Annotated in this window: 46 protein-coding genes and 1 pseudogene (1 of these 47 cut by a window edge); 25 read left to right on the top strand and 22 right to left on the bottom strand. The window is 73.9% G+C overall.

The window, feature by feature from the left end; genetic code table 11:
- The 4 genes from uraH to ACH4EB_RS05430 form a co-directional block, all read right to left on the bottom strand.
- Positions 1-413 carry the 5' portion of a hydroxyisourate hydrolase gene (uraH, locus tag ACH4EB_RS05445; protein WP_398345997.1) on the bottom strand. 4 nt of this gene lie to the left of the window's left edge, so 413 of the gene's 417 nt are visible here — the first part of the coding sequence; the start codon lies at positions 411-413; the stop codon falls past the left edge of the window.
- Entirely contained in the window at positions 410-952 is a 543-nt protein-coding gene (gene uraD, locus ACH4EB_RS05440) for a 2-oxo-4-hydroxy-4-carboxy-5-ureidoimidazoline decarboxylase (RefSeq protein ID WP_398345996.1), read from the bottom strand. Before uraD ends, uraH begins: the two co-directional genes overlap by 4 nt.
- Positions 953-1122: 170 nt before the next feature.
- Positions 1123-1503 (bottom strand): helix-turn-helix domain-containing protein, encoded by a 381-nt coding sequence (locus ACH4EB_RS05435; protein WP_398345995.1) that lies wholly within the window; start codon positions 1501-1503, stop codon positions 1123-1125.
- Positions 1500-1760 carry a hypothetical protein gene (locus tag ACH4EB_RS05430; protein ID WP_398346428.1) on the bottom strand — a complete coding sequence of 87 codons (261 nt, stop codon included), beginning with the start codon at positions 1758-1760 and terminating at the stop codon, positions 1500-1502. Before ACH4EB_RS05430 ends, ACH4EB_RS05435 begins: the two co-directional genes overlap by 4 nt.
- A 204-nt stretch (positions 1761-1964) precedes the next feature.
- Here ACH4EB_RS05430 and ACH4EB_RS05425 point away from each other — a divergent pair, with 204 nt between their 5' ends.
- From ACH4EB_RS05425 to ACH4EB_RS05380, 10 genes are all read left to right on the top strand, one after another.
- Entirely contained in the window at positions 1965-2804 is an 840-nt protein-coding gene (locus ACH4EB_RS05425) for a TIM barrel protein (RefSeq protein WP_398345994.1), read from the top strand.
- Positions 2805-2834: 30 nt separating this feature from the next.
- Positions 2835-3728, top strand: coding sequence for a 2-hydroxy-3-oxopropionate reductase (locus ACH4EB_RS05420; RefSeq protein ID WP_398345993.1), 894 nt, complete (start codon positions 2835-2837; stop codon positions 3726-3728).
- A 4-nt stretch (positions 3729-3732) separates the two neighbouring features.
- Positions 3733-4887: a thiamine pyrophosphate-binding protein gene (locus ACH4EB_RS05415; RefSeq protein ID WP_398345992.1), complete on the top strand. Its 1155-nt coding sequence runs from the start codon at positions 3733-3735 to the stop codon at positions 4885-4887.
- Between the two features lie 214 nt (positions 4888-5101).
- The gene (locus ACH4EB_RS05410) at positions 5102-6571 is read left to right on the top strand and encodes a catalase (RefSeq protein WP_398345991.1); all 1470 of its coding nucleotides are present in this window, start codon (positions 5102-5104) and stop codon (positions 6569-6571) included.
- Between the two features lie 528 nt (positions 6572-7099).
- Positions 7100-7834 (top strand): hypothetical protein, encoded by a 735-nt coding sequence (locus tag ACH4EB_RS05405; protein ID WP_398346427.1) that lies wholly within the window; start codon positions 7100-7102, stop codon positions 7832-7834.
- Between the two features lie 138 nt (positions 7835-7972).
- Positions 7973-8677 (top strand): ABC transporter ATP-binding protein, encoded by a 705-nt coding sequence (locus ACH4EB_RS05400; RefSeq protein WP_398345990.1) that lies wholly within the window; start codon positions 7973-7975, stop codon positions 8675-8677.
- Positions 8674-10422, top strand: a complete 1749-nt coding sequence (locus tag ACH4EB_RS05395; RefSeq protein ID WP_398345989.1) for a hypothetical protein — start codon at positions 8674-8676, stop codon at positions 10420-10422. The genes ACH4EB_RS05400 and ACH4EB_RS05395 overlap by 4 nt, the downstream gene beginning before the upstream one ends.
- A gap of 62 nt (positions 10423-10484) precedes the next feature.
- Positions 10485-11000 (top strand): GNAT family N-acetyltransferase, encoded by a 516-nt coding sequence (locus ACH4EB_RS05390; protein ID WP_398345988.1) that lies wholly within the window; start codon positions 10485-10487, stop codon positions 10998-11000.
- 98 nt (positions 11001-11098) lie between these two features.
- Positions 11099-12148 carry a CopD family protein gene (locus tag ACH4EB_RS05385; protein ID WP_398345987.1) on the top strand — a complete coding sequence of 350 codons (1050 nt, stop codon included), beginning with the start codon at positions 11099-11101 and terminating at the stop codon, positions 12146-12148.
- A 97-nt stretch (positions 12149-12245) separates the two neighbouring features.
- Complete coding sequence (locus ACH4EB_RS05380; protein ID WP_398345986.1) at positions 12246-12620, top strand: MmcQ/YjbR family DNA-binding protein; 375 nt, start codon at positions 12246-12248, stop codon at positions 12618-12620.
- A gap of 41 nt (positions 12621-12661) precedes the next feature.
- Here the strand turns inward: ACH4EB_RS05380 and ACH4EB_RS05375 are convergent, their stop codons facing one another.
- Together ACH4EB_RS05375 and ACH4EB_RS05370 are read right to left on the bottom strand one after the other, a co-directional pair.
- Positions 12662-14428: an AMP-binding protein gene (locus ACH4EB_RS05375; RefSeq protein WP_398346426.1), complete on the bottom strand. Its 1767-nt coding sequence runs from the start codon at positions 14426-14428 to the stop codon at positions 12662-12664.
- A 5-nt stretch (positions 14429-14433) separates the two neighbouring features.
- Positions 14434-16233, bottom strand: coding sequence for an AMP-binding protein (locus ACH4EB_RS05370; protein WP_398346425.1), 1800 nt, complete (start codon positions 16231-16233; stop codon positions 14434-14436).
- Between the two features lie 138 nt (positions 16234-16371).
- Between ACH4EB_RS05370 and ACH4EB_RS05365 the strand changes: the two genes are divergently transcribed.
- On the top strand, positions 16372-17214 hold the full coding sequence (locus ACH4EB_RS05365; RefSeq protein ID WP_398345985.1) for a response regulator transcription factor: 843 nt from the start codon (positions 16372-16374) through the stop codon (positions 17212-17214).
- A gap of 73 nt (positions 17215-17287) precedes the next feature.
- Here the strand turns inward: ACH4EB_RS05365 and ACH4EB_RS05360 are convergent, their stop codons facing one another.
- The 4 genes from ACH4EB_RS05360 to mgtA form a co-directional block, all read right to left on the bottom strand.
- The gene (locus tag ACH4EB_RS05360) at positions 17288-17635 is read right to left on the bottom strand and encodes a PRC-barrel domain-containing protein (RefSeq protein ID WP_398345984.1); all 348 of its coding nucleotides are present in this window, start codon (positions 17633-17635) and stop codon (positions 17288-17290) included.
- A 211-nt stretch (positions 17636-17846) separates the two neighbouring features.
- On the bottom strand, positions 17847-19055 hold the full coding sequence (locus ACH4EB_RS05355) for a GNAT family N-acetyltransferase (protein ID WP_398345983.1): 1209 nt from the start codon (positions 19053-19055) through the stop codon (positions 17847-17849).
- Positions 19056-19088: 33 nt separating this feature from the next.
- The gene (locus ACH4EB_RS05350) at positions 19089-20003 is read right to left on the bottom strand and encodes an MgtC/SapB family protein (protein WP_398345982.1); all 915 of its coding nucleotides are present in this window, start codon (positions 20001-20003) and stop codon (positions 19089-19091) included.
- A gap of 68 nt (positions 20004-20071) precedes the next feature.
- Positions 20072-22804, bottom strand: a complete 2733-nt coding sequence (mgtA, locus tag ACH4EB_RS05345) for a magnesium-translocating P-type ATPase (protein WP_398345981.1) — start codon at positions 22802-22804, stop codon at positions 20072-20074.
- A gap of 745 nt (positions 22805-23549) precedes the next feature.
- On the opposite strand from mgtA, the gene ACH4EB_RS05340 reads away from it, so the two are divergent.
- Positions 23550-24551: an endonuclease/exonuclease/phosphatase family protein gene (locus ACH4EB_RS05340; RefSeq protein WP_398345980.1), complete on the top strand. Its 1002-nt coding sequence runs from the start codon at positions 23550-23552 to the stop codon at positions 24549-24551.
- Between the two features lie 79 nt (positions 24552-24630).
- Here ACH4EB_RS05340 and ACH4EB_RS05335 read toward each other — a convergent pair whose 3' ends face one another.
- The 5 genes from ACH4EB_RS05335 to ACH4EB_RS05315 form a co-directional block, all read right to left on the bottom strand.
- Complete coding sequence (locus ACH4EB_RS05335; RefSeq protein ID WP_398345979.1) at positions 24631-25830, bottom strand: XdhC family protein; 1200 nt, start codon at positions 25828-25830, stop codon at positions 24631-24633.
- Between the two features lie 34 nt (positions 25831-25864).
- Positions 25865-27322, bottom strand: coding sequence for an NCS2 family permease (locus tag ACH4EB_RS05330; protein WP_398345978.1), 1458 nt, complete (start codon positions 27320-27322; stop codon positions 25865-25867).
- A gap of 164 nt (positions 27323-27486) precedes the next feature.
- Positions 27487-29913, bottom strand: a complete 2427-nt coding sequence (locus ACH4EB_RS05325; RefSeq protein WP_398345977.1) for a xanthine dehydrogenase family protein molybdopterin-binding subunit — start codon at positions 29911-29913, stop codon at positions 27487-27489.
- A gap of 2 nt (positions 29914-29915) precedes the next feature.
- Positions 29916-30530 carry a (2Fe-2S)-binding protein gene (locus ACH4EB_RS05320; RefSeq protein WP_398345976.1) on the bottom strand — a complete coding sequence of 205 codons (615 nt, stop codon included), beginning with the start codon at positions 30528-30530 and terminating at the stop codon, positions 29916-29918.
- Positions 30521-31408: an FAD binding domain-containing protein gene (locus ACH4EB_RS05315; RefSeq protein ID WP_398345975.1), complete on the bottom strand. Its 888-nt coding sequence runs from the start codon at positions 31406-31408 to the stop codon at positions 30521-30523. The genes ACH4EB_RS05320 and ACH4EB_RS05315 overlap by 10 nt, the downstream gene beginning before the upstream one ends.
- Positions 31409-31723: 315 nt before the next feature.
- On the opposite strand from ACH4EB_RS05315, the gene ACH4EB_RS05310 reads away from it, so the two are divergent.
- The 3 genes from ACH4EB_RS05310 (at position 31724) to ACH4EB_RS05300 (ending at position 35827) form a co-directional block, all read left to right on the top strand.
- Positions 31724-33406 carry a PucR family transcriptional regulator gene (locus ACH4EB_RS05310; protein WP_398345974.1) on the top strand — a complete coding sequence of 561 codons (1683 nt, stop codon included), beginning with the start codon at positions 31724-31726 and terminating at the stop codon, positions 33404-33406.
- Between the two features lie 404 nt (positions 33407-33810).
- Complete coding sequence (locus tag ACH4EB_RS05305) at positions 33811-34644, top strand: hypothetical protein (RefSeq protein ID WP_398346424.1); 834 nt, start codon at positions 33811-33813, stop codon at positions 34642-34644.
- Between the two features lie 307 nt (positions 34645-34951).
- Positions 34952-35827: a hypothetical protein gene (locus ACH4EB_RS05300; RefSeq protein WP_398345973.1), complete on the top strand. Its 876-nt coding sequence runs from the start codon at positions 34952-34954 to the stop codon at positions 35825-35827.
- A 98-nt stretch (positions 35828-35925) separates the two neighbouring features.
- Here the strand turns inward: ACH4EB_RS05300 and ACH4EB_RS05295 are convergent, their stop codons facing one another.
- Positions 35926-36864 (bottom strand): GntR family transcriptional regulator, encoded by a 939-nt coding sequence (locus ACH4EB_RS05295; protein WP_398345972.1) that lies wholly within the window; start codon positions 36862-36864, stop codon positions 35926-35928.
- A gap of 130 nt (positions 36865-36994) precedes the next feature.
- Between ACH4EB_RS05295 and ACH4EB_RS05290 the strand changes: the two genes are divergently transcribed.
- Positions 36995-37834 (top strand): (2Fe-2S)-binding protein, encoded by an 840-nt coding sequence (locus ACH4EB_RS05290; RefSeq protein WP_398345971.1) that lies wholly within the window; start codon positions 36995-36997, stop codon positions 37832-37834.
- A 197-nt stretch (positions 37835-38031) separates the two neighbouring features.
- A complete protein-coding gene (locus tag ACH4EB_RS05285) occupies positions 38032-39165 on the top strand; it encodes a DUF2637 domain-containing protein (protein WP_398345970.1) in 1134 nt (377 codons plus the stop codon).
- 36 nt (positions 39166-39201) lie between these two features.
- On the opposite strand, the gene ACH4EB_RS05280 is transcribed toward ACH4EB_RS05285, so the two are convergent.
- From ACH4EB_RS05280 to ACH4EB_RS05270, 3 genes are all read right to left on the bottom strand, one after another.
- Positions 39202-39660: an ATP-binding protein gene (locus ACH4EB_RS05280; RefSeq protein ID WP_398345969.1), complete on the bottom strand. Its 459-nt coding sequence runs from the start codon at positions 39658-39660 to the stop codon at positions 39202-39204.
- 150 nt (positions 39661-39810) lie between these two features.
- Complete coding sequence (locus ACH4EB_RS05275; RefSeq protein ID WP_398345968.1) at positions 39811-41553, bottom strand: pyruvate dehydrogenase; 1743 nt, start codon at positions 41551-41553, stop codon at positions 39811-39813.
- Positions 41554-41678: 125 nt separating this feature from the next.
- Complete coding sequence (locus tag ACH4EB_RS05270; protein ID WP_398345967.1) at positions 41679-43052, bottom strand: protein phosphatase 2C domain-containing protein; 1374 nt, start codon at positions 43050-43052, stop codon at positions 41679-41681.
- 355 nt (positions 43053-43407) lie between these two features.
- On the opposite strand from ACH4EB_RS05270, the pseudogene ACH4EB_RS05265 reads away from it, so the two are divergent.
- Positions 43408-43881 (top strand): annotated as a pseudogene (locus ACH4EB_RS05265) (DUF456 domain-containing protein); the annotation flags it as partial.
- Here the strand turns inward: ACH4EB_RS05265 and ACH4EB_RS05260 are convergent.
- Positions 43767-45344: a DNA-3-methyladenine glycosylase 2 family protein gene (locus ACH4EB_RS05260; protein WP_398346423.1), complete on the bottom strand. Its 1578-nt coding sequence runs from the start codon at positions 45342-45344 to the stop codon at positions 43767-43769. The pseudogene ACH4EB_RS05265 and the gene ACH4EB_RS05260 sit on opposite strands and share 115 nt — an antisense overlap.
- Before the next feature lie 123 nt (positions 45345-45467).
- Positions 45468-46598 (bottom strand): ribosome small subunit-dependent GTPase A, encoded by a 1131-nt coding sequence (gene rsgA, locus ACH4EB_RS05255; protein ID WP_398345966.1) that lies wholly within the window; start codon positions 46596-46598, stop codon positions 45468-45470.
- 400 nt (positions 46599-46998) lie between these two features.
- Between rsgA and ACH4EB_RS05250 the strand changes: the two genes are divergently transcribed.
- Entirely contained in the window at positions 46999-47400 is a 402-nt protein-coding gene (locus ACH4EB_RS05250) for an STAS domain-containing protein (RefSeq protein WP_398345965.1), read from the top strand.
- On the top strand, positions 47397-47819 hold the full coding sequence (locus ACH4EB_RS05245; RefSeq protein WP_398345964.1) for an ANTAR domain-containing response regulator: 423 nt from the start codon (positions 47397-47399) through the stop codon (positions 47817-47819). The genes ACH4EB_RS05250 and ACH4EB_RS05245 overlap by 4 nt, the downstream gene beginning before the upstream one ends.
- Before the next feature lie 3 nt (positions 47820-47822).
- Here the strand turns inward: ACH4EB_RS05245 and ACH4EB_RS05240 are convergent, their stop codons facing one another.
- Complete coding sequence (locus ACH4EB_RS05240) at positions 47823-48779, bottom strand: LLM class F420-dependent oxidoreductase (RefSeq protein ID WP_398345963.1); 957 nt, start codon at positions 48777-48779, stop codon at positions 47823-47825.
- 297 nt (positions 48780-49076) lie between these two features.
- On the opposite strand from ACH4EB_RS05240, the gene ACH4EB_RS05235 reads away from it, so the two are divergent.
- The 5 genes from ACH4EB_RS05235 (at position 49077) to ACH4EB_RS05215 (ending at position 57347) form a co-directional block, all read left to right on the top strand.
- The gene (locus ACH4EB_RS05235) at positions 49077-50267 is read left to right on the top strand and encodes a zinc-dependent alcohol dehydrogenase (protein ID WP_398345962.1); all 1191 of its coding nucleotides are present in this window, start codon (positions 49077-49079) and stop codon (positions 50265-50267) included.
- Positions 50268-50322: 55 nt separating this feature from the next.
- A complete protein-coding gene (locus tag ACH4EB_RS05230; protein ID WP_398345960.1) occupies positions 50323-51324 on the top strand; it encodes an SDR family NAD(P)-dependent oxidoreductase in 1002 nt (333 codons plus the stop codon).
- Between the two features lie 140 nt (positions 51325-51464).
- On the top strand, positions 51465-52148 hold the full coding sequence (locus ACH4EB_RS05225; RefSeq protein WP_398345959.1) for an HAD family hydrolase: 684 nt from the start codon (positions 51465-51467) through the stop codon (positions 52146-52148).
- A 155-nt stretch (positions 52149-52303) separates the two neighbouring features.
- A complete protein-coding gene (locus ACH4EB_RS05220) occupies positions 52304-55408 on the top strand; it encodes an FAD-binding and (Fe-S)-binding domain-containing protein (RefSeq protein ID WP_398345958.1) in 3105 nt (1034 codons plus the stop codon).
- A gap of 130 nt (positions 55409-55538) precedes the next feature.
- Positions 55539-57347, top strand: coding sequence for a thiamine pyrophosphate-requiring protein (locus ACH4EB_RS05215; RefSeq protein WP_398345957.1), 1809 nt, complete (start codon positions 55539-55541; stop codon positions 57345-57347).
- Positions 57348-57362 lie beyond the last annotated feature (15 nt).

The raw sequence follows: 57362 nt of genomic DNA, 5'->3' as shown, positions 1-57362 counted from the left end.
CTCCCTCGGTATACGGAGTAGCCGAACGGGTTGAGCAGCAGCGGTACGTGGTAGTGCTCACCCGGCTTGACGGCAAAGGTGATCGCCACTTCCGGGAAGAAAGCTCCGCTGTCCCTTGCGCGGGGGGCGTCCTGCTGTTCCTCGGCTTGCTGGTCGGCCGTTGCGGCCTTGCTGGCGAGATACGCCTCGGTCGCGAAGTCCAGGCGTACGTGGGTGGTGTCCGCCGGCAGGGCCGGCAGGTCCTTGCAGCGCCCGTCCGCATCGGTCCTGGAGGCGCCGTGGGCGATCCAGGCGGCGTCGCCAGCGGAGCGCACCGAGAGCGTGAGGGCGACGCCCTCCGCGGGGCGGCCCACGCTGGTGTCCAGGATGTGCGTGGACACCGAGGTCTCGTGCCGGGCCGTCTCGCTGCTCATGGTCGTGCTCCTTCTGCGGCGTCCGCCGGGTCCGCCGGGTCCTCGACGAGGCGGCCCAGCCTGATGCGGTTGATCTTGCCCAGTTCGGTACGGACCATCTCGCGTTCGTGTTCCGGCGTGTTGTCGAGCCGGTTACGGGCGGCGTCGCGCATCTGCTCACCGGTCCGGCCGGTGGCGCAGATCAGGAAGACATGTCCGAACTTCTCCTGGTAGGCGAGGTTCAGTTCGAGCATCTCCGCCTTGAGGTCCGCGTCGGCGTCGGACATGCCCCGCTGTTCGCGCGAGGAGGTCGCGTCCCCCGGCGTCGGCCGGCCGATGGGCGGGTGACCGGCCATCGCCTCGGCCAGATCCGCCGCGGTCAGCTCGGCCATGGCGGCGTCGCTGGCGGCGAACAGGGCGTCGGTGGTGGCGTACGGGCGCCGGGCGAGGATCCGGTTTCCCCATGTTTCGCTGGCGCACGCCTCGCGCAGTGCGGCCCGGGCCGCGCTGTCGTCCTGGGCGTTGAACCGGGCGAGACCCGGCGTCGGATTCGAAGACACGGGAAGCCTCCGTGGCCTGGTGCTGTACGGGCTCTGCTTGGCTGGAAACAGCTAAGACCTCCGGCAACATCACGTCAACACTTTGTTGAAAACTCGGCAACAAGAAAGCCGCCGTCCGGTTCGCCCGGACGGCGGCATGTACGCGTACGGCCCCACTGCCCCGTCTTGCGTCAGTCGGTGCCCTTCGCGGCGTTGTCCCTGTTCAGGTAGTTGTAAACGGTGAAGCGACTGACGCCGAGCGCACCGGCGACCGTCTCGACCCCGTGGCGCACGGAGAACGCGCCGCGCGCCTCCAGCACCCGCACCACCGACTGCTTGGTCCGGCGGTCCAGTTCACTGAGCGGCATCCCGTGCCGGCGCCGGAGCTCGGCGAGGAGGTGATCCAGCGACTCGGCCAGGTGCGGCAGCCGTACGGCCACCCGGTCCCGCCCCTCCCAGGACAGCACCACATCGTCACCCTGCGCCTGCTCCGGCGCAACCATCTCCGCGCCCATGGCGTCCACCAGTGGCTTCACCGCCTGGACGAACGGGTGGTCGGCGGGCTCGGTCACGTGGCGTCCTCCCCGGCCGGCGCGATCACGTTGACCTGGAGGGAGACACGGGTGGCGCCGGCCTCCAGGGACTTGCGCAGCAGCGCGTCCACCGCGGAGAGCACCTGCTCGCCCTCCCCCTCGGCGGTGTTGCCGAACGGGCCGACGTCGACGGCGTCCAGCCCGGCGCCGGTGATGATCTCGCGCCCCACGACCGCGTGGGCGGGCGCTTCGTCCAGATCGAACGGTTCCGTCGTGAATTCCACTCGCAATCGCACCATGCCCCCAAACTAGCGCCGCCGGACGGCGCCCCGCCCCGGCCCCCGGAACCGCCCGCGCCCGCCCCGCGCGCAGCGGGCGCCATCCGGTGCCGTGACCCCGCCCCCCGACGGTCCCGGCCTCTTGACAGGTCACGAGATCCGCAGGCAATGTTCCAATAAGCAGAAATAAAGTTCCGCAATACGGAAGGGCCCTCACCCCTCATGGGTTTCTCGGACGCGCGTTTCAACGTCAACCTGTCGATCCTGTTCACCGAGCTGCCACTGCTGGACCGCCCGGCGGCCGCCGCGGCCGCCGGCTTCGGCGCGGTGGAGCTGTGGTGGCCCTGGGTGCAGGCCCCGGTCCCCGAACAGCGGGAGCTGGACGCGCTGCGCGACGCCCTGCGCGCCGCGGGCACCCGACTGGTCGGGCTGAACTTCTACGCCGGACAGCTTCCCGGCCCCGACCGCGGCGCCCTGTCCCTGCCCGGCGAGGAATCCGAGCGCTTCCGCGCCAACGTGGACGTGGCCGCCGACTTCGCACAGTCGCTGGGCTGCACCGCGCTCAACGCCCTGTACGGCAACCGCGTCGAGGGCGTGGACCCGGCGGCCCAGGACGCGCTGGCGCTGGAGAACCTCACCCTGGCCGCCCGCGCCGCGCACCGCGTCGGCGCCACCTTGCTCATCGAGGCGCTCAACGCGCCCGAGTCGCCCAGGTGCCCGATCGTCTCGGCCCCCAAGGCCATCGAGGTCGTCGACGCGGTCAACGCCGCCACCGGCCTGGACAACGCCAGGTTCCTGATGGACCTCTACCACCTGTCGATGAACGGCGAGGATTTGCCCGAGGTCATCGACCGCTACACCGCCAGGACCGGCCACGTCCAGATCGCCGACAACCCCGGCCGCGGCGCCCCCGGCACCGGCACCCTGCCCCTCGAAGACCTCCTGGACCGGCTCCACAAGAACGGCTACCGCGGCTGGACCGGCCTGGAGTACAAGCCCGGCGACACCCCCAGCGCCCAGTCCTTCGCCTGGCTGCCGCGCCCCCTGCGCACTGCGCGCTGACCCCGACCCCCACCCCGAAAGGCACCCGCAATGAGCACTCTTCCGAAGATCGCGTGGATCGGGCTGGGCATCATGGGCGCGCCCATGGCCGAAAACCTGCTGAAGGCCGGTTACCAGGTCACCGGCCACACCCTGGAACAGGAAAAGCTGGAGCGCCTGGCCGCCGCCGGCGGCACGCCCGCCGCCTCCGTCGCCGAGGCGGTGCGCGAGGCCGATGTCGTGATCACCATGGTGCCCGCCTCCCCGCAGGTCGAAGCCGTCGCCTACGGGCCCGAGGGCATCCTGGAGAACGCCCGGCGCGGCGCCCTGCTCATCGACATGTCGTCCATCACCCCGCAGACCTCCCTCGATCTGGCCACCGCCGCCGCCGAGCGCGGTATCCGGGTGCTGGACGCGCCGGTCTCCGGCGGCGAGGCCGGCGCGATCGAGGCGGTCCTGTCCATCATGGTCGGCGGGCAGCAGGAGGACTTCGACGCCGCCCGGCCGCTGTTCGAGGCGCTGGGCAAGACCATCGTGCGGTGCGGCCCGCACGGCGCCGGGCAGACCGTCAAGGCCGCCAACCAGCTCATCGTCGCCGTCAACATCCAGGCGTGCGCCGAAGCCGTCGTCTTCCTCGAAAAGTCCGGCGTCGACCTGAGCGCCGCCCTGGACGTCCTGGGCGGCGGGCTGGCCGGCTCGACCGTCCTGGCCCGCAAGAAGGACACCTTCCTGACCCGCGACTTCACGCCGGGCTTCCGCATCGACCTGCACCACAAGGACATGGGCATCGTCACCGACGCCGCCCGCGCCGTCGGCGCCGCCCTGCCCGTCGGCGGCCTCGTCGCCGGCCTCATCGCCGCCCTGCGCGCCCAGGGCGACGGCGATCTCGACCACTCCGCCCTCCTGCGCGGCGTCGAACGCCTCTCCGGCCACACCACCGGCTGAGACCGTGCTGACGCCCCGGATCCCCGCCGTACGGGCGGCCGTCGAGATCCTCGGGGAGGAGGGCGTCGGCACCGTCTTCGGTTCCCCCGGAGCCACGGCACTGCCGTGGTACGGGGCACTGGAACGGGCCGGCGGCCCGCGGCTCCTGATGGGTCGTCATGAGCAGGGGGCGACCCACATGGCGGACGGCTGGGCCCGTACGGACGGGAGGACCGGTGTCGTCGTCGCGGCCCCGGAAGGGGCGGGCCGCGACGGCCTGTTCGCGGGGCTGCGCACGGCCCACGCGGACGCGGTTCCGCTGGTGTGCCTGACCGGGCGGACCACAGAGGAGGCGCCTGCCGCGGGCCTCGCCGCGGCGGCGCGGCGGGTCACCAAGCGGGCCGTCCGGGTCGACGACCCGGCGCGGATACCGCGAGCCCTCCGCGAGGCGTTCCGGACCGCGCGCGAGGGCCGCCCCGGACCCGTACTCGTCGACCTCCCGTACGGGACGGCCGAGCAGTACGTCCGGTACGACGCGGAAGCCGAGGAGCGCGGTGCCCCGTCCGGCGACGGCCGGTGGACGGCGCACCAGCGCGACCCGGGTACGGCGCACGGCTCCCGGACCGTCTGCCGGGCGATCGACGAGGCCGTCGCCGCGGACGCGTACGTCGTCACCGACGCCGCGCTGCGCCGCTTCTGCGGGGCGCGCCCCCGGATGACCACCGGCGCGCGCCGGTATGTGGTGTGCGGCCGGGACGGTCCGCCCGGCTGGCAGGTGCCGGCCGCGGTCGGCGTACGGACGGCTCTGGACGCCCTGGGCCGCCGGGACACCGAAGTCGTCGCCCTCGTCCGCGAGCACGAACTTCCGTACGCGGCGGACGCCTTGTCGGTCGCCGCCCAGCACGGCCTGCCGTTCGTCCTGGCCGCGATCGGCCCCGACGGCCGGAGCGGAACGGAGGCGGTGCGGCTGATGCGGGCGTACGGCTGCTCGGGCCACCGGGTCGGCGACCCGGCCGACCTGCGCTCCGCGGTCGCCTGGGCCCGCAAGGAAGCCGTGACGACCGCGCGGCCGGCCCTGCTCGCCGTCACCGCGCCGACCGCGGACGAAGGACGCGCCGACGCCCGCGCACAGGCACTGGTCGCGGGCGTCCCGCGCCAGCGCACCGCACCCGGGGCGTGACCCTCCCCAGACTTCCCGGCGGCGGCGCCGACACCTGTCCTGTCGCGCCCAGGCGCCGCCGCCGGGAACCCCCGGAACGCGCCCAAGAACCGCTCCCCGCCCCGCTCCGAGCACCGCCCCGCAAGTTTTCAACAAAGTGTTGACGATGGTGGGGGTGCTCCATACGCTCCCACATGCGGAAGCCGACTTCCGCGCTCTCGTACGGAAGGTCACCATGCCGAAGCCCACGACGACGCGCCGTCTCACCACGGAGGCCGGCGCCCCGATCGCCGACAACCAGAACTCCGCCACCGCCGGCGTCGGTGGCCCGCTGCTCCTCCAGGACCAGCACCTCCTGGAGAAGCTGGCCCGGTTCAACCGCGAGCGCATCCCGGAGCGTGTCGTGCACGCCCGCGGCTCCGGCGCGTACGGGTACTTCGAGGTGACCGACGACGTCACCGGGTTCACCCGTGCCGACTTCCTGAGCGCGGTCGGCAGGCGCACCGATCTGTTCCTCCGCTTCTCGACCGTGGCCGACAACCTCGGCGGCCCGGACGCCGCCCGCGACCCGCGCGGCTTCGCGGTCAAGTTCTACACCGAGGAGGGCAATTACGACCTCGTCGGCAACAACACCCCGGTCTTCTTCATCAAGGACCCGCTGAAATTCCCGGACTTCATCCACTCGCAGAAGCGCGACCCGTTCACCGGCAAGCAGGAGCCGGACAACGTCTGGGACTTCTGGGCCCACTCCCCCGAGGCCACCCACCAGATCACCTGGCTGATGGGCGACCGCGGCATCCCGGCCTCGTACCGCCACATGAACGGTTACGGCTCGCACACGTACCAGTGGACGAACGCCGCCGGTGAGGCCTTCTTCGTCAAGTACCACTTCAAGACCAACCAGGGCATCCGCTGCCTGAGCAGCGACCAGGCCGCCGAGCTGTCCGGCAAGGACCCCAACAGCCACCAGACCGACCTGCTCCAGTCCATCGAGCGCGGCGTGTACCCGTCCTGGACGCTGTACGTGCAGATCATGCCGGCGGCCGAGGCGGCGGACTACCGCTTCAACCCGTTCGACCTGACCAAGGTGTGGCCGCACGCCGACCATCCCCTCCAGCGGGTCGGCCGCCTCGTCCTGGACCGCAACCCCGACAACGTCTTCGCCGAGGTCGAGCAGTCCGCGTTCTCGCCCAACAACTTCGTGCCCGGCATCGGCCCGTCCCCGGACAAGATGCTCCAGGGCCGGCTCTTCGCCTACGCCGACGCACACCGCTACCGCCTGGGCGTCAACCACACCCAGCTCCCGGTCAACGCGCCCAAGGCGACCGCGGCGCACAACTACGGCCGGGACGGTCTGATGGCGTCCAACGCCTACGACCGGCACGCCAAGAACTACGAGCCCAACTCCTACGGCGGCCCGGCCCAGTCGGACCAGCCGCTGTCCGCGCCGCTCGCGCTCACCGGCCACACCGGCACCCACGCGGCCCCGGCGCACGCCAAGGACGACGACTTCTTCCAGGCCGGCGAGCTGTACCGGCTGATGTCGGAGGACGAGAAGAACCGCCTGGTGGCGAACATCGCCGGGGGCCTGGCGCAGGTCTCCCGCGACGACGTGATCGAGAAGAACCTCGCCCACTTCCACGCGGCCGACCCGGAGTACGGCAAGCGCGTCGAGGCCGCGGTGCACGCGCTGCGCGAGGACTGACCCAGGTCAGCGCGAGGGCCGACGGGAGGTCTGGCCCCTCGCGCGTCCGTGCCGGCCGGTGCGCTGAGGGGTGGCCGGCCGGCGCGGAGAGGCGGCGCGGGGCTCCGTGGCGTACGGTCACCGGACCCGCGCGGTCCGGTCTCCCGGGAGACGCCGGCGCGGTGGTCGGGTCCGTCCGACGGAAGGACGGCCCCTCTCCCCGGAAGCGCCACGGATCCCGCGTCCTGCCTCCGTCCCGGCCCTCTCCGCCCCTCCCCCTGACCCGCCCGGCGGTGCGGTCGTCCTGTCGCGCCCATCTCCCGTGCCGCCGGGCGGCACCACTCACCCGGCTTGCGGCTTGCGGCTTGCGGCTTGCGGCTTGCGGCTTGCGGCTTGCGGCTTGCGGCACGATCCCGGAAAGCCGGGTCCGCGCGCATATCCCTGCGGTATGGTCGGCCTCGCACCGTGAACCTCCCCCCGACGCGAGCCGCTGGAGGGACCATGGACGGCAGCAGAACCTGTCTGCCGACCTACCTGCCAGGAGCCGCCATGGCCGACAGCGTGCCGGTGCGCTGCCCGACATGCCGCCGTGAGAACGCCTTCACCCCGCCCACCTTCCCGTGCGCGTGCGGCGCCCCGCTGACCATGCCGGTGCTGCGCGGTGGCATCCCCGTCGAGATCCTGCACCGCACCTGGCAGAGTTCCTGGGTGGAGGTACGCTGCGACACCTGCGGCCGGCTCGACGAATGGCCCGCGCCGGAGTCCGGCTGCGTGTGCGGGACGGTGGTCCGCGTCCCCGTCGTACCGGCGCCGACCCCGCCGCCGCCCAACCCGCCGGCCCCCGGCAGCCCCGCCTCGGCACCGCCCGCCGGACCGCACCGACGGCCGCCGGTGCTGCGTCCCGCTTTCCGCCCGGTCACCATCCGTACGGCCGGCGACTGCGTCACCGCCGCCGCCCAGTACCTGAAATGGCTGGGCTTCACCGACATCGCCCGGGTGCCGGAGCGCACCGCGTCCGGTGTCGACCTGCGCGGCACCGGTGTGGTGGCCCAGGTCGACCCGACGACCCGGGCGACCAAGCTGCGGGAGGTCGAGTGTCTGTGGCTCAACGCCCTCAACGACTCGGCGGTCGCGGTCTGCTTCTCCCTGGCGGGCTACTCCCGCGACGCCCGCTCCCGCGCCGACGAACTGCACCTCCCACTGTTCGTCATGGACCTCACGGGCACCCCGCAGCCGGTCAACGACCCGGCCGACGAGCTGATCAGGGACGGCGCCGGGCAGTAGGGCTCCGGGGGAGCCGGCCGGGCCGCCCGGGCGGGGCCGCGGCGGGGAAGCCGGGTGGGACCGCGGGGCCACCGGGCGGGGCACCGACGGGTGCTGGTTAGGGTCGGTGCGACCCCGACCAGCGTACGGAGAGCCCCGATGAAGGCCAGAACCAGCGCCGACGCGCTGCTGCGACTGCGCGGCGTCAGCCGTCGCTACGGCGACCGGCAGGCACTGCACCCGATCGACCTCGACCTGGCCGCGGGCGGTTGCACGGCCCTGTTCGGCCACAACGGATCCGGCAAGTCCACCCTGCTGCGCATCGCGTGCGGCCGGGACGCGCCGACCACCGGCACGGCCCGGTTCGCCGGCCGCAAGGTCGCGGAGGACGACCCGGAGGTACGGGCGCGGGTCGCGGTGGTCGGCGACAGCGTCGCCTGCTACCCCGACCTCACCGTCCGCGAGCACCTGGAACTCGTCACCGTCGCCCACGCCGTGGACGACGCCCAGGCCTGGATCGACCAGGTGCTCGCCGACCGCCGGCTGGCCGGTCACGCCCACGCGCTGCCGGGCTCGCTCTCCTCCGGCCAGTTGCAGTCGCTGCTGCTGGCCGCCGCGCTGGTACGGCCGCGCGACCTGCTCGTCCTCGACGAACCCGAGCAGCGGCTCGACCCCGACGCCCGCGCGCGCCTGGCCGCCCTGCTGGTCGCCGAGAAGGCGGACGGCGTGGCCGTGCTGCTCGCCACGCACCAGGCGGAGCTGGCTCTGGAGGTCGCCGACCGCATGATCGCGCTGGAGGACGGCCAGGTCGTCGAGCAGGGCCGCCCGGCGGAGGTGCTGGAGAGGCTGGGAGTCCGCTCATGACCGCACGCGACACGCCAGCGGACACGCGGCCGGCCGAGGACGACGCCCCCGCCCCGGGCTGCCCCGATGCGCCGGACTCCCCGGAGGAGACCGAGGACCGGGCCGGCTGGAACGAGGCCGACGACGACCGCACCGCCGAGACGCTCCAATGGCTGCGCGCCAAGCGCCGCGCCCACCACCGGCAGCGCCGCCGCGACCGGGCCGTCCTCGTCTACTGCGTCGTCCTCGCGGCGCTGGGGTACGGCAGCGGATACGCCCACCGCTTCCTGCGCGAACTGAAGCTCGGCGCGGACCACGGCAGCCTCGGCGCCGACCTCCAGCGCACCCTGCCCGCCGCCTTCGTCGCCGTCACCCTGGGACTGGCCGTGCTCGCCGCGCGCGACGCGCTGTGGCGCGGGCCGGTCGTGGTGTCCGGGCCGAGCGTCGGCTGGCTCCTCGCCCAGCCCGTACGGCGCGGAGCGGTGCTGCGGCCCGGCTTCCGGCGCTCCGCAGGGCTGGCCGTGGCCGCGGGGCTGCTGGTGGCGGCGGCCGCGGCCGTGGTCCTCCAGGTCACCGGCCTGGCCTCGTTCGGCGGCGGGCTCCTGGCCCTGCTCCCCGCGGCGGTCTGCCTGCCGCTGCTGGCCTCCTCGCTCGGCATGGTGGTGGAGCGCCGGCCGCACCTGGCGCGGTACGTACGGCGCTCGACCGCGCCCGTCACCCTGCTGCTGGCCCTGAGCGCGGGTCAAGCCGCCCTGGCCGGCGCCGGTCACCGCTGGGCGCCGCTGGAACGGGCCGAACTGTGGTCCGGGCCATGGGGCTGGGCAGCGCAGCCGGTCGTGTCCGTGACCGGCGGGGCGGCACCCGGGTGGCCCGCCGCGGCCGTGCTCCTCGTGGCCGTCACCTCGGTGGCCGTGCGGTACGCCCACCGGGACGCCGCGCACGTGCCCAACGCCCAGTTGCGCCGCCGGGCGGCGACGGCCACGGCCGTCACGTCCGGAGTGTTCGCCCTGGAACTGCGGGCCGCGAAGCTGGCCGTGACGGAGGCGGGCGGCGGCGGACCGCGGCGCCGGTGCCACCTGCCACCACCCCCGCACCGGCACCTGATCGTCGTCTGGCGCGACCTGCTGGCCCTGCTGCGCTCGCCCGGCCGGCTGGGCCGCGCCGTCACCTGGACGGCCGCTGCCGCCGCGGCGGCGGGGCTCGGCGCGGCGACCGTGGGCGAGAAGCGCGTCCTCGGCCTGGCCGTGGGGCTGCTGTGCGGGTACGCGGCGGTCGGCGCCCTGGCCGAGCCCGCCCGCCTGGAGACCGATGACGTACGGCGGGCGGCCTGGTCGCCGTACCGGCTGCGGACGCTGATGCTGCACCACGCGATCGTGCCCACGGTGCTCGGCGCGGCCCTGGGCCTGCTCGCGGCCGTACCGTACGCCTTGGCAGGCGCGGTGTGGGCGCTCGTGCTGATGCCGCTGTGCGCGGTGCCGTTCGCGGCGGCGGCGGTCTTCGGCGCGTGCCGCGGACCGGCGCGCACGGACCTGCTGTTCGTCGGCGGCGCCACCCCGATGGGCGGCCCCGGACCGTTCCTGTTCGCCGCGTGGTACGCCGCCGGCCCCCTGGTGTCGGTCGCCGGCCTCACCCTCACCCTGAACGCGGCACTCACCCACGGCCCCGACGCGCGGTCCACGTTCTCCGTGGCCGTCATGGCGGCACTGCTCACGGCCGGCCTGCTGTTCTTCGCGAGCCGCTCGGCGAACCGCCTCGTCACCCACTGAACGCGCCGGGGAGCGCACGAAAACCGGCTGCCGTACATCCGCCGGCCTGTGACGATGCTGTCATGAACGCAATGGGAAACTGCCCCGTCGTCCGTGCTGCCGTGCCCCTCGACCTCCCCGTGCTGCGGGACGTCGAGCGGGCGGCCGGGGAGGCGTTCCGTGCTGTGGGGATGGCGGAGATCGCGGATGACGAGCCGCCGTCGTTGGCGGAGCTGGCGGGTTATCAGGAGGCGGGCCGGGCGCTGGTGGCCTGTGCCGGGGCCGGGCCGGTCGGGTATCTGCTCTGGGAGCCGGTCGACGGCTGTGCGCACATCGAGCAGGTCTCCGTGCATCCGGACGGTGCGCGTCGCGGGCTCGGCCGGGCGTTGATCGAGCGGGCCCGGCAGGACAGCGGGCTGCCCGCGGTCACCCTCACCACCTTCGCGGGCGTGCCGTGGAACGCGCCGTACTACGCCCGGCTCGGTTTCCGGGCCCTGGACGACGCCGAGATCGGCGAGGGGCTGCGCGGGATCCGGCGCCGGGAGGCCGCGCTGGGGCTGGACCGGTGGGAGCGGGTGTGTATGCGGCGGGACGGCTGATCCGGGCGGCCGCCCGGCGCAGGGCCGGTGGCCTGGTGGTGTGCCCCTGCGGGTGCTCCCCGCTTGCCCGGTGCTCCGGCCGCCGGGACGATCGCCGGATGAGCCCACGTCGAACGGCTTCCCGGCCCACCCCCGCCCCCGTGCCCGTGATGACGGGTGCCGGCGGCGGTGAGGCGTCCGGCGCGGACCGGGCGGCCGCGCGCCGCTCCCCCGCCCGGCGGGTCGGTGCCGTCGCCACGGCCGCCTGCGTCGTCGTTCTCGTGCCGTTGCTCGGTACGGGGCTCGTGGTCGACGAGTCGTCCGAGATCCGGTCACCCGGTGACGGGGCCACCGCTCTGCTGCGGGCGGTGCTGCTGGCCGCGCTGTGTGTGCAGGTCGGTGAGTTGGCCGGGGCGCGGCTCGCGCGGGGTGTGCGGGGAGCGCCGGCAGGGCTGCCCCGGGGCTGGTCGGTGTGGGCCGCCCGGGTGGGAGTGGCGGCGGCCGTGGGGCAGTTGCTGCTGGTGGCGGGGCGCGGGTCGCCGTTCGCGGGGCTGTCGGGGCCGGCTCTCGTCGACGCGTACGCCACCCGGCCCGGCCTGCTGGCTCTCCTGGAGGCCAACGCGTTCCTGCTCGCCGCCGTGGCTGCGGCTTCCGGCCGCCCGGGGTGGGCCGGCGTTCCGCTGGCCGCCGTCATCCTCGGTGAGGCGCTGCGGGCCCATCCCGAGACCGGTACGCCGGAGGTCGGTGTCGCGCTCACTCTCGTCCACCTGACGTCGGCCGCGCTGTGGGCGGGCGGTCTGCTGTACGTGCTGCGGACGCGGTGGTGCTGGCGGCACTACGGGGCGGCGGGGCGGGAGTTGCTGCTGCGGTACGCGCGGCCGGCGGCACTGCTGTTCGCCGCGATCACGGTGACCGGCGTGTGCAGCACACTGCGCCGGCTGCCGCTCGCGGAGACGTTCGGCACGGCGTACGGCCGCGTCCTGCTGGCCAAGCTCGTGCTCGTCCTGGCCGTGGGCGGGCTGGCGCTGGCCGCCCGCGGACGGCTGCGCCGGGAGGCGGCGCTGCCGGGTGCGGCGACCGGTCCGGCCCGTGCGGAGGTGGTGGCGCTGGCGGCGGTGGTGCTGGTTTCCGCCGTTCTGACCGCCGTGCCGCTGCCGCCCGCGCCGTGATGCCGTGGGCGGCGCGGGCCGTCCCGGGGGCGGGGGCGGGGGCCGTTCAGGGCCCGGTCGCGGGCGGGCCGTACCCGCCGCGCGTGATAATGGCCGGATGTTCGACGCGAAGCGACTGCGGGCCGTCTGCCTGGACTTCAACGGCGCGGCCGAGGAGTTCCCGTTCCCCGGGAACCGTGAGGTGTGCACGTTCAAGGTCGGTGGGAAGATCTTCGCGTTGAGCAGCCTGGACGCCGAGCCGCTGAGCGTGAGCCTGAAGTGCGACCCGGACCTGGCGGAGCGGCTGCGGGCCGCGCACCCCGAGATCGTGCCGGGCCACCACCTCAACAAGCGGCACTGGAACACCGTCTCGCTCGCGGGGGCGCTGGACGACCGGCTGGTCCTTGACATGATCGAGGATTCGTACGACCTCGTCGTGGCGCGGCTGCCGCGTGCGCAGCGGCTCGCGCTGGACTGGCCGGGCCACGCCTGATCGACGGCGCGCGGCCCGGCCGTACCGCCGGGTCCGAGCCGCTATGCCTGCGCCGCTTCGACGGGCCCGGCCGGTTCCGGAGCGGCGGCCGGCCCGGCCGTCGCCGCCGGGACCGCCGCCCCCGCCGGGGCCCCCGTCTCCGCCGCCAGTCGTGCCGCCAGCCGCTCCCGCAGCTCGATCTTCCTGACCTTGCCGCTGACGGTCATCGGGAAGGTGTCGAGGACATGCACGTAGCGCGGCACCTTGTAGTGCGCCAGGCGGGAGCGGCAGAAGCGGGCCAGCTCGTCGCGGGTGAGCCCGTCCGCCGAGTCGCGCAGGATGACACAGGCGGCGATCTCCTCGCCGTACTTGGCATCCGGGACGCCGACCACCTGCACGTCCGCGATCTTCGGATGGGTGTGGAGGAACTCCTCGATCTCGCGCGGGTAGACGTTCTCCCCACCCCGGATGATCATGTCCTTGATGCGGCCGACGATCCGCAGGTAGCCGTCGTCGTTCATCACCGCGAGGTCGCCGGTGTGCATCCAGCGCTCCGCGTCGATCGCCTCGTCGGTGCGTTCCGGCTCCTCCCAGTAGCCCAGCATCACGCTGTAGCCGCGGGTGCACAGTTCACCCGGCTCGCCGCGCGCCACGGTCGCTCCGGTCGCCGGGTCCACCACCTTGACCTCGATGTGCGGCAGCACCCGGCCCACCGTGCCGGTGCGGTGCGCCAGGTCGTCGTCGCGCCGGGTCTGGGTGGAGACCGGTGAGGTCTCGGTCATGCCGTAGCAGATGGACACCTCGGCCATGTGCATCTCGGAGACGACCCGCCGCATCACCTCCTCGGGGCACGGCGAGCCCGCCATGATCCCGGTGCGCAGCGACGACAGGTCGTACGTGGCGAAGTCCGGGTGGTCCAGTTCGGCGATGAACATCGTCGGGACGCCGTACAGGGAGGTACAGCGCTCCTCCTGGACGGCCCGCAGGGTGGCCGCCGCGTCGAAGGCGGGCGCCGGGAGGACGATGCAGGCGCCGTGCGAGGTGGCGCCGAGGTTGCCCATGACCATGCCGAAGCAGTGGTAGAAGGGCACCGGCAGGCAGACCCGGTCGTGCTCGGTGTAGCCGACCGTCTCGCCCACCCAGAAGCCGTTGTTGAGGATGTTGTGGTGGGAGAGGGTGGCGCCCTTGGGGAATCCGGTGGTGCCGGACGTGTACTGGATGTTGACCGGGTCGTGCGGCGACAGCTCCTTCGCGCAGGCGGCGAGCTTCGCCTGCGGCACCCCGGCGCCGGCCGCCAGCAGCCCGTCCCACGTCGGGTCGGCGATGTAGACCACGTCGCGCAGGGCCGGGCTCTCGGCCCGTACCTGCTCGATCATCCGCCGGTAGTCGCTGCTCCTGTGGGCGACGGCGGAGACCAGCACGCTCATCCCGGCCTGCTTGAGCACGTACGCCAATTCGTGCACCCGGTAGGCGGGATTGATGTTGACCATGATGGCGCCGATGCGGGCGGTGGCGTACTGCACCAGCACCCACTCCGGGCAGTTGGGCGCCCAGATGCCGACCCGGTCGCCCTTGCGCACGCCCTTGGCGAGCAGGCCGAGCGCGACCTCGTCCACCGCCCGGCCCAGCTCCGCGTACGTCCAGCGGCGTCCGCCCGCCACGTCGACCAGCGCCTCGCGGTCGCCGAACCGGCCGATCGCGCGTTCCAGGTCGGCGCCGATGGTGCGGTCGAGCAGCGGCCGGTCGGTCTCCCCCCGCGCGTACGCCTCCCGGTGGCGCTCGGCGCCGCTCCCGCGGGGTCCCGGCGGGTGGCTCGGCGGCCTGCTCATGTCGGTCATCGGTGGTCTTCCTCTCGGTACTCGGCGGAGCCGCCGCCCTCTTCGGCGGTGCGCTCACGCAGTTCCACACGGCGGATCTTGCCCGAGACCGTCTTGGGCAGATCCGCGAACTCCAGTCGCCGCACACGCTTGTACGGGGCGAGCACCGCACGGGAGTGCGCGAAGAGCACCGCCGCGGTCTCCGGTCCAGGCTCCCAGCCGGCCGCCAGCACCACATACGCCTTGGGCACGGCCAGCCGTACGGGATCGGGCGCGGGAACCACGGCGGCCTCGGCGACCGCTTCGTGTTCCAGCAGTGCGCTCTCCAGCTCGAAGGGTGAGATCTTGTAGTCGCTGGCCTTGAAGACGTCGTCCCGGCGGCCGATGTAGGTGAGGTAGCCGTCCGCGTCGCGCGCGCCGATGTCGCCGGTGCGGTAGTAACCGCCGGCCATCGCCTCGGCGGTGCGCTCGGGGTCGCCGTGGTAGCCGGTGGTCAGGCCCACCGGCCGGGCCGACAGGTCGAGGGCGATCTCGCCCTCGTCGGCGGGCTCGCCGGTGACCGGGTCCAGCAGGACGACCTCGAAGCCGGGGGTGGGGCGGCCCATGGAGCCCGGTTTCAGGGGCTGGCCCGGGGTGTTGGCGACCTGGACGGCGGTCTCGGTCTGCCCGAAGCCGTCGCGGATGGTGACGCCCCACGCCTCCCGGACCCGTTCGATGATCTCCGGGTTGAGCGGTTCACCGGCCGCGACGATCTCCCGGGGCGGGGTCTTCAGCGCCGTCAGGTCGGCCTGGATGAGCATCCGCCAGACGGTGGGCGGGGCACAGAAGCTGGTGACGCCCGCCCGGTCCATCTCCGCCATCAGCCGGGCCGCGTCGAAGCGGGTGTAGTTGTGGAGGAAGACGGTGGCCTCGGCGTTCCAGGGGGCGAAGAGGTTGGACCAGGCGTGCTTGGCCCAGCCGGGCGAGGAGATGTTCAGGTGGACGTCGCCCGGTTCCAGGCCGATCCAGTACATCGTCGCCAAGTGGCCGACGGGGTACGAGGTGTGGGTGTGTTCGACGAGCTTGGGCCGGGCCGTGGTGCCGGAGGTGAAGTAGAGCATCAGGGGGTCGTCGGCCCGGGTGGGGCCCGTGGGCTCGTACGTGTCGCAGGCGGCCGCCGCGTCCTCGTAGGCGAGCCAGCCCGCGGCGGCCGTCCCGGCGTCGCCGCCGACCGCGATCCGGGTGTAGTCGCCGGGTACGTCCGCGAACTTGCCGGTGTCGGCGGCCCGGACGAGTACGTGCCGGGCGCGGCCCCGTTCGACGCGGTCGGCGAGGTCGAGCGGGCCCAGCAGCGGGGTGGCGGGGATGACGACGGCGCGCAGCTTCATCGCGGCGAGGGCGGTCTCCCACAGCTCGGCCTGGTTGCCCAGCATGACCACGATCCGGTCGCCGGCCCGTACGCCCTGTGCGGCCAGCCAGTTGGCGGCCCGGTTCGAGCCGCGGCGCAGTGCGTCGAAGGTGCGGCGGGTGTGGGTGCCGTCCTCCTCGACGATGTGCAGGGCGGTGCGGCCGTTGCCGTCGGCGATGTGGTCGAACCAGTCCAGCGCCCAGTTGAAGTACGCGGGTCGGGGCCAGGTGAAGCCCGCGCGGGCGCCGTGGTAGTCGTCGCGGTGGCGGAGCAGGAAGTCCCGCGCCGCGCGGAACTCCGCGGTCGGGCCGGGGGCCGCCGCGGCCCCCGCGCCCCGTGCGTGCCCGGCACCCGGCCGGTCCTCGGCTTTCTGTCCGTCCACAGCGCTCACCGCTCCCGCCACGTCCGTACCAGGGGAAACCCCCCTCATACCGTCCGTACCACCCGTCGCACCTGTCATATCCGTGTCCGCCATGTGTCCTCCTCATTGCCGCACCGCCTACCGCCATCGTGTAATCGGTGACGCAGGTCTCACCACCCCCGAACGGGGGGAAGCGGAGGTTTCGGCGTGCGGGTCGAGTCAGAGGGCGGCGGGTCCGTCGACGTCCACGCGGCGCTGTTGCGGCTGCGGCGGACGAGCGGGCTGCCGGTGGCGTTCGGCGGACTGCGGTACGGCACGGGCCGCTACCGCATCAGCGAGCTGACGGGCGCCAGAACCGCCGCGCTGCACGGGCTGGCCGTCCGGCACGGCAACGGGCTCGGCGGCAAGGCGGCGGTGCTCACCCGGCCCTTCGCGGTGACCGACTATCACTCGTCCGCCGTCATCAGCCACGAGTACGACGCCGCCGTGGCGGCCGAGGGGCTGTGTTCCGTGCTCGCGGTGCCGGTCGTCGTGCGGCGGCGGGTGCGCGGGGTCCTCTACGGGGCGCTGCGGCGCGCCGTACCGCTCGGCGACCGCCCGCTGTCCGCCGCGATGGAGGCCGCCCGCGAACTGGAACAGGCCCTGCTCCTCCAGGACGAGGCGCAGCGGCTGCTGTCGGTCGCCCGGCAGCCGACGGCCGCCGGCCCGGCGGCCTGGGAGGAGGTGCGGGAGGCCCACGGCGACCTGCGGTCCCTGGCGCAGCGCGTCGCGGACCCGGTGCTGCGTCACGAGATGCTGGCGGCGTGCGGGCGGCTGGCGGCGGCGTCGGCCCCCGGGCCGGGCCGGACGGACGGCCCGGTGCTGGCGCCGCGTGAGGTGGACGTGCTGGCGTGCGTGGCCTCGGGCGCGACCAACGCCGCGGCGGCGGAACGGCTGGGCCTGCGCCCGGAGACGGTCAAGAGCTACCTGCGGTCCGCCATGCGCAAGCTGGGGGTGCACTCGCGGCTCCAGGCGGTGGTGGCGGCACGCCGGGCGGGGCTGCTGCCCTGAGCGGTGCGGTACGCGGTACGGCGGAGCGGGGCCGGCCGGGCGTTCCGGCCGGCCCCGCTCCCGGGGCGTGGTGTCACTTGTGGTGCGGCTGGTAGTACGAGCCGAGTTGCTGGTGGTAGTCCGGGTTGCCGAGGTGCTTCTCCTTGTCGAACTCCGGGGAGTTCTTGATCTCTTCCTTGGTGCGGGAGACGTAGATCTTGCGCTCGGCGGTGTCCACGGACGCGACGACGCCGGCCGGCAGCAGGACGTGCTTGCCGAAGATCCACACACCGGTGTCGACCACGATCCAGGCGGAGCCCACTTCGTCGGAGTGCTTGTCGACCTTGCCGATGCTGCCGTCCGTGGCCTCGACCTTGAAACCCGCGAGGTCCGTGCCGGCCGTGTGGCCGGCGCCGGCCGGATAGCCCCAGATGTCGGTCATGAAACGCTCCTTCGTACGATCGGGACCGGAACAGGACGCCGGGTGCCCGGCCGCACCCCGCCCAAACGGCGGCGCGGCGCCGGCGTACCGCTTCCGGCCACCGCGCCGCGCCCCCGCCTCCGGCCACCGGGCTTCGCGTCCCCTTCAGCCGTCCGTCCAACGGCCCGTTCAGCGATCCGTCCAGCGGTCCGCTCAGCAGACTCACCGGCCCTCACCAGCCCTCACCGGCGAACGGCAGGTACTCCGTCTCCAGCGCGGCGTCCAGCGACCGGGCCGCGCCCGGCGTACGCTCCTCGACCAGACCGGCGCGCACGAGCTGCCGCACCTGCACCCCGCCGAGGTAACAGGCCGACAGATCCCGTACGTCCAGCACCAGGCCGGCCGGATCACCGGTGGCGCCGTACGCGGCACCGGACGGGTCCACCGTCAGCCGGAAGCGGCCGGCGTTGGCGGGCAGCGTGGCGTCGCGCACCTCCAGGACGAGGTCGGCGGGCGCGGCCCAGGAGCGGCTGGTCAGCGCCCGGGCCACGTCCACCAGCCGGAGCCACAGCGCGGGCCACCGGCCGGTGACCCGCACCTGGTCGCGGTCGGCGGCGAAGTGCGGCAGCGGGTCGTCGGGGGCCAGCGCCCAGGCCCGTACCTTGCGCGTCAGGTCGATGGACGCGAGATAGGACCAGAGGGCCGCGGCGGCCGGGGCGTCGGCCGCCACCATCTCCTCGACGGTGACGGTGGCCTTCTCCCCCACCCGGTACACGACGTATCCGGCGGCGGGCGCGCCCTTGTCGCCGAGGACCACGACGCGCGACGGGCCGTCCTTCGCGTCGTCGTCCCCGTCGCCGGAGCAGACCGCGCGCCGCCACCACGCCGCGTCGCGGGAGAACCGCCCGCCGCGCCGCGCCCTACTCGTCTCGTACAGCGGCGCGAGCACGTCGGGGGCGTCCGCCGGGGCGATCAGCCGCAGCGGGCGCCGGTCGGGCGTGACGCGCAGGTTCAGGGGCCGGGTGGTGTCGATCTCGACGCTGTACGCCTCGGTGGCGGGGCCGAAGCCGAAGCGGCCGTAGATCGCGTCCTCCGACGCCCACAGGCAGGCCAGCGGCCGGTCGGCGGCGGCGCAGCGGCGCCACAGCTCGCCCATCATGCCGGTCAGCACGCCGCGCCGCCGGTGGGTGGGCGCGACCGAGACGAAGTCCAGTTCGACGGCGGGGAGTTCGCCGCCCGGGACGGAGAGTCCCAGGCGCCGCGCCGCGGCGAAGCCGACGATCTCCTCGTCGTCGTACGCGCCCACCCGCTCGCAGTGCAGCAGCGCTTCGCGATGGCGCTTGCGGGTGGCGTCACCGGCCCTGTTGTGGAAGGCGAGGTAGGCCAGATCGAGGGCCCGGTCGACATGTCCTTCGGGGACGCCCCGTAAGTCCGTGGTCACCCCGAAGACGCTAACTCCGGGCCCCGCGCGCCGTCATCCGGTTTTCCGCGGCGGGCCGCCGGTGCCGCCCGCACCGCCGCCGGTACGGCCCGGACCGCCGCCGGGGCCGCCGCCCGGCCCCGAGAGGAAGTCCCGCACCCGGTGGCGGCGCCGGGACGGCGGCCGGCCACGGTAGTCGTCACCGTAGTTCTCGTCGTAGTCCCCCTCGCCGCTGTCCGGGTTGTGCAGCACGGTCCAGCTCACGGCCGACACCGCGGGCTCCAGCGACAGCCTGCTGACCGCTTCTTCGAGCAGGCTGTCGTCGCGCCGCTCGGTGGTCAGCTCGGCGGCGACGGTGACCTTCGGCGGCGTACCGTCGTCCTGCCGCGAGGCGCCGTCGTCGCGGCTGTGCACCGCCCGCAGCCGGAAGCCGGGACGGCTGACGGCCTGCACGACCACGGTCCTGATGTGCGCCTCCTCGGGCTCGGTGCACACCGCCTCGAAGTAGTAGTCGGTCGCGACCTCCGCGCCGCCGCCGGGCTCCCGGTCCATCCGCCGGCCGAGCGGCCGCAGCACCAGGTTCGCGCCGACCACGCCGGCCGTGCCGAGCGCCGCGACCACGTACAGCCCGGTGCCCGCCAGGGCGCCGACCGCGGCCGAGCACCACAGTGTGGCCGCGGTGTTCAGGCCGCGTACGTTCAGGCCGTCGCGCATGATGACGCCGGCGCCGAGGAAGCCGATGCCGGAGACGATCTGCGCGGCGACCCGCGACCCGTCGTAGCCCGTGGTGCTGGTCGCGGCCGCGAAGCCGTACTGCGACAGCAGGACGAAGAGCGCGGCTCCGGCGGCGACCAGCGCGTTGGTGCGCAGTCCCGCCATCCGGGCGCGCCACTGCCGTTCCAGTCCGATGACCGCGCCGAACCCCAGGCCGGCGGCGATGTTGCCGGCCAACTGCCACTCGTTCACCATGATCCGCGCTCCTCCTCCGTGCGCTGGTGCGGGGCCGCCCGGAGGCGGCCCCCCTTCTCATCGGCGGTTCACAGCCAGGTGTTGAACCGGCGGATGTACCAGGTCTTCACGCCCTGGGTGAGCAGGCAGTACGCCAGCAGCGTCCCGGCCAGCCACGGGAAGTAGGCCGCCGGCAGCGCCTGCAGGCCGAGTGCCGGGGCCAGCGGCGAGAACGGCAGGGCGATGCCGAACGCCATGACCAGGGCGGTCATCAGCAGCACCGGCCGGGTGGCCCGGGACCGCACGAACGGGATCTTGCGGGTGCGCAGCATGTGCACCACGAGCGTCTGCGTCAGCAGCCCCTCGACGAACCAGCCGGACTGGAACAGCGCCTGGTGTGCCTCGCTGTCCGCACCGAAGACGTGCCACATCAGCAGGAAGGTGGTGATGTCGAACACCGAGCTGGTCGGCCCCAGGACGAGCATGAACCGTCCGATGCCCCGGGCGTCCCAGGTCCGCGGCTTGCGCACGTACTCCTCGTCCATCCGGTCCCAGGGCGTGGCGAGCTGCGAGATGTCGTAGCAGAGGTTCTGGACGAGCAGTTGGGTGGCCAGCATCGGCTGAAAGGGCAGGAAGGCGGAGGCGGCCAGCACCGAGAAGACGTTCCCGAAGTTCGAGGAGGCCGTCATCTTGATGTACTTGATGGTGTTGCCGAAGGTCCGGCGGCCCTGGAGGACGCCCTGCCCGAGGACGGTCAGGTCCTTCTCCAGCAGGATGATGTCCGCGGACTCCTTGGCGATGTCGACGGCGGTGTCGACCGAGACACCGACGTCCGCCTCGCGCAGCGCGGCGGCGTCGTTGATGCCGTCACCGAGGAAGCCGACGGTGTGCCCGGCGCCCTGCAGCGCGCGGACGATCCGGGCCTTCTGTACGGGGTTGACCTTGGCGAACACCGTGGTCGCACGGACCAGCGCGGCCAGCTCCGGCTCGTCGAGGAGGTCGAGGCGGGGCCCCGTGACGACGGTGCCCACCTCGATGCCGACCTCGGCGCACACCCGGGCCGCGACCAGCTCGTTGTCGCCGGTGACGACCTTGACGGCGATACCGCTGCCGGACAGGGCCCGCAGCGCCTCGGCGGCGTCCTGCTTCGGCGGGTCGAGAAAGGCCAGGAAGCCCCGCAGGGTCAGCTCCGCCTCGTCGTCCACACCGTAGGTCTCGCGGGTGGCGGGCAGCGTCCGGGTCGCCACCGCCAGGACGCGCAGGCCCTGCCGGTTGTGGTTCTCGGCGGTCAGGGTGACCTGCCGGCGCAGCGCGTCGGTCAGCTCCACGCGCCGCCCGCCGTCGATGAGGTGGGTGCACCGGGCGAGCACCTCTTCCACGGCGCCCTTGGTGACGAGGAGGTGCCCGTCGGCCGGGCCGTCGAGGTCGTCGCGCCGCAGCACCACCGACATCCGGCGCCGCGCGAAGTCGAAGGGGACCTCGTCGACCAGCGTGAACCGCGCGTCGACGACCACCTCCTCGGCCTCGTGCATCCGGGCGACGACGGCCTGGTCCATGAGGTTGCGCAGGCCCGTCTGGAAGTGGCTGTTGAGGTAGGCGTACTCCAGGACCTCGCCGTCCTCGCGGCCGCGCACGTCGAGGTAGCGGTCCAGGACGACGCGGTCCTCGGTCAGGGTGCCGGTCTTGTCCGTGCACAGCACGTCCATCGCGCCGAGGTTCTGGATGGCGTTCAGGCGCTTGACGACGACCTTGCGCCGGGCCATGGCGACCGCGCCGCGCGCCAGGTTGGTGGTGACCACCATCGGCAGCATCTCGGGCGTCAGGCCCACCGCGACCGCCACCGCGAAGGTGACCGCCTCGGCCCAGTCGCCTTTGGTCAGACCGTTGACGGCGAACACCAGCGGCACCATCACCAGCATGAAGCGGATCAGCAGGAAGCTGACCTTCCTCACCCCGGCGTCGAAGCTGGTCTCCGGGCGCTCGCCCGCCAGCGAACCGGCCATCGACCCGAAGTAGGTGTCCGGGCCGGTGGCCACGACCACGCCGGTCGCGGTGCCGGAGGTGACGGACGTGCCCGCCAGCGCCAGGTTGTCGGCCTCCACCGGGTCGGCGGTCGTGTGCTGCCCCTCGTCCGGGGTCCGGGTGTCGGCCTTGGCGACGGGCAGCGACTCACCGGTGAGCGCGGCCTGGGCGACCATGAGGTCCTTGGCGGACAGCAGCCGCAGATCGGCCGGTACGAGGTCGCCGGCGGCCAGCTTGACGAGGTCGCCGCGCACGACGTCCGCCACGGGCACCTCGACGGTGGCCGGCGCCTGCGTCCGTCCGGCCTGGCGCTGTACGGCGGTGGTCGTGGTGACCAGGGCGCGCAGCGCGGCGGCCGAGCTGCCCGAGCGGTACTCCTGCCAGAACCGCAGCAGCGCGCTGATCAGCACCATCGCGCCGAGGATCGGGATCTTCGGGTCGAAGGGCTCCGTGTCGGCGGCCGGGAGCCACTGCGCGTACATGACGGCGGCCAGGGCGATGAGCACGAGGATGAACGGGTTCCAGAACGCCTTGGCGAGCTGCGCGTACCAGCGCGGCGGGCGTTCGTGCGCGATGACGTTGGGGCCGTCGTGCTCCAGGCGGGCCTCGGCGTTCTCCTGGAGCAGGCCGTCGCGGCCGGTGTGCAGGTCGTGCAGGACCCGGGACGCCGGGCGCGCGCTGATGGCGGCCAGGTGCTCGCCGACGGCGCGGGTGCGGGCCGCCAGCTCGGCGGCCTTGCGCTCCCGGCGGGGGACGCGGCCCGGCGGTGCGAGCTTCTCGGGGGTGAGCAGGTTGGTCATGGCAGAACCTCTCTCCGTGCGGGCGCGGCGGCGTCCGGGCATGACGGCATGCCCGGCGGCGCGGGGCCCCGGCACGGTGAATTCGGGTCACGGGGAAGGGAGAATTACGGGAAAGCGAATGGCCGGGCACACCGGGAAGCGCCGGGGCGGACCCGCGTGCTTTCCGCGCACCACGGCAGAAGCGCGGCGCGCGGAAAGCGGGCAGCACGACACGCAGCGGAAAGCACGGGGAAAGCACGGTAAAGGCGCGGGAAAGCACGGGAAAGGGGACGCGGGAAACGCCGACCGGCGATACACCGGGCCGGACCGGGACCGGGCTGGACCGGAGCCGGAACGGGCCCAGGGTGGCCCACCCGGCGTGGCCCGAAGGACACGCCCCACGGCAGGCCCGGCCCGCGCCGGCTGTCGGCAGCCCATGACAGCGGGCCGGGCAGCGCTCGGCGGTTCTCGGTGGTGGAGGCACACAGCGTGGCGGCGCACCGGGACCCGGTGGGCCCCCGATGTCAGCTCACGGTGAATTCCGCAGTCAGCACACTGCGACGCTGCGGCAAGGACTTCCTTCGGGACTCATCCCGATCACCTCCTTGCTCGCGCGGACACAAACCGGATGCCGTGCGTTCCGGCATCCTCACCCTCGCATAATGCCATACGCGAAGCGCCGACCCCTCCCCCTTTCGGCCAAGAATTCTTCAAACGTCCGTGTGAGGCGCCGCGCACACGGCGGCCGGTACGGCACCATCGTCCTATGGCGACGGGGAATTCATCGGCCGCCGCGGACGGCGCGGCACCACGGCGGCGCGGGCGGGCGGCCCCGGTGGCGGCGGCCGCACTCCTGCTCGTGGCCACCGTTCCCCTGCTCTTCCGCGCCGCCGGGTCGGACGGCGTGACGCCCGTACCGCAACTGCTCGCCTTTCTGCCCTGGTTATCGGTCCCGGCCGGGCTCGGCCTGGTCCTCTCCCTGGCCGTACGCTGGCGCCCGGGCCTGTTCTGGGCCGCCGCCGCCCTGATCGGCACGGCCGCGTCCCTCCTCTCGTACGGCACCGACGCGCCCCCGCCACGCGGCCCGGCCGTCGCCCGGCTCCGCGTCCTGACCGCGAACCTGGAATTCGGCCGGGCGACCGACGGGCTGCTGGCCGCGCTGCGCCGGGAGAAGCCGGGCCTGGTCGCGGTCCAGGAATGCGACCCGGACCGCTGCGCCACGGCCCTGGCCTCCCCCGAGGTGCGCGCGGCCTACCCGTACCGCCTGCTCGCCGGGCGCGGCGCCTCCGAAGGCTCCGCCGTACTGAGCCGGTATCCGCTCACCCCGGACGGCGGGGTCGCGGGGGAACTCGCCATGCCACGGGCGGCCGTCACCGTCGCCGGCCGGCGCCTGCGCTTCCAGGTCGCCCATCCGATGCCGCCGCTGCCCGCCTCCTTGGACACCTGGCGCACCGAACTCGGCCGTCTCCGCGATCTGGCGGCCGCGCGTGGCCCCGATCCGCTGGTCATCGCGGGCGACTTCAACTCCTCGCAGGACCACGCCGCGTTCCGGGCCGTCCTCGACGCCGGTCTGCTCGACAGCGCCCGCCTGGCCGGTCTGCCCCGCACGCCGTCCTGGCCCGCCCGGACGGCCCCGGTGCTGGGCGCGCAGATCGACCACGTCCTGACCGGCGGAGCCCTGCGGCCGCGTGCGGCGCGCTTCCTCGACCTCCCGGACACGGACCACCGCGCTCTGCTCGTCGACCTCGATCTGCACGCGGGACGCTGACGCCGCCGCGCGGCCGGGACCGGGTGCCCGGCCCCGAGGGCCGGCCCGGGTGCGGCCCTGCCGCAGGCGCCACCCGCGCTCACGCCACCGAAGCCGGCCCGATGCGGTCCAGGGTCGTGGGGGTGTCGTGGTGGATGGGGGTGTGGGCGCCGGTGAGGGGAACGCCGGTGCCGCCGCGGCGGTTCGCGACGATCTCGGCGGCGATGGACAGGGCCGTCTCCTCGGGGGTGCGGGCGCCCAGGTCGAGGCCGATGGGCGAGCGCAGGCGGTTGAGTTCGAGTTCGGTCAGGCCGACGTCGCGCAGGCGGGCGAGGCGGTCCAGGTGGGTGCGGCGGGAGCCCATGGCGCCGACGTAGGCGACGGGCAGCCGCAGGGCGCGTTCCAGGAGGGGGACGTCGAACTTGGCGTCGTGGGTCAGGACGCACAGGGCCGTGCGGGCGTCGAGGTCCTGGGTCTCCAGGTAGCGGTGCGGCCAGTCGACGACGATCTCGTCCGCTTCGGGGAAGCGGGCGCGGGTCGCGAAGACGGGCCGGGCATCGCAGACGGTGACGTGGTGGCCGAGGAACTTGCCGGCGCGCACGAGGGCGGCGGCGAAGTCGATGGCGCCGAAGACGATCATGCGAGGGGCCGGGACGGCGGACTCGACGAGGAGGCGGACGGGTTCGCCGCAGCGGGACCCGTCGGCGCCGATCTCGACGGTGGCGGTACGGCCCGCGTCCAGCAGGGCACGGGCCTCGTGGACGGCGGTGCGGTCCAGGCCGGGGTGGCCGCCGAGGGTACCGGTGGCCGCCCCGTCGGGGCGGACGAGCAGGGCGTGGCCCAGCAGGCGGGCCGGGCCGCGGACGACCCGGGCCACCGCCGCCGCTTCCCCGGCCGCCGCGGCGGCCAGGGCGGCGGTGAGGGTGGCGGCGCGGTCCGTGCCGGCCGGTGTGCGGGTGCCGTCGTCCTCCGGTGCGTCCGTGCCGTGCGGCCGTACCGGAGTGACGAGGATGTCGATGACACCGCCGCAGGTCAGGCCGACCGCGAAGGCGTCCTCGTCGCTGTAGCCGAAGCGCTCCAGCACCGTTTCCCCGGTCCGCAGCGCGTCCTGGCACAGCTCGTAGACCGCCCCCTCGACGCATCCGCCGGAGACCGACCCGATCGCCGTGCCGTCGCTGTCGACGGCCAGTGCGGCGCCCGGCTGGCGGGGCGCGCTGCCGCTGGTGGCCACGACGGTGGCCACCGCGAAGGGGCGTCCCTGCCGGGCCCACCGGTGCAGCTCGTCGGCGATGTCCAGCATGTCGGTCTCCTTACGGGTGGAGGCGGGGCGGGCGTTACTTGACGCCCAGCCAGTTCTCGATGGGGTGCAGCGCGAAGTAGCCGAGGAAGATCAGTGCGAGTACCCACATGAAGGCGCCGACCTCCCGCCACTTGCCCTGGGCGGCCTTGATGACGGTGTAGGCGATGACGCCCGCACCGACGCCCGCGGTGATGTTGTACGTGAAGGGCATCAGCGCCACGGTGAGGAACACCGGGACGGCCACCGATCGGTCGCTCCAGTCCACGTGCTTGGCGGCACTCATCATCATCGAGCCGATGACGACGAGGGCGGCCGCGGCGACCTGGGCGGGCACGAGCTGGGTGAGCGGGGTGAAGAAGAGGCAGGCCGCGAAGAACAGGCCGGTGACGACTGAAGACAGTCCGGTACGGGCGCCCTCGCCGACGCCGCTGGCCGACTCGATGAACACGGTCTGGCCGGACGCGCCCGCGACACCGCCGATCGCGCCGCCCGCGCCGTCGACGAACAGCGCCTTGGACAGGCCCGGCATCCGGCCCTTGTCGTCGGCCAGCTCGGCCTCCGTACCGACGCCGATGATGGTGGCCATGGCGTCGAAGAACCCGGCGAGCACCAGGGTGAAGACGATCACGCCGACGGTGATCGCGCCGATCTGGTCCCAGCCGCCGAACTCGACGTGCCCGAAGAGCCCGAAGTCGGGCGCGGCGACGGCGCTGCCGTGCAGTTCGGGGGAGGTGCCGCCCCAGTCCTTGTCGGTGAGGCCGCCGAGGGTGGTGGCGAGCACGGACAGGATGGTGCCGACGACGATGCCGATGAGGATGGCGCCGGGGACGTTGCGGGCCTGGAGCATGAAGATCAGCAACAGCGTGACGGCGAAGAAGAGGACCGGCCAGCCGGAGAGTTCGCCGGTCAGGCCGAGCTGTACGGGGCCACCGGTGCCCTTGCCGACGAAGCCGGCCTTCACCAGGCCGAGCAGGGCGACGAACATCCCGATGCCCATGGTGATGGCGTGCTTGAGGGCGAGCGGGATGGCGTTCATGATCATCTCGCGGAGGCCGGTGACCACCAGGAGCATGATGACGACGCCGTACAGCACACACATGCCCATCGCCTGCGGCCATGTCATGTACGGGACGACCTGAGAGGTCAGGGCCGCCGAGACGTTCAGCCCGGCGGCCAGGGCCAGCGGCACCTTGCCGACGAAGCCCATGAGCAGGGTGCAGGCCGCCGCGCCGAGCGCCGTGGCGGTGACCACGCCGGCGCCGGACAGGGTGGTCTTCTCGACGTCCGGAATGGACAGGATGAGGGGGTTGAGCAGGAGGATGTAACACATCGCCATGAAGGTGGTGATGCCGCCGCGCACCTCACGCGCGACCGTCGATCCTCTGTCGGATATGTGGAAGTACCGGTCGAGCCAGGACCGGCCGGCGGGCTGGCGCGTGCCCGCGCCCGCGTCTTCCGCCGTGGTCCTCGGCTCCAGGGACTGCTGGGTCATGGTGCCTTACTCCCAAGGTTCATAGGGGCCCTCGCGTCACGCGCGCACCGCGCCGCGAGATTTGGGATTCACATCGGCCGCACGACCCGGGGGACGGCCCAGGCGCCGGCGGCGGAGCGGCCGTACGGGTGCGGGCACCACGTACGGCCGTTCCGCCGGCGCGGTTATGTGCCGGTGAGGTGCTCCGGGCGGACCGGAGTCCGGTTCAGTTCCAGCCCGGTCGCGTTCCGGATCGCCGCGAGGACGGCCGGGGTGGACGACAGGGTGGGGGCCTCGCCGATGCCGCGCAGCCCGTACGGGGCGTGCTCGTCGGCGAGTTCGAGCACGTCGACCGGGATGGTCGGCGTGTCGAGAATCGTGGGGATCAGATAGTCCGTGAAGGAGGGGTTGCGCACCTTCGCGGTCCTCGGGTCGACGATGATCTCCTCCATCACCGCGACACCGAGGCCCTGCGTCGTACCGCCCTGGATCTGACCGACGACGGAGAGCGGGTTGATCGCCTTGCCGACATCCTGGGCGCAAGCCAGTTCGATGACCTTGACCAGGCCGAGCCCGGTGTCCACCTCGACGACGGCGCGGTGCGCGGCGAAGGAGTACTGGACGTGGCCGTTGCCCTGGCCGGTGCGCAGGTCGAACGCCTCGGTGGGGCGGTGCCGCCACTCCAGCTCCAGGTCGACCGACTCGCCCTCCAGGACGTCCACGAGGTCGGCGAGCACCTCGCCGCCGTCGGTGACCACCTTGCCGCCCTCCAGGAGGAGTTCGGCGGTGGCCCACGCCGGGTGGTGGGTGCCGAACCTGCGCCGGCCCAGCTCCAGGACCTTCTCGCGCACGTGCTCGCAGGTGTTCTTCACCGCACCGCCGGTGACATAGGTCTGCCGGGAGGCGGAGGTGGAGCCCGCCGAGCCGACCTGGGTGTCCGCCGGGTGGATGGTGACCTGTTCGACGCCCAGTTCCGTACGGGCGATCTGCGCGTGGACGGTGACGCCGCCCTGGCCGACCTCCGCCATCGCGGTGTGCACGGTCGCGACGGCCTCGCCGCCGACCACCTCCATGCGGACGCGGGCGGTGGAGTAGTCGTCGAAGCCCTCGGAGAAGCCGACGTTCTTGATGCCGACGGCGTAGCCGACGCCGCGTACGACGTCCTCGCCGTGCGTGGTGTTGGACAGGCCGCCGGGCAGCGCGCGGACGTCGGCGCCCTCGGTGGTCTCCCACTGGTGCTCCGGCGGCAGCGGCATCGCCTTGACGCGGCGCAGCAGTTCGGCGACCGGCGCCGGGGAGTCGACCTCCTGCCCGGTCGGCAGCAGGGTGCCCTGCTCCATGGCGTTGAGCTGCCGGAACTCGACCGGGTCCAGGCCCAGCTTCGCGGCGAGCTTGTCCATCTGCGCCTCGTACGCGAAGCACGCCTGGACGGCGCCGAAGCCGCGCATGGCGCCGCAGGGCGGGTTGTTCGTGTAGAGGGCGATGGCCTCGATGTCCACGTCGTCGACCACGTACGGGCCGACGGACAGGGAGGCGGCGTTGCCGACGACGGCCGGGGAGGCGGACGCGTAGGCGCCGCCGTCCAGCACGATCCGGCACTTCATGTGCGTGAGCTTGCCGTCCTTGGTGGCGCCGTGCTCGTACCAGAGCTTGGCGGGGTGCCGGTGGACGTGCCCGAAGAACGACTCGAACCGGTTGTAGACGATCTTGACGGGCTTGCCGGTGCGCAGCGCCAGCAGGCAGGCGTGGATCTGCATCGACAGATCCTCGCGGCCGCCGAAGGCGCCACCGACGCCGGAGAGCGTCAGCCGGACCTTCTCCTCGGGCAGCCCGAGGACCGGCGCGATCTGGCGCAGGTCGGAGTGGAGCCACTGGGTGGCCACGTACAGGTCGACGCCGCCGTCCTCGCCGGGCACCGCGAGGCCGGACTCCGGGCCGAGGAACGCCTGGTCCTGCATGCCGAAGACGTACTCGCCGGAGACGATCACGTCGGCGCGGCGGGCCGCGGCCTCGGCGTCGCCGCGCACGATGGGCTGGCGGTGCACGATGTTCGGGTGCGGTACGTGCCCGGCGACGGGGGTCCCCCCTGGACCGGAGCTGGTCGGAGACCCTTGGGGGAGGTCGTCGCGGTGCTCGTGGACCAGCGGGGCGCCCTCGCGGGTCGCCGACTCCTCGTCGGTGACCAGCGGCAGCTCGGCGTACTCGATTTTGATCTTGGCGGCGGCGCGGCGGGCGGTCTCCGGGTGGTCGGCGGCGACGAGGGCCACCGGCTCGCCGTGGTGGCGGACCTTGCCGTGCGCCAGGACGGGCGTGTCCTGGATCTCCAGGCCGTAGTTCTTCACGTCCGTGGGCAGGTCGTCGTAGGTGAGGACCGCGTACACGCCGGACTGGGCGAGCGCCTCCGAGGTGTCGATGGAGACGATCTCGGCGTGCGCGACGGTGGAGCGCAGGGTGCAGCCCCACAGCATGTCCTCGTGCCACAGGTCCGAGGAGTACGCGAACTCGCCGGTCACCTTGAGGGTGCCGTCCGGGCGCGGCGTGGAGGCGCCGATGCCCGCGTCGGTCGCGCCGCCCTGGGTGAGGTGGATGGGTGTGCGGGTGACTCCGGCCATGGTCAGGCCCCCGTTCCGGTGGTCTGCGCGGTGCCGCGGGCGGCGGCGAGCCGGACCGCGTCGAGGATCTTCTCGTAGCCCGTGCAGCGGCACAGGTTGCCGGACAGCGCCTCGCGGATGTCCGCGTCGGACGGCTCGGCGTTGCGCTCCAGCAGCTCGTCCGCGGCGACCAGCAGGCCGGGCGTGCAGAAGCCGCACTGGACGGCGCCCGCGTCGATGAACGCCCGCTGGATCGGCGCCAGCCCGGCCTGCTCGCCGGTCCGGCTGTCGGGGCCGGCAGGCTCGGCCGGCCGGCCCCGGGCGGCGTCCACGCCCGTCCCGGCGGAGCCGCAGGCGCCGGTGCCGCAGCCGCCGCGCCGGGCGCGCTGCTCGGCGAAGTCCGCCAGCCCCTCGACGGTGATCACCTCACGGCCCTCGGCCTGGCCGGCCGCGACCAGGCAGGAGCACACCGGCACACCGTCCAGGCGGACCGTACAGGACCCGCATTCGCCCTGCTCGCAGGCGTTCTTCGAGCCGGGCAGGCCCATCCGCTCGCGCAGCACGTACAGCAGGCTCTCGCCCTCCCATACGTCGTCGGCCCGCTGCTCGCGGCCGTTGACGGTGAACTTCACGCGCACTGGGCGCTCCTCTCGTTGCCGCGGTAGGACTCCCAGGTCCAGCCGAGGGTGCGGCGCGCCATGATCCCTACCGCGTGGCGCCGGTACTTCGCGCTGCCGCGCACGTCGTCGATCGGGTTGCAGGCACCGGCCGCCAGCTCGGCGAACTGCTTCGCCACGGCCGGCGGGACGGGCCGCCCCGACTCCCAGAAGCCGCCCTCCTCCAGCGCCGCCGTCAAGAACTCCTCGGCGGCCCGGGCCCGGACGGGCGTGGGCGCGGCCGAGCCGATGCCGGTCCGTACCGTGCGGGTGCGCGGGTGCAGCGCGAGGCCGAAGGCGCACACCGCGATGACCATCGCGTTGCGGGTGCCGACCTTGGAGAACTGCTGTGGTCCGTCCGCCTTGGGCAGGTGCACCGAGCGGATCAGCTCGTCCGGCGCCAGCGCGTTGCGCTTGACGCCCAGGTAGAACTCATCGATCGGGATCATGCGGCGGCCGCGCACGGACTCGGCCTCGACCTCGCCGCCGGAGGCGAGCAGCGCGGGGTGCGCGTCGCCGGCCGGGGAGGCGGTGCCCAGGTTGCCGCCGACGCCGCCGCGGTTGCGGATCTGCGGGGAGGCCACGGTGTGCGAGGCGAGCGCCAGACCGGGCAGCTCGGTGCGCAGGTTCTCCATGATCTGCGTGTACGGCACGGACGCGCCCAGCCGCACGGTCTCCTCGCCCACCTCCCACTCCCGCAGGTCATCGATGCGGTTCAGGTCGAGCAGGTACTCCGGGCGACGGTGGTCGAAGTTGATCTCGACCATCACATCGGTGCCGCCCGCGATCGGCACAGCGGTGGGGTGTGCTGCCTTGGCGGCGAGCGCCTCCCCCCAACTGGCGGGGCGAAGGAAGTCCATACGAGGCTCTCTTCCACGAATCTTCGGTGCGTCGGAGCGCCGGGCCGGCCTGGCGCCGGCTCCGCTCGCGGATCGGGTCGTCCGCTGCCCGCGCCGAGGACCAACGGCCCTCGACTCAAGGGGCCGTGCCTGTCCTGTTCAACGCGGTGGGCCCAGTGAACGCGCCCGGCACCCGCCGGGTGCAGTCACCGAAACCATGAAGCGGTTGGCTGGCCACGGCGCATGTCTTGTAGATTCGAACGAAAGGCGGGGCCCAGAAACCTCGCGGCATTCCACCGGCAACACCAGACAGAAAAGAACGGCGGGCGAGAGACCATGCGGCTCCGCGCACTCCTGGACACCGGCACTCTCGGCCTGCGGCTGCTGGGCGGCGAGGAGGAACTGGACCGTACCGTGCGCGGCGTGATGACCACCGACCTGCGCGACCCCAGCCGCTACCTGTCCGGCGGCGAGCTGGTGCTGACGGGGCTGGCCTGGCGCCGTGACCCGGAGGACTCCGAGCGGTTCGTCCGCATCCTGGCCTCGGCCGGGGTCGCCGGGCTGGCCGCGGGCGAGGCCGAGCTGGGCTCGGTACCCGACGACCTGGTGGCGGCCTGCGCCCGGCACCGCCTGCCGGTGTTCTCCGTCGTCGAGGCCGTCTCCTTCGCGTCGATCACCGAGTACGTCGTGCGACAGGTCTCCGGCGAGCGGGCGGGCGACCTGGCCGCCGTGGTGGACCGGCACCGCCGCCTGATGACGTCCGGGCCCGCCGGCGGCGGCCCCGAGGTCGTCCTGGACCTGCTCGGTTCCGACCTGGACCTGCGCGCCTGGGTCCTGTCCCCCACCGGCCGGCAGATCGCCGGGTCCACGCTGGCCGGATCGGGTCCCGAGCTGCCCGCCGAGGTGGGCGCGCGCCTGGCGGGCGAGCACCTGGCCGCGTCCCGCACCGGCCGCCGCGGCCCCCACCGGCTCCCGCTCGGCGGCACCACCTACTCCCTCTTCCCCATTCGCGGCACCGGCCGGGACCTGCGCGAGACCGTGCTGTCCGACTGGCTGCTGGCCGTCGAGGCGGACGCGGGCGACTGGGCCGCGGAGCGCCTGGACCTGCTGCACGGCGTCACCCAGCTCATCGCCGTCGAACGCGACCGCCGGGACGCGGCCCGTACGGTCCGCAGGCGCCTCGCCCAGGAGGTCCTCGAACTGGTCCAGACGGGAGCCGCGCCGGCCGAGATCGCGGCGCGGCTGCGGGTGGCCGCTCCGGTGCTGCTGCCCGGGCTGGGCACCGCCCCGCACTGGCAGGTCGTCGTGGCCCGCGTGGAGTGGGCGGGCGGGGACGAGGTGCCCGGCGGGCCGGTCGCCCAGACGCTCCTGGAAGAGGTACTGGTCGACCCCGGTACGTTCGGGCCCGACCCGTCCGACCGGATCGCCGTCGCGCACACCGGCGACGAGGCGGTGGCCCTGGTGCCGCTGCCGGCCGTACCGGAGGACGGCGACGCGCGGAACGGCCGGGAGCCGTCCACCGCCGGTCTCCAGGCCGACGCCCTGCTGTCCGTCGTCCAGGAGCCGCTCACCCGCGGCCTGGCCGACGACGGGCGCCTGACCATCGGCGTCAGCGCCTCCGTCCACTCGGCGGAGGGCCTGCGCGGCGCCCTGGAGGAGGCCCGGCACGCCCGCCGGGTCGCCGCCGCCCGCCCCGGCCGGGTCTGCGCGGCGGGACACGAGGAGCTGGCCTCCCACGTCCTGCTGCTGCCCTTCGTCCCCGACGACGTACGCCGTGCCTTCACGGCCCGCCTCCTGGACCCGCTGCGCGACTACGACCGCCGCCACCGCGCCGAACTGATTCCGACCCTGGAGGCCTTCCTCGACTGCGACGGCTCCTGGACCCGCTGCGCCACCCGCCTCCACCTGCACGTCAACACCCTCCGCTACCGGGTGGGCCGCATCGAGCAGCTCACGGGCCGCGACCTGGCCCGCCTGGAGGACAAGCTGGACTTCTTCCTGGCGCTGCGGATGAGCTGAGGCCCCTCGCGCCGAGCCCGGCCGGGCGCCGGGGGCACGGCACACATCCGGCCATGCCGGAATGGCCCGTACGCGCCGTTCCGGCGGCCGATACGCAACTGGTCGCACCCGGCCCTTGGTTGACTTGGCGTCAGCAAGCGCGGTGGCCGCTGAAGCGGTGTCACCCGTTCGGAGGTTTCCCGGCAGCTCCGCCGGACGGCGCGCGCCCCACGCCGCGCCCCTCGGCGCGCCGCGCCCCGCCCGTTCCCACGGCACGTCGCCGGCCCCGGCGGGCACCGAAGAGATTGTGAAATCATTCACCTTCCCCCTTGGCCGGGCGGCGGAATCCGTGCTGAGATGCGCCCACTGCTTCTCAGGTCCAGCTCAACGGTGCGCTCGGGGAGGGCAATGTGGCGGACACCGCCATGTCAGGAGCCGCGGAGTCCGCGGGAACCGCGGATCCCGTGGAATCGGCGCCGGACATCCCGGCGGCCAGGTCGGCGGCCGGGGCGGACGCCCTGGACCGCGCCGTGTGGCGGCTGCGGTCCCGTGGCTGCTGGGACGACGCGGCGGCACTGCTGGAACCCCACGCGGCGGGCTTCCCCCCGTACGCGATCCGCCGTGCCGCGCTCCTGGTGGAGCGCTGCATGTTCACCGCCACCGGGTGGGCCGCCGCCGAGGACGCGCTGCGCGCCGCCGAGGCGCTGGCGGGCGGCAACGACGAGCGGGGCGCCGCGGCCTGCGAACGCGGCCAACTCGCGTACGCCGCCACGGTCCTCGGGGTGCGCGACCGCGCCGACGAGGCCCGCTCCGCGCTCGGTCGCGCCGCGGCCCTGCTGGCCCCCACGGCACCCGGCCGCGCGCTGCTGGACTACCGGCGCGGCCTGATGGCCGAACACGTCGCCCACAGCCCGGAGTCCGCCCGCGCCGCCTACCGCCGCGCCCACGCGGGCGCCACCGCGCACGGCGACGCCCTGCTGCTGTCCTTCACCTGGCGCCACCTCGCCGGGCTGGCCCTGCGCGACGGCGAACTCGCGGAGGCCCGGCACGGCTTCGGCGAATCACTGCGGATCCGCGAGGAGCTGGGCTTCCTCGTCGGTACGGCACCGGCCCTGGTCGCCCTCGCCGACACGGCGCCGCCGGAGGAGGCGGAGGGGCTGCGCGCCGAGGCCGCCCGCCTCTTCCGCCTCATGGGCGGCGTACCGACCTGGCTCGCCGAGCACCTGGCCGACGTCCCGGCGGCGCCCGCGCCTTCGTAAGGCACCTGCCCGGGGTGTCCGCTCGCGTCCACCCGCGTCCGCCCGACGGCCTGCTGACGGGGAGGCGGGCCGTCGAGGGGCGCGGTCCGAGGGGGCGGGCGCGGCCGGGCGGCGGGCCGTCGGCGGCCGGGTCCCGCCCGCGCCCCGGGCCCCCGGCGGCCGGGCGCACGACAGGGGCATATTTCGCTCCGCCCGCCCCACGAACCCCGAATTTGGCCTCAAGTCGCACTGTCCGTACAGGACTTGGCACTGGATGCTGGTGCGGTCGACTCCCGACCTACGGCAGCGCCTTTCAGGAGGCCACACCTTGGCAGCAGGAGCACCGAACCCATCGACCGGCCCGGACTGGGGAAAGGCGGACTTCGAGGCCATCTACGACTGCCCCGACCCGCGTACGTACTTCCGGACGCTACAGCCGCTCGACTACCAGATACCGCACCACGGCCAAGGCGTCTTCCGCACCCTGGTCGAGTCCTTGCAGCGGCGCCGACCCGGGCGTCCGCCGCTCCAGGTCGTCGACCTGTGCTGTTCCTACGGCGTCAACGCCGCGTTGCTGAACCACAAGCTGGGCCTCGTCGACCTGTACGACCGGTACACCGACGTCCAGGAGACCGGCGGGCTGCCGCCGGGCCGGCTGGCCGACGAGGACCGGGCGTTCTTCGACGAGCTGCGGCGGCCGGAAGCGGTGCGGACCATCGGCATCGACGCGGCCCGGCACGCGGTCGGCTATGCCCGGCGCGTGGGGCTGCTGGACGCGGGATTCGCCGAGAACCTGGAGGCGGCGGAGCCCACCGCGCGGCTGCGCGCGGCCATGGCCGGCACCGACCTGATCACCGTGACGGGCGGCGTGGGCTACATCTCCGCCACCACCTTCGGGCGGCTGCTCGACTGTACGCCCACCGCGCCCTGGGTCGCCGCGTTCGTCCTGCGGACCGTGTCGTACGCGCCGGTCGCCGCGCTGCTCGCCGACGCGGGCCTGGTGACCGAGCGGCTGCCCGCGCGCACCTTCCGCCAGCGCCGGTTCGCGGACCTCACGGAGCGCCGGGCCGCCTTCGGCGCGCTCCAGGCGCGGGGCCTGGACACCACCGGCAAGGAGTCGGACGGCTTCTACCACGCGGACCTCTACCTCTCCCGGCCCGCGGCGGACGTGGCGGCGCTGCCCCTGGAGCGGCTGCTCCCCTGAGGGCCGTTCAGGAGCCGCCGCCGGGGCCCGGACGGCGGGCGCGGCACCGCCGTCCGCGGGCGCGCCGGATGCCGCGCCGCGCCGCGCCGGGCGCGCGCTCAGTGTGGGCGGCGGCCCGACGCCAGGTGCTCGCGGGCGATCCGCTCGACGATCGCGTACTCCCGGGCCATCAGGGCGTCCAGCAGCGCCGTGTGCTCGGACGCGGCGGCGAGCAGGTCGGCCGTGCGGGGCGCGGGGCCGCCGGGCACCGGCCACTGCGTACGGCGGTGCAGGTCGTCGGCGACCAGGAGGAGCTGGCGGTTGCCGGTGAGCGCGAGCAGGGCGTGGTGGAAGGCGTGGTCGGCCTCCGTGTAACCGGCCCGGTCGCCGCGGGCGGCGGCCGCGACACCGGCGGCGGCCAGCGGGCGCAGCTCCTCCCACCGCCCGGCCGGCAGTGCCCGCGCCAGCCGCAGCAGCGCCGGCACCTCCAGCATCGCGCGTACTTCGGCCAGTTCCGCGAGGTCACGGTGGGTACGCTCGGCGACGCGGAAGCCCCGGTTCGGGGCGACTTCGACCGCGCCCTCGCCGGCGAGCGTCTGCATGGCCTCCCGGACGGGCGTGGCGGAGACGCCGTAGCGGACGGCGAGGGCGGGGGCCGAATAGACCTCGCCCGGGATCAGTTCGCCGGATATGAGGGCCTCGCGGAGGGCGGCCAGCACCTGGCCCCGTACGGAATGCCGCTGCGGCTGCTTGCGCGGTACGGCGTCGGGAGCGGGCGCGGAGAGGGGACGCGCAGCGGATCCCGCGCCTGCCCGCACGCCGCCGCCGAGCAGCCTTCCGGGGGCCGCCGTAAGAGGGGACAGGGGCGCGGGCACGAACGCGGTGGCGGGGTCGGGCACGCCGGGACGGTGCTCGTACGCGGCGTCCGGCGCGTCGGGGCCGGTGTGCGTGGCGGGCCCGTCGTGACCGGTGTGCTCGCCCCGCACGGGCTGCGAGCCGCCCTGCGCGGGCACCTGTGCGCGCAGCCGCGGCGCCGGTTCCGCTCTGCCCTGCTCCATACGGGTTCCTCCTCACGTCCTCCAGCACCATAGGCGCACCCTGTGACAGCGCAAACCCGGCTCAAAACCACCGAAGATCGGGTAAGGTAAGCCTTACCTGCCAACGAACGCGATATCGGTGGTGTCCCGCATGGCCTCTCTGCTCGCCGCCCGGCCGCGCATCGAGCCCCTCGCCGGGGCGTACGCCCGACTGACCGAGGCGTTCCCCGGGCTGCGGGTGTCCGGCTGGGAGACCGCGGCGCCGCGCGGCGAGGGCTGGGTGACGGCCGCCGAGCTGGCCACCGACCCCACGGCCCTGGACGCCTTCCTCGCCTGGGACGACGCGCAGGTGGTGCGGGACCACGGGCGGCGCGCCCGGCCCGACGTCGTCGCCGCCTTCGCCCTGCACCGCTACGCCTGGCCCGCCTGCCTGCTGATCACCATCCCCTGGTTCCTGCACCGCCGGGTGCCGCGGCTGCCCGTCGAGGGCGTCGCCCACCACCGCGAGCAGGGCCGGATGGCCGTACGCGTCCACTCCTTCGCGTGCCTGCCCGGCGACCCGGCGGCCGAACTGCCCGGCGCCCGGGTCGTCCCGGACGAGGAGGCGCTGCGCGCCGAGGTGCGGGAGGCCGTCGCCGAGCACCTCGGGCCGGTCCTGGAGGGGTTCCGGCCCCGTCTGCGGCGCGGCCCCCGGGCCCTGTGGGGCATGGTCTCGGACGAGATCGCCGAGGGCCTGTGGTACCTGGGCCATCTGCTGGGCGAGGAGCAGCGCGCGGTGGCCGAGCTGAAGCGGCTGCTGCCGGGCGGCACCGCCCCGTACCCGGGCGGCGCCGCCTTCCGCGAGCTGACCGGACCGGACGGCGCGGCGCTGCCCACCCGGGACCGGGCGAGCTGCTGCATGTTCTACACGCTGCGCCCCGAGGACACGTGTGTGACCTGCCCGCGTACGTGCGACGCGGATCGCATCAAGCGCCTCACCGCAACCACCTGACACCCACACCACTCGATCGAGTCATCGAATTCGAACTCAACCATGCCTCTTTCTGCGGGAGTTCGAAGCGAACACACCTATCCGTAGGCCGCCACGCCCCCCTTGCGGTGCTCTTGCCCCGAAACCCCCGGCCGGGCGGACGGATTCCGCCAGGATGTCGCGCGAAACCGCGTACGACCGAGGCAAGGGGTCCCAGGATGAGAATGACCGATATATCGCTGAATTGGCTGGCACCGGCGGTCCTGCTGCTCGTCGGCATCCTCTCCACCGCGTTCGTGATCCTGCGCGGCCGGCGCTCGGCCGACAAGGCCCCGGGCGGCGAGGACTCCTGGGAGCGCAGCGAGGAGCGCCGGCGCCGCAAGGAAGCCGTGTACGGCACGGCCTCGTATCTGCTGCTGTTCTGCTGCGCCGCGGTGGCGGCGGCCCTCTCCTTCCACGGGCTGGTCGGGTTCGGCGTGACCAACCTCAACCTCTCCGGGGGCTGGGAGTACCTGGTGCCCTTCGGGCTCGACGGCGCGGCGATGTTCTGCTCGGTGCTCGCCGTGCGCGAGGCCAGCCACGGTGACGCGGCACTCGGCTCGCGCCTGCTCGTGTGGCTGTTCGCGGGGGCCGCCGCCTGGTTCAACTGGGTGCACGCGCCCCGGGGCTTCGGCCACGACGGAGCGCCGCAGTTCTTCGCCGGGATGTCCCTGTCGGCGGCGGTCCTCTTCGACCGGGCGCTCAAGCAGACCCGGCGGGCCGCGCTGCGCGAACAGGGCCTGGTGCCGCGCCCGTTGCCGCAGATCCGCGTCGTACGGTGGCTGCGGGCGCCCCGGGAGACCTTCGGCGCCTGGTCGCTGATGCTCCTGGAAGGCGTACGGACGCTGGACGAGGCGGTCGAAGAGGTACGGGAGGACCGGCGGCAGAAGGAGCAGAACCGTCACCGCAGGCGGGAGCGGGACAAGCTGGACCGCGCCCGCATCAAGGCGATCAACCGCCAGCACCGGCAGTGGAACCGCGGTCGCGGCGGCCGGCAGGTGCCGCTCCCGGCGGGCGTGCCGACCTCACACGGCTCCCCCACCGCCGCGCCGCAGGCCGGCGCGGAACCTGCGATAGCCGGCGACCCGGAATCCCTGCCGCCCGGACCGTTGTCCCCGGGGCCCGACCCGGTGCACCCGGCCGGCTCCCGCCCGGCGCTGAAGGCCGTGCACGGCCCCGGCTCCCCCGGCGCCGACGCCGCGGTCCCGTACCGCCGGACCGTGGACCTGACCGCCGAGGACGACACCCAGGCCCTGCCCCGGCTGGACTCCCTGGAGGAGAAACTGGCCCAGATCGAGAAGCAGTTCGGCTGACCCGCGGCGGACCGAGCCCGCGCCCCCGGCCTTTCGTCAGGCCGGTCCGCCGCCCAGCTCGAACCAGACGCATTTGCCCACGCCGTGGGCCTTGACCCCCCACGCGTCCGCGAGGGAGTGCACCAGCATCAGCCCCCTTCCCGAGGTGCCGTCCGCGGTCGGTGGGCGCAGCCTGGGGCGCCGCCCGACGAAGTCCCGTACCTCCACGCGCAGCCGGTCGGTGACCGTGGCGGTCACGACGGCGCCCCCGTTCGTGTGCACGAGGGCGTTGGTGACCAGCTCGCTGATGAGCAGTTCCGCTATGTCGGCGTCCCCGGACTCCCCCCACTGGCGCAGAAGCTGACGCAGCTCGGCACGTACGCCCGCCACCGCCGTCAGGTCCGCACGCCGCAGTGTGCGCTCCATCTTCCCCGGCAGCCGGGTCCCGTTGCGGACGCCGACGCGTCCGTCCACCGGTCCGGCCCTGTCCTCGCGCCGCACAGACTGACGCTTCATCCTCCCCGCCCTGTACGCTTTCCGTGCCGTAGCCTCGAACAGCTTCACGGTCATGCATTCCCATCCGGCCGGGCGCCATGCTTCGGCCCGCGAGACGGCAGCACGGCAGACCGCGGGCATGTGCCCGCGGCTCACCTCGGGGAACGCCCGTCAGGGGCGCGGAATGTTACGGAGGTTGGAGCGCGCCATCTGGAGCATCCGGCCGACCCCGCCGTCCAGTACGATCTTGCCGGCCGAGAGCGCGAAACCCTGCACCATGTCCTTGCTGATCTTCGGTGGCATGGACAGCGCGTTGGGGTCGGTGACGATGTCGACCAGGGCCGGGCCCTTGTGCTTGAAGGCGTCGCGCAGCGCGCCGCGCAGTTCCTTGGGCTTCTCCACCCGCACGCCGTGCGCCCCGGCCGCCCGCGCGATGGCGGCGAAGTCCGGGTTGTGGTTGTCGGTCCCGTACGCGGGCAGGCCAGCGACCATCATCTCCAGCTCGACCATGCCGAGCGAGGAGTTGTTGAAGAGCACCACCTTCACCGGCAGGTCGTGCTGGACGAGGGTGAGGAAGTCGCCCATCAGCATGGAGAAGCCGCCGTCGCCGGACATCGAGACGACCTGGCGGCGGCGGTCGGTGAACTGCGCGCCGATCGCCTGCGGCAGGGCATTGGCCATCGATCCGTGGGTGAAGGAACCGATCACGCGGCGGCGGCCGTTGGGACTGATGTAGCGCGCCGCCCAGACATTGCACATACCGGTGTCGACGGTAAAGATCGCATCGTCCGCCGCCTCCTCGTCCAGCACGGACGCGACGTATTCGGGGTGGATCGGCGTGTGCTTGTCGACCTTGCGCGTATAGGCCTTGACGACGCCTTCCAGGGCGTCGGCGTGCTTCTTGAGCATCCGGTCGAGGAACTTCCGGCTCTTCTTGGGCGTCACGCGCGGGTTCAGGCAGCGCAGCGTCTCGCGTACGTCGCCCCAGACGGCGAGATCCAGCTTGGAGCGGCGGCCCAGCCGCTCCGGGCGCACGTCGACCTGCACGATCTTGACGTCGTCCGGCAGGAAGGCGTTGTACGGGAAGTCCGTGCCCAACAGGATCAGCAGGTCGCACTCGTGCGTGGCCTCATAGGCCGCGCCGTAGCCGAGCAGGCCGCTCATGCCCACGTCGTACGGATTGTCGTACTGGATCCACTCCTTGCCGCGCAGCGCGTGGCCCACCGGGGCCTTGAGGCGCTCGGCGAACTCCATCACCTCGGCGTGGGCCCCCGCCGTGCCGCTGCCGCAGAAGAGCGTGACCTTGCCGGCGTCCTCGATCATCCGGACCAGTCGGTCGATCTCCGCGTCCCCGGGGCGCACCGAGGGGCGCGAGGTGACCAGCGCGGTCTCGATGGAGCGCTCGGGCGCCTCCTCGTCGGCGATGTCACCGGGCAGCGAGACGACCGCGACACCGCTGAGCCCGATGGCGTTCTGCACGGCGGTCTGCAGCACCCGCGGCATCTGGTCGCGGGAGGAGATCATCTCGCTGTAGTGGCTGCACTCGGTGAACAGCCGGTCGGGGTGGGTCTCCTGGAAGAAGCCGGTGCCGATCTCGCTGGAGGGGATGTGCGAGGCGAGCGCGAGCACCGGGGCCATCGAACGGTGGGCGTCGAAGAGGCCGTTGATCAGGTGCAGGTTGCCGGGGCCGCAGGAGCCCGCGCAGGCCGTCAGCCGGCCGGTGATCTGGGCCTCGGCGCCCGCCGCGAAGGCGGCGACCTCTTCGTGGCGGACCTGGATCCAGTCGATCGCGGCGTTGCGGCGGATCGCGTCGACGACGGGGTTGAGGCTGTCGCCGACGACCCCGTAGAGCCGCCGCACGCCGGCGCGGACCAGGATGTCGACGAACTGCCCGGCCACGGTCTGTTTCGCCATGTCGCCTCGCTCCTCCGGTGCTGGACCGCGGGGCGCTCGAATGCCCGACCATGGCCCGTTCTGCGGCATTCCTTCGGTTCTATCACTCCCCCGGGCCCGTGTCCGGCCGGGCTACGCCTGCCGCGTCACTCCGGCGCCGCCGCGTCCCGCCCCTCCCAGACCGCCACGGCCGTACGGTCCTGCCCGTACCCCTCCGCGTGCCGCCGGACATCGGCCAGGAAGGCCGCGAGCCCCGGCGGTGCGGTGCCCGCCCAGCGGGCCGCCAGGTGTTCCGCGAACCCGGCCGCCCCGGTCAGCGGGCCCGCCAGCCCGGCACTGCACAGCAGCAGGGTGTCGCCGGGCCGGGTCACGCAGAACCGGAAGCGGAACGGGTCCGGCCATGTCGGCGGCGCGGACTCGTACGGCGGACGCCACGGCTCGCCGGACCGTGCGCGTGGCAGGCCGGGGAGGTCGCCGCCCAGGTCCAGCGCGGGCGGCGCGGGGCCGGGGCCGGGCGGCTGGCGGAGGTCGGGACGGGTGTCGGGCGGCCGTGGGACGCCCTGGCGGAGCGCGTCCGTGGCGGGGTCGCCGGGGACCGGCCACGGCGGCGCTTCCCGCTCGCCCGCGTCCCCCCCGGCGGGCCCGGCCGCCGGCTGCCCGGTGCCGAGCGCGGCGGCCGGGCAGCCCGGCGCGTCGTCCCGGGGCGGTGGGGGCTCCAGGTCCTGCCAGGCGCCGTTGCGCAGCCGGAAGAACCCGCCCGCGCCGACGCCGAAGAACACCCGGGTGCGGCAGGACGGGTCGGCGGGCAGCAGCAGGCAGCGCAGCGCGGCCGTGTACCGCTCGGGCTCCATGCCGTGCTCGTCCGCGTACGCGCGGAGCTTGCCGTAGCCGCGGCCGGTGAGGCGGTGCAGGCCGGACTTCAGGGCGCAGCGGTCGCCCGTACGGAGGTCCTCGGCCAGCCGGGTGTAGCTGCGGCCGATGGCGCCGCCCATCCAGTGGCAGACGTCGCGGGCGGCGCGGTGGGCGCCCCGGTACGCGTACGCACCGCCGTCGCCGCCCGCCGCGGTGGCCACGGCGACCAGGATCAGCGCGTGCCGTCCGGCGCCGAACCGGGCGGTGAGCAGGGTGTCCCCGCGCAGCTCGGCCCGGTGGCGGGCGGCCTCGCCGCGCAGCGAGGCGGCGCGCAGGGTGAGCGGGCCGTACCCGGCGCCGTCCAGCTCCGTGTCGGGTACGAGATCGTCGAGCGCGGCCGGGTCCGCGGCGGGCAGGGCCATCGGCTCGGGGCCGGCGGCGGGTGGCCCGGGGCCGGGCCGGTGCGCGGGTCCGGCCACCGCGTCGTCCCCGGCGGACGGCCCTGGCCCGGGCGACCGGCCCACCATGCGGAAGGCGGAGTCCACACGGTCGTCGAGCGAGTCCGGGGCCGTCGCGGGCCCGGGGTGCCGCGCCGCTTCGCTGTCGTCCTCGTACAGCTCCCGCCACCAGGAATTCTCGTGATGGCGCCGATCCCCCTGAGGGTTCATGCACCGTATTGTCCACCGGCCGGCGGCCCGGAAACAGGGCACGGAGGGCTGTCGTCGGGCTGTCCGGCGGGTACGCGCCACGGAGCTGGGGCGAGGTCGCCCGGCCGGTATGCGCCATGGGGGCGCGCGCCCGGCCGATGCCCGCCGTCTCGGCGCGATCCAGGCGCTCGGCGCGCCCGCGCGTACGGCCGGATGCCGCCGTGAGCGCCGAGACGGCTGGGGTCACCGTGAGCGCCGAGACAGCCGTGACCACCGGGTCTGCCAGGGCTGCAGGGACAGCCGGGTCCGCAGGGAACGCCGGGACCGCCGGGACCGCCGAGGGGCGCGATGCCCCCGCCTCCGGCACGCTGGGGCCATGGGCGTGTGGCAGTTGCTCGCGGTCGGCCTCGTCTTCCTGTTCGGCCTGCTCGGCGTGCTGATCCCCGGGGTGCCGGGGCCGCCGATCGTCTGGGCGGGCGTGCTGTGGTGGGCGATGACCGAGCAGACCGCCCTGGCCTGGTACGTCCTGTTCGGCGCGAGCGCCGTGCTGCTGCTCGACCAGGTCCTCAAATGGCTGCTGCCGCCACGCGACCTGAGGGCGGCGGGCGCGCCGTACCGCACGTTGTTCCTGGCGGGCGTCGCGGGCATCGCCGGTTTCTTCCTCGTCCCCGTGGCCGGCGCCGTCCTCGGCTCGGTCGGCGTGCTCTACCTGCGGGAACGGTCACGGCTGGGCAGTCACGGCGACGCGTGGGCCGCCACCCGTACGGCCATGCGGTCCATCGGGCTGGCCGTGCTGGTCGAACTGCTCGCCTGCCTGCTGGTGGTCGGCGCCTGGACGGGCGCGGTCATCGTGAGCTGACCCCGGTGGGGGCCGCTGCCCGCCTCCTGCCACAGATGATGCAGGGCGTACGACCGCCACGGCCGCCACCCGTCCGGGAACGCCTCGGCGCTGCCGCCGCCCACCGGGCCAACGTCCGGGTCGCCCAGCGCCCGCATCCTGATGTACGCGGCGGCCGCCGGGCCCACCCCGGGCAGGCCGCGCAGCGCTCGTTCGGCGGCTTCCCGGTCCGCGCCCGCGTCCAGCGCGACCGTACCGTCCGCGAGGGCGGCGCACAGCGCGCGCACCGGCCCCGGCACTTCGGCGCCGGTCAGCGCGGCGGGCTCGGGGAAGAGGTGGGTCAGCGCGCCGTCCGCCGCGTCCAGCGGCTTCCCGTACGTCCGTACGAGATCGGCGGCGCGCTCGGGCGGCCCGCCGAGGACGGTCCGTACGGCCAGCTCCTCGGGGTCGGCGGCGCCCGGCGACCGCAGCCCCGGGCGGGCCGCGACGAGCGGGCCGAGCAGCGGGTCCGCGCCCAGCCGTTCGGCGACGGCGAACGGATCGGCGTCCAGGTCGAACAGGCGGCGCGTCCGCTGGACGGCCGTGGACAGGTCCCGCAGGTCGGTCAGGTGCAGGCGGCACTCCAGCCAGCCGCCGGCCGCGCCCCGGGCGGCCGCGCCCACCACTGCGGCGCGCGGCCGGCGCGGCTGCCGGGCCCCGGCGTGCTCGTCGACCTCGGCGACCCCGCTGCCGTGGGCCAGACGCAGCGTGCGGCGGTACGTACGGGTGCCCCGGGGGCCGCGTACCTCCTCCACGCCGGGCACCGCGCGCGCCTGGAGGAAGTCGAAGATCTCGGCGGCCGCGTACGGGCCCCGGTGGGCCAGCCGCAGCGGTACCCCGGCGGGCGCACCGTGCCGCGCGCCGGGCGTGCCCGTGCGGGAGCCGGCCGCCGCGCGCAGCTCACTCGGCGTACTGGCGTAGACCTCCCGCATCGTGTCGTTGAACTGCCGGATGCTGGCGAACCCGGCGGCGAAGGCCAGGTCGGTGACCGGCAGGCCGGTGGTCTGGAGCAGCAGCCGCGCGGTGTGCGCACGCCGGGCCCGCGCCAGGGCCACGGGCCCGGCGCCCAGCTCGGCGGTGAGCTGCCGCTGCACCTGGCGCGCGCTGTAGCCCAGCCGCCGCGCGAGGCCGCCGACGCCCTCCCGGTCGATCACGCCGTCGCCGATCAAGCGCATGGCGCGGCCCACCAGGTCGGCCCGGACGTTCCACTCCGCCGATCCCGGTACGGCATCCGGGCGGCACCGGCGGCACGCCCGGAACCCGGCGCCCTGCGCGGCCGCCGCGGACGCGTAAAACCGCACGTTCGCGCGTTTCGGGGGGACGGCCGGGCAGCTCGGACGGCAGTAGATCCCGGTCGTCACGACGGCGAAGAAGAACTCCCCGTCGAACCGCGCGTCCCGGCTGGACACCGCCTCGTACCTGGTCTCGTCGTCCATCACACGATCCAGTGTGCGCGACGGCCGGGAGGTTGCCCGGCGGGAATCGGACATCGCACTGGTGCGGGCGGCGGGCCGCCCGCACCGTTTACGCCGGGCCGGGACGGCGGCCGCGGAGCGTCGTCACCTCCGGGACCCCCGCTTCCTCTCCCCCATGTGGCGGCCCAGTGCCTGCTTCTGCTTCCACTCCCGGCGGATTTCCGCGCGCAGCCGGGCGTCCGTCTTGGCCACGATGCGTTCGTTCTCCCGCAGCAGCTTGCGGTAGCTCTCCAGCCGCCGCTGCGGCAGTGCGCCGCTGTCGACGGCCGACAGCACCGCGCAGCCCGGTTCCGTGGTGTGCGCGCAGTCGTGGAAGCGGCAGCGCGCGGCCAGTTCCTCGATGTCCGAGAAGGCGCGCGCGAGGCCCGCGTCGGCGTCCCACATGCCGACGCCCCGCAGCCCCGGGGTGTCGATGAGCACCCCGCCGCCGGGCAGGACCAGCAGGTCCCGGGTGGTCGTGGTGTGCCGGCCCTTGCCGTCCCGGTCGCGGGCGGCCCGTACGTCCTGGACATCCTCGCCCAGCAGCGCGTTGGCCAGCGTCGACTTGCCCGTGCCGGACTGCCCGAGCAGTACGGACGTGCCGCCGGCCAGCACCGCGGCGAGCACGTCCAGCCCTTCACCGGCGGTCGAACTGACCGCCAGCACCCGCACCCCGGGCGCGGCGGTCTCCGCGTCCGCGATCAGGTGCGCCAGCCCGTCCGGGCCGCCGGCCAGGTCGGCCTTGGTCAGCACGACCAGCGGCTGCGCCCCGCTCTCCCAGGCCAGGGAGACGAAGCGTTCGATGCGGCCGAGGTCCAGCTCCACGGCGAGCGAGACCGCGACCACCGCGTGGTCCACGTTCGCGGCCAGCACCTGTCCCTCGGACCGCTTGGAAGAGGTGGACCGCACCAACGCGGTGCGCCGGGGCAGCAGCGCCCGCACCGCACCGTCCCGGCCCGCGCCGACCTCGCCGAGCCCGATCACGGCCCAGTCGCCGGTGCACGGCACCCGCATGGGGTCGCCGGTCGTCACCGGCGCGGTGTCCGCCATGACGGTCCGGACGCCGTCCCCGTCGGGCACCACGGCGTCCACCCGCCCGCGGTCGACGCGGATGACACGGCCGGGCACATGTCCCTGCCCGGCGTAGGGAGCGAAACTCTCCGCGAAACCGTCGTCCCAGCCATAGGAGTTCAGCGGGCAGGACGAGGCGGAGGAAGAAACGGAAAACGATGACAAGGGAAACCCTTCACAGGGTGGCCCCGGCCCCACACGCCCAGCGCGCGGCGGGAGGTGAGGGAACGTCAGCCGGTGACCACGGAGGTGGAGTGGATGAACTTCTGGTTGCGGGCAGGACCCACCACAGAGACAGCCATCGGTCACACCTCCTGTTCCTCACACGGCCGACAACGGCAGCCGACGGCCACCGCGACACACGCCTTCACCGTAGAGGCGCCCGCGCTTTGGTGCCACCGAATTGTTTCCCGCCCGCCGGAATCGCCACCCGGGCGGCGCCGACCGCCCGTTGGCGAGCACCGGAGCAGGCCCGCCACGCGGTGCGGGCGGTGTGCGCCCGGTCGTGGGGGCGGGGGTGGTGTGGGCGTGGACAGACCGGTTTGGCTCCTGCGACGATGGGGTCATGTCCCTACAGACAGACCGGTCTTCCCTGGCCGGTCCGGATGCCCTGGGGGTCCGTACCCGGTTGTTCGGCTCCTGTGCCGTGCTGACCGTGCGGGGCGAGATCGACTATGGCACCGTGCCGGTTCTGGACGAAGCCGTCGAAGCATTGCCGTCCGGCCTGGGAAGTGTGGTGCTGGAGATGACCGGAGTGACGTTCATGGACTCGGCCGGGCTGCACTTCCTGCGGCGTCTGGACGCCTACGGGCAGCGGCGCCGCATCCCCGTGCGCGCCCTCAACCTGCGTCGGCAGCCCCAGCGCGTGATGCAACTGTCCCGTACGTGGCCCGGCACGCCGCAGCCGGGCAAGTTCCTCGGGCGGGCGGCGCCGGCCGGGGTGCCGTCGGTCCAGGAACCGCAGTGAGGCGGCGCTCCCTCGCGGCCCTGCGGCTCGCCACCCTCCCGGGCACGCGGCACCCGGAGGCGAAGGAGGCGTCCGACGGCCCGGACGACGCGGCGCCGCACGGTGACGCGGCGGTGGTCGACCGGCTCCGGGAGGAGAACGCGCAGTTGCGGCAGGCGCTGGGCAGCCGGCCGGTGATCGACCAGGCCCGCGGCATCCTGATGGCCGCCGAGTCCTGCAGCCCCGAGCAGGCGTGGGACATCCTGCGGCAGACCTCCCAGCACACCAACACCAAGCTGCACGAGGTCGCCGGCGAGGTGGTCGCGAGTGCCACCGGCCCCGTCGCGCCAGGCGCGGTGCACACCGAGCTGCGGGCGGCGGTGGCGCGGCTCCGGGCCGCCCGCAGCAGGGCGCGAAGTGAGGCGGCCCGACGGACCTGACGCTCAGTCCGTCAGTTGCGGCAGCACCTTCGTCCGGTAGAAGTCGAAGAAGCCCCGCTGCTCCGGGCCGATCTGGTTGACGTAGACGGTGTCGAAGCCCGCCTCGCCGTACGCGCGCAGCGCGGCCACATGGGCGTCCACGTCGTCGCCGCAGGTGACCGCCTCCGCGACGCGTTCGGGCGTGACCAGTTGGGACGCCTGCTCGAAGTGGCGGGGGGTGGGGAGGATCTGCGGGAGTTCGCCGGGGAGCTGTTCGTTGGCCCACAGGCGGTGGGCGGTGCGTACGGCTTCGTCGCGGTCGGGGTTCCAGCAGACCTTGACGCCGCCCAGGACGGGTTTGTTGCCGCCGCCGCCCCGCCGGAAGCGTTCGACGGCGTCCGCGTCCGGTGTCATGGTCACGAAGCCGTCGCCGACGCGGGCGGCCAGTTCGGTGGCGTTGGGGCCGAACGCGGAGACGTCGATGGGCACCGGCTCGTCGGGCACGGTGTAGAGCCGGGCGTTCTCCACGGTGTAATGCTTGCCGTGGTGGCTGACCTCGCCGCCCTCGAAGAGCTGCCGCATCACCTGGACGGCTTCCTCCAGCATCTCCAGCCGTACCGAGGCCTGCGGCCAGTGGTCGCCGAGCACGTGCTCGTTGAGGGCCTCGCCACTGCCCACGCCGAGCCGGAAACGGCCGTCCAGGAGCACGCCGCTGGTGGCCGCCGCCTGAGCCGTGACCACGGGGTGCAGCCGCATGATGGGGCAGGTCACCGCGGTCTCCACGGGCAGTGAGGTGACCTGGGACAGCGCTCCGATCACCGACCAGACGAAGGGGCTCTGGCCCTGCGCGTCGTTCCACGGGTGGAAGTGGTCGGAGATCCACAGTTTGGTGAAGCCGGCCTGCTCCGCCATGCGGGCCTGTTCGACCAGTTCCGCCGGGCTGTGCTCCTCGCAGGAGAGGAAGTATCCGTAGTCGGTCATCGGGGCTCCGTGCGGTCTCTTCGGCCCCTGGTGCGGGCCGGGGTGGGTGGCGGATGGTCGCCCCCTCGGGTGATGCGCCGGGTAACCCTTTTCCCGGCCGGGAAAACCCGCGCGGCGGCTGCCAGGGGCCCGTACCGGCGCGGTACGGGAACGATTCGGCCCGGGCGATCCGGGTACTGGAGCTGCCACGACAAAGAACACCGCTTTAGACTCAAAAGCGGCTTTTGGGTTGCCCGAGATGGACGATCCTCGACGGGGCCGTCCGGCGGGCCGGCCGCCAGATCAAGGAGATCCGCGATGCGAGCGAACGTCTGGCACGGCAAGCGTGACGTCCGCGTGGAGAACGTCCCCGACCCGCAGATCAAGAAGCCCACCGACGCGGTCATCAAGGTCACGTCCAGTGGCCTGTGCGGCTCGGACCTGCACCTGTACGAGGTGCTCACCCCGTTCATGACCCCCGGTGACATCCTCGGGCACGAGCCGATGGGCATCGTCGAGGAGGTCGGCGCGGAGGTGCCGGACCTCAGCCCCGGCGACCGGGTGGTGATCCCCTTCCAGATCGCCTGCGGCACCTGCCGGATGTGCGCCGACGGCCTGCAGACGCAGTGCGAGACCACGCAGGTCCGCGCGCACGGCTCGGGTGCCGCGCTGTTCGGCTACACCAAGCTCTACGGCTCGGTGCCGGGCGCGCAGGCCGAGTTCCTGCGCGTGCCGCAGGCCCAGTACGGGCCGATCAAGGTGCCGCACGGCCCCGCCGACGACCGCTTCGTCTACCTGTCCGACGTGCTGCCCACCGCCTGGCAGGCCGTGCGGTACGCGGACGTCGCCGAGGGCGGCAGCGTCGCCGTCCTGGGGCTGGGGCCGATCGGCGCGATGGCCTGCCGGATCGCCCGGCACCTCGGTGCCGGGCAGGTGATCGGCGTCGATCACGTACCGGAGCGGCTGGCGCGGGCGCGCCGGGACGGCGCGACCGTCTTCGACCTGGACGCCTTCGACGACGAGGACGGGCTGCTGGACGCCGTCAAGGACGTCACCGGCGGCCGCGGCCCGGACGCCGTCATCGACGCGGTGGGCACCGAGGCGCACGGCAGTCCGGCCGGGCGGCTGGCGCAGCAGGCCGCCGGGCTGATGCCGTCGCGCTGGGCCGAGAAGCTGATGAGCAAGGCGGGGGTGGACCGGCTGAGCGCCCTGCACCTGGCCATCTCGATGGTGCGGCGCGGCGGCACGGTCTCCATCAGCGGGGTGTACGGCGGGATGAGCGACCCGATGCCGATGCTGGTGATGTTCGACAAGCAGCTCACGTTCCGGATGGGGCAGGCCAACGTGCGGCGCTGGGCGGACGACATCATTGCGCTGCTCACCGACGAGGACCCGCTGGGCGTGGACGACTTCGCCACGCACCGGCTGCCGCTGGACCGGGCACCCGACGCGTACGAGATGTTCCAGAAGAAGACCGACGGCGCGATCAAGGTGCTGTTCACCCCGTGACGGGGCGGCACCGGGCGCGCCGGCGTGCCCACAGGGCGAGGTGAAAGGACCGGTCATGCCGCATTTCGCTGCCGCGCCGCCGATCGCGGGGCTGTCGGCCCTGGTGACGGGCGGGTCGCGCGGCCTGGGGCTGCTGATGGCGCGTCAGCTCGTGGCGCGTGGCTGCCGTGTGACGATCGTGGCGCGCGACGGGGCGGAGCTGGCCGAGGCCGCCCGGTCGCTGCGCCGCCCCGGTGGCCCGCCGGTCGCCACGGCGGTGTGCGACGTCCGCGACCGGGCGGCGGTCGAGGCCGTCGTCGAGGACGTCGCGGCGCGCGAGGGCGGGCTGGACATCGTCATCGGCAACGCCGGTGTCATCCAGGTGGGCCCGGCGGCGTCGCTGGGGCACCAGGCGTTCCACGACGCCATGGAGACGATCTTCGACGGTGCGCTGAACACGTCCCTGGCCACCCTCCCCCACCTGCGGCGCAGCCCGGCCGGCGGGCGGCTGGCGCTGATCGGTTCGGTCGGCGGGCTACTGGCCGTGCCGCATCTGCTGCCGTACTCCTGCGCCAAGTTCGCGGTCGCCGCGCTGGCCGAGGGGCTGCACGCCGAGGAGAGCGGTTACGGCGTGTCGGTGACGGCGGTGCATCCGGGGCTGATGCGGACCGGGTCCCATCTGCACGCGCAGTTCGGCGGGGACGCCCCGCGGGAGTTCGCCTGGTTCTCGGCGCTGGCGGGCACACCCGTCCTGTCGATGAACGCCGGGCGCGCCGCCGGGCGCATCGTCTCCGCGGTGCAGCGCCGCCGCCCGCGCGTCGTCCTGACCCCGGCGGCCCGCCTGGCCGCCACGGCGCACGGCCTGGCCCCCGTCACCACCACCCGCCTGTCGTCCGTCCTGGCGCGGGTGCTGCCGCGGGACGCGGTGGGCGAGCCGGGCGTGACGGAGGGCGCCGCGGTGCGCAGCGGCGGGCGGACCCCGCCCGCCGCACGGCTGCGCAAGGTGCTCGGCGCCCTCAACGACCGGGCCGCCGGGCGCCTGAACCAGTGCGGGCGGGCGGCGCCGCCGTCCCCCTGACCGACAGCGGTACGGCCTCGCGGGCCGTACCGACGGGTGGCCGGACGGTGGGCCGGCCGCCCCGGACCTCGGCCGGAGCGCCCACGACGGGCCCGGCAGCACGCCGGCACCGGCCGGCCCTCGCGGAAGGAAGGACACGGGTGAGCCCACGCGGAGCCGCACTCTTCGACGTCGACGGAACGCTGGTCGACAGCACCTATCTGCACGCCGTCACCTGGTGGGAGGCGTTCCGGCAGTCCGGCCACCGGGTGCCGATGGCGGAGATCCACCGGACCATCGGCATGGGGTCCGACCACCTGATCGACCATCTGCTCGGCGCGGACCGGGACGGCGACGAGGACGAGACCATCCGGACGGCGCACGGCACGCTCTTCGCCCAGTACTGGGAGCGGCTGGCCCCCCTCGACGGTGCCGCCGAACTGCTGCGGGCGTGCGCGAAGCGCGGCTGGACGGTGGTGCTGGCGAGTTCGGCGCACGGCCCGGAACTGGAGGCCATGCGCCGCGCGCTGGACGCGGAGGACGCCATCACCGCGGTCACCGGCTCCGACGACGTGTCGGCGAGCAAACCGGCACCCGACCTGGTGCAAAGTGCCCTGGAGCGCAGCGGTGTCGACGCCGGCTCGGCGGTGTTCATCGGCGACACCGTCTGGGACGTGCGGGCCAGTCACCGCGCCGGCGTGCCGTGTCTGGCGGTGCTCAGCGGCGGCTATCCGGAGCGTGACCTGCGGGAGGCGGGCGCGCGCGAGGTGTACGAAGGCCCGGCCGACCTGGTCGGGCACCTGGACAGCAGCCTCCTGGCGGAGCCGGGCGCGCGGGGCGGGTGACGGGCGGTCGGCGGGCGTCCGGGCCGGCCGGTACCGGAGCACGTTCCGCCACGTCGTCGCACGTGTGAAGGCGGCTCGGCCGGGCACCCGCCGGGCGGGCCCGGGCAGCCGCTCCGACGCGGCCGGCCGCCCGGCCGCACGGAAGGAGGTTGTCCATGACCACGACGCACCGGACGGCAGCGGAGGCCGACGGGCGTTCCTTGGCACCGTGGCCGCGGGAGCGCACCGCGGCACTGGAGGAGGCGCTGCGCGCCCGCGTGGACGGTGAGGTGCGGTTCGACGCGGGCAGCCGGGGCGCGTACGCCACCGACGGGTCGAACTACCGCCAGGTGCCGATCGGCGTGGTCGTGCCGCGGACGACCGACGCGGGCGCGGCGGCCGTCGCGGTGTGCGCCGAGTTCGGCGCGCCGGTGCTGTCGCGGGGCGGCGGGACGAGCCTGGGCGGCCAGTGCGCCAACGCCGCCGTGGTCGTCGACTGGACCAAGTACTGCAACGCGCTGCTGTCCGTGGACACCGAGCGCCGTACGTGCGTGGTCGAGCCCGGCATCGTGCTGGACGAGCTGAACCGCCTGTTGGCCCCGCACGGGCTGAAGTTCGGGCCGAAGCCGTCGACGCACAGCCACTGCGCGCTGGGCGGCATGATCGGCAACAACTCGTGCGGCGCGTCGGCTCAGGCGTACGGCAAGACCGCGGACAACGTGCGGCGGCTGGAGATCCTGACGTACGACGGACTGCGCTGCTGGGTCGGCCCGACGTCCGAGGACGTGTACGAGGCGGCGGTCGCCGAGGGCGGGCGCAAGGGACAGCTCTACGAGGGACTGCGGGGCATCGCCACGCACTACATGGCCGATGTCCGCCGCGGCTTCCCCGACATCCCCCGGCGGGTCTCCGGCTACAACCTGGACGCGCTGCTGCCGGAGCACGGCTTCAACCTCGCCCGCGCGCTGGTGGGCAGCGAAGGCACGCTGGTGACCGTGCTGCACGCGGAGCTGGAACTCGTTCCGGTACAGCCTGCCGACGCGATGCTCGTGCTGGGCTACCCCGACATCTGTACGGCCGCCGACGACGTCCCGCGTCTCCTGGAGCACGGCGACCCGACCCAGTTGGAGGCCATAGACGGCCGGATGGCGCAGCTCATGCGGGAAGAAGGCGCCTACCTGGACTCGCTGGAGAAGTTCCCCGAGGGCGAGAGCTGGCTGCTGCTGCAGTTCAGCGGCGACAGCCGGGAGGAGGCGGACGCCCAGTGCCGGGCGTTGCTCGACGGGATCGGCCGGTCCGGGGACGACGCGTCGGTGGCCTTCTCCGACGATCCGGGCCGGGAGCGGAAGATGCTCAAGGCGCGGGAGGCGGGGCTCGGCGTGACCGCCCGGCCGCCGGACGAGCGGGAGACCTGGGAGGGCTGGGAGGACTCCGCCGTGCCGCCGGACCGGCTCGGGGACTACCTGCGGGACCTGACCGCGCTGTTCTCGGAGTTCGGCTACGACCACGCGGCGCTGTACGGACACTTCGGGCAGGGCTGTGTGCACACCCGGATCCCGTTCGACCTCAAGAGCGCCGACGGTGTCGCCCACTTCCGGGCATTCCTCTTCCGCGCCGCCGATCTCGTCAGTTCCTACGGCGGGTCGCTGTCCGGCGAGCACGGGGACGGGCAGGCCCGCGGGGAGCTGCTGCCGCGGATGTTCGGCGAGCGACTGGTGACGGCGTTCGAGGAGGTCAAGGGGCTGTTCGACCCGGACGACCGGATGAATCCCGGCAAGGTCGTGCATCCGGCCGGGGTCGACGAGCACCTGCGCCTGGGCGCCGGCTGGCGGCCGCGGAGCCTGGCCACCCGCTTCGCCTATCCGGATGACGACCACAGCTTCACGCAGGCCGTGATGCGCTGCGTCGGCGTCGGCAACTGCCGTACGCAGGAGGGCGGCGTGATGTGCCCCTCGTACCGGGCGACGGGCGAGGAGGAGCACTCCACGCGCGGCCGGGCCCGGCTGCTGTTCGAGATGCTGGGCGGGCACGCGGACTCCCCGGTCACCGACGGCTGGCGCTCCACCGAGGTACGCGACGCGCTGGACCTGTGCCTGGCGTGCAAGGGCTGCAAGTCGGACTGCCCGGTCGGCGTCGACATGGCCACGTACAAGGCGGAGTTCCTGTCCCACCACTACGCGGGGCGGCTGCGGCCCGCCGCACACTACTCGATGGGCTGGCTGCCGCTGTGGGCCCGCCTCTCCCGGCTCGCTCCGGGGCTGGTCAACGCCGCGCTGAACGCGCCGGGGCTGGCCCGGCTCGGCAAGCGGGCGGCCGGGGTGGCCGCCGAGCGGGACGCGCCGGTGTTCGCGCCGCAGTCGTTCGTGCAGTGGTGGCGGGCGCGCGGCACCCCCGAGCCGGATCCGGCGGACCCACGGGCGGTCGTGCTGTGGCCCGACACGTTCAGCACGTACTTCCATCCGGGTGTCGCGAAGGCGGCGGTGCGGGTGCTGGAGGACGCCGGGTTCCGGGTCGCGGTGCCGGAGCGGGCGGTGTGCTGCGGGCTGACCTGGATCTCCACCGGCCAGCTCGGCACCGCCGGGCGGGTGCTGCGGCGGACCGTGGACGTGCTGCGGCCGTGGATCGAGGCCGGTACGCCCGTCATCGGGCTGGAGCCGTCCTGCACCGCCGTCTTCCGTGCCGACGCGCCCGAGCTGATGCCGGACGACGAGGACGTGCAGCGGCTGGCGCGGCAGTTCCGCACCTTCTCCGAGCACCTGGTCAACCACGCCCCCGAGGGCTGGCGGCCGCCGTCGCTGGGCCGGTCGGCGACCGTGCAGACGCACTGCCACCAGCACGCGGTGCTGGCGTTCGACGCCGACCGGGAGCTGATGCGCCGGGCCGGGGTGGCCGCCGACGTGCTGGACGCCGGGTGCTGCGGGCTCGCCGGGAACTTCGGTTTCGAGCGCGGGCACCACGGCCTGTCGACGGCCATCGCGGAACAGGGCGTGCTCCCGGCCGTACGGGACACGCCGCCCGGCGCGCTCGTCCTGGCCGACGGCTTCAGTTGCCGTACGCAGATCGAGCAGGGCGGCACCGGGCGGCGGCCGGTGCACCTGGCCGAAGCCCTGGCCCTGGGACTCGACCGGTCCCTGCCCGCCGACCGTCCGGAGCGGACCGCCGACCGCCCCGCGCCGCCCGCGGCCGGCTCCGGGCGCCTGCTGACCGCCGCCGCGGCCGTGGCGGCCGGCGGTGCGCTGGCCGCCGTCACCCGTCTGCTGGTGCGCAGGCTGCGCCGCTGATCACCGGCCGGGAGACCCGCACGTCCGTTTGAGAACCGTCCGGACGGCCGTGCATCCGCGGAGCCGGGACGGGCACACGGAAAGCCGGGCCGGCATCCGCCGTCGCGATTTGGGAGAGGAACAGAACCGCATGACCACCAAAGTTTCCGACCACATTCTCCAGCGCCTGCGCGAATGGGACGTCGACCATGTCTTCTCCTACGCGGGGGACGGCATCAACGGCCTGCTCGCGGCCTGGGGCCGGGCGGACAACCAGCCGAAGTTCGTGCAGGCCCGGCACGAGGAGATGGCCGCGTTCGAGGCCGTCGGGTACGCCAAGTTCTCCGGCAAGGTGGGCGTGTGCGCGGCGACCTCCGGGCCCGGCGCGATCCATCTGCTGAACGGTCTCTACGACGCCAAGCTGGACCACGTCCCCGTGGTGGCCATCGTGGGCCAGACCGCGCGCAGCGCCATGGGCGGCTCCTACCAGCAGGAAGTCGACCTGATGAGCCTGTACAAGGATGTCGCGTCCGAGTTCTGCGAGATGGTGACCGTCCCCGAGCAGTTGCCGAACGTCATCGACCGGGCCATGCGCACCGCGTACGCGAAGCGCACCGTCACCGCGGTGATCATCCCCGGTGACGTGCAGGAGCTGGAGTACAGCGCGCCGACGCACGAGTTCAAGATGGTGCCGTCCAGCCTGGGCGTGTCGCAGTACGCGCCGGTGCCGCGCGACGAGGACCTGCGGCGCGCCGCCGAGGTGCTCAACGCGGGCGAGAAGGTGGCGATCCTGGTCGGGCAGGGGGCCCGGGGTGCCCGTGAGCGGGTCGAGGAGATCGCCGAACTGCTCGGCGCCGGCGTGGCGAAGGCGTTGCTCGGCAAGGACGCGCTGTCCGACGAGCTGCCGTATGTGACCGGCGCCATCGGCCTGCTGGGCACCCGGCCCAGTTACGAGCTGATGCAGGAGTGCGACACGCTGCTGGTGATCGGCTCCAGCTTCCCGTACTCGCAGTTCCTGCCCGAGTACGGGCAGGCCCGCGCCGTGCAGATCGACATCGACCCGTTCATGGTCGGGCTGCGCTACCCCTTCGAGGTCAACCTCGTCGGTGACGCGTCGGCGACGCTGGAGCGGCTGCTGCCGCTGCTGCGGCACAAGAAGGCCCGCAAGTGGCGCGAGCAGATCGAGTCGAACGTCACGCGCTGGTGGAAGGTCATGGAGCGGCGCGCCGCCGTGGAGGCCGACCCGGTCAACCCGGAGTACGTGGTGCACGCGCTCGACGGGCTGCTGCCCGACGACGTGATCCTGGCCGCGGACTCCGGCTCGGCGGCCAACTGGTACGCGCGGCACCTGCGGCTGCGCGGCTCGATGCGCGGTTCGCTGTCCGGGACGCTGGCCACCATGGGGCCGGGCGTGCCGTACGTCATCGGCGCCAAGTTCGCCCACCCCGAGCGGCCCGCGCTGGCGATCGTCGGTGACGGCGCGATGCAGATGAACGGCATGGCGGAGCTGATCACCGCCTCCAAGTACTGGCGGGAGTGGAGCGATCCGCGCATGATCGTCGCGGTCCTGAACAACGAGGACCTCAACCAGGTGACGTGGGAAATGCGGGCCATGTCGGGGGCGCCGCAGTTCGAGGAGTCGCAGCGCATCCCGGACGTTCCGTACGCCGACTTCGCGCGCTCCATCGGCCTCGGCGGCGTCCGGGTCGAGCGGCCCGACGAGGTGGAGAGCGCGTGGCGGCAGGCGCTCTCCGCCGACCGGCCGTTCGTCATCGACTTCCGTACCGATCCCAACGTGCCGCCGATCCCGCCGCACGCCACGCTGGACCAGATCGAGGCGGCCGCGACCGCGATCCTCAAGGGCGACCCGGAGACGGCCGGGGTGCTCAAGCAGGGCGTCAAGGCGAAGATCCAGGAGTTCCTCCCGGGCGGCAAGGGCCGCGGCGAGGGCCAGGACTGACCGCGTGGGCCGGGC

The sequence above is a fragment of the Streptomyces sp. NPDC018045 genome, assembly GCF_044327445.1.
Taxonomy (GTDB): Bacteria; Actinomycetota; Actinomycetes; order Streptomycetales; family Streptomycetaceae; genus Streptomyces.
This window is presented reverse-complemented; position numbering and strand designations above follow the sequence as displayed.

Coding starts and splice junctions, on each gene's coding strand:
- ACH4EB_RS05325 (WP_398345977.1), bottom strand. CDS start 29,913: ATGGCCGGAGTCACCCGCACACCCATCCACCTCACCCAGGGCGGCGCG.
- ACH4EB_RS05235 (WP_398345962.1), top strand. CDS start 49,077: ATGCGAGCGAACGTCTGGCACGGCAAGCGTGACGTCCGCGTGGAGAAC.
- ACH4EB_RS05420 (WP_398345993.1), top strand. CDS start 2,835: ATGAGCACTCTTCCGAAGATCGCGTGGATCGGGCTGGGCATCATGGGC.
- ACH4EB_RS05335 (WP_398345979.1), bottom strand. CDS start 25,830: ATGCTGGACATCGCCGACGAGCTGCACCGGTGGGCCCGGCAGGGACGC.
- ACH4EB_RS05405 (WP_398346427.1), top strand. CDS start 7,100: ATGGCCGACAGCGTGCCGGTGCGCTGCCCGACATGCCGCCGTGAGAAC.
- ACH4EB_RS05425 (WP_398345994.1), top strand. CDS start 1,965: ATGGGTTTCTCGGACGCGCGTTTCAACGTCAACCTGTCGATCCTGTTC.
- ACH4EB_RS05285 (WP_398345970.1), top strand. CDS start 38,032: ATGAGAATGACCGATATATCGCTGAATTGGCTGGCACCGGCGGTCCTG.
- ACH4EB_RS05215 (WP_398345957.1), top strand. CDS start 55,539: ATGACCACCAAAGTTTCCGACCACATTCTCCAGCGCCTGCGCGAATGG.
- ACH4EB_RS05395 (WP_398345989.1), top strand. CDS start 8,674: ATGACCGCACGCGACACGCCAGCGGACACGCGGCCGGCCGAGGACGAC.
- ACH4EB_RS05375 (WP_398346426.1), bottom strand. CDS start 14,428: ATGAGCAGGCCGCCGAGCCACCCGCCGGGACCCCGCGGGAGCGGCGCC.
- ACH4EB_RS05310 (WP_398345974.1), top strand. CDS start 31,724: ATGCGGCTCCGCGCACTCCTGGACACCGGCACTCTCGGCCTGCGGCTG.
- ACH4EB_RS05340 (WP_398345980.1), top strand. CDS start 23,550: ATGGCGACGGGGAATTCATCGGCCGCCGCGGACGGCGCGGCACCACGG.
- ACH4EB_RS05380 (WP_398345986.1), top strand. CDS start 12,246: ATGTTCGACGCGAAGCGACTGCGGGCCGTCTGCCTGGACTTCAACGGC.
- ACH4EB_RS05330 (WP_398345978.1), bottom strand. CDS start 27,322: ATGACCCAGCAGTCCCTGGAGCCGAGGACCACGGCGGAAGACGCGGGC.
- ACH4EB_RS05280 (WP_398345969.1), bottom strand. CDS start 39,660: ATGAAGCGTCAGTCTGTGCGGCGCGAGGACAGGGCCGGACCGGTGGAC.
- ACH4EB_RS05220 (WP_398345958.1), top strand. CDS start 52,304: ATGACCACGACGCACCGGACGGCAGCGGAGGCCGACGGGCGTTCCTTG.
- ACH4EB_RS05400 (WP_398345990.1), top strand. CDS start 7,973: ATGAAGGCCAGAACCAGCGCCGACGCGCTGCTGCGACTGCGCGGCGTC.
- ACH4EB_RS05390 (WP_398345988.1), top strand. CDS start 10,485: ATGAACGCAATGGGAAACTGCCCCGTCGTCCGTGCTGCCGTGCCCCTC.
- ACH4EB_RS05275 (WP_398345968.1), bottom strand. CDS start 41,553: ATGGCGAAACAGACCGTGGCCGGGCAGTTCGTCGACATCCTGGTCCGC.
- ACH4EB_RS05295 (WP_398345972.1), bottom strand. CDS start 36,864: ATGGAGCAGGGCAGAGCGGAACCGGCGCCGCGGCTGCGCGCACAGGTG.
- ACH4EB_RS05370 (WP_398346425.1), bottom strand. CDS start 16,233: ATGAGGGGGGTTTCCCCTGGTACGGACGTGGCGGGAGCGGTGAGCGCT.
- ACH4EB_RS05410 (WP_398345991.1), top strand. CDS start 5,102: ATGCCGAAGCCCACGACGACGCGCCGTCTCACCACGGAGGCCGGCGCC.
- ACH4EB_RS05230 (WP_398345960.1), top strand. CDS start 50,323: ATGCCGCATTTCGCTGCCGCGCCGCCGATCGCGGGGCTGTCGGCCCTG.
- ACH4EB_RS05270 (WP_398345967.1), bottom strand. CDS start 43,052: ATGAACCCTCAGGGGGATCGGCGCCATCACGAGAATTCCTGGTGGCGG.
- ACH4EB_RS05305 (WP_398346424.1), top strand. CDS start 33,811: ATGTCAGGAGCCGCGGAGTCCGCGGGAACCGCGGATCCCGTGGAATCG.
- ACH4EB_RS05290 (WP_398345971.1), top strand. CDS start 36,995: ATGGCCTCTCTGCTCGCCGCCCGGCCGCGCATCGAGCCCCTCGCCGGG.
- ACH4EB_RS05240 (WP_398345963.1), bottom strand. CDS start 48,779: ATGACCGACTACGGATACTTCCTCTCCTGCGAGGAGCACAGCCCGGCG.
- ACH4EB_RS05250 (WP_398345965.1), top strand. CDS start 46,999: ATGTCCCTACAGACAGACCGGTCTTCCCTGGCCGGTCCGGATGCCCTG.
- ACH4EB_RS05315 (WP_398345975.1), bottom strand. CDS start 31,408: ATGGACTTCCTTCGCCCCGCCAGTTGGGGGGAGGCGCTCGCCGCCAAG.
- ACH4EB_RS05260 (WP_398346423.1), bottom strand. CDS start 45,344: ATGGACGACGAGACCAGGTACGAGGCGGTGTCCAGCCGGGACGCGCGG.
- ACH4EB_RS05350 (WP_398345982.1), bottom strand. CDS start 20,003: ATGGTGAACGAGTGGCAGTTGGCCGGCAACATCGCCGCCGGCCTGGGG.
- ACH4EB_RS05360 (WP_398345984.1), bottom strand. CDS start 17,635: ATGACCGACATCTGGGGCTATCCGGCCGGCGCCGGCCACACGGCCGGC.
- ACH4EB_RS05385 (WP_398345987.1), top strand. CDS start 11,099: ATGAGCCCACGTCGAACGGCTTCCCGGCCCACCCCCGCCCCCGTGCCC.
- mgtA (WP_398345981.1), bottom strand. CDS start 22,804: ATGACCAACCTGCTCACCCCCGAGAAGCTCGCACCGCCGGGCCGCGTC.